At 71.5% G+C, this 56,824-nt stretch carries 51 protein-coding genes (1 of these 51 cut by a window edge); 15 read left to right on the forward strand and 36 right to left on the reverse strand.

Going from position 1 to position 56,824, the window contains the following annotated elements; all coding sequences use genetic code 11:
* Positions 1 to 231: 231 nt before the first annotated feature.
* Positions 232 to 1,251 carry an alcohol dehydrogenase AdhP gene (adhP, locus tag INT49_RS03600; protein WP_193116361.1) on the forward strand — a complete coding sequence of 340 codons (1,020 nt, stop codon included), beginning with the start codon at positions 232 to 234 and terminating at the stop codon, positions 1,249 to 1,251.
* 132 nt (positions 1,252 to 1,383) lie between these two features.
* Positions 1,384 to 2,346, forward strand: a complete 963-nt coding sequence (locus INT49_RS03605; protein WP_193116362.1) for a Rossmann-fold NAD(P)-binding domain-containing protein — start codon at positions 1,384 to 1,386, stop codon at positions 2,344 to 2,346.
* A 26-nt stretch (positions 2,347 to 2,372) separates the two neighbouring features.
* On the opposite strand, the gene INT49_RS03610 is transcribed toward INT49_RS03605, so the two are convergent.
* From INT49_RS03610 to INT49_RS03660, 11 genes are all read right to left on the reverse strand, one after another.
* On the reverse strand, positions 2,373 to 3,023 hold the full coding sequence (locus INT49_RS03610) for an AAA family ATPase (RefSeq protein WP_193116363.1): 651 nt from the start codon (positions 3,021 to 3,023) through the stop codon (positions 2,373 to 2,375).
* Between the two features lie 11 nt (positions 3,024 to 3,034).
* A complete protein-coding gene (locus tag INT49_RS03615) occupies positions 3,035 to 5,194 on the reverse strand; it encodes an iron ABC transporter permease (protein WP_193116364.1) in 2,160 nt (719 codons plus the stop codon).
* A complete protein-coding gene (locus tag INT49_RS03620) occupies positions 5,191 to 6,234 on the reverse strand; it encodes an iron-siderophore ABC transporter substrate-binding protein (protein WP_193116365.1) in 1,044 nt (347 codons plus the stop codon). Before INT49_RS03620 ends, INT49_RS03615 begins: the two co-directional genes overlap by 4 nt.
* Before the next feature lie 102 nt (positions 6,235 to 6,336).
* The gene (locus INT49_RS03625) at positions 6,337 to 7,197 is read right to left on the reverse strand and encodes an ABC transporter ATP-binding protein (protein WP_193116366.1); all 861 of its coding nucleotides are present in this window, start codon (positions 7,195 to 7,197) and stop codon (positions 6,337 to 6,339) included.
* Between the two features lie 92 nt (positions 7,198 to 7,289).
* On the reverse strand, positions 7,290 to 8,588 hold the full coding sequence (locus INT49_RS03630; RefSeq protein ID WP_193116367.1) for a uracil-xanthine permease family protein: 1,299 nt from the start codon (positions 8,586 to 8,588) through the stop codon (positions 7,290 to 7,292).
* 61 nt (positions 8,589 to 8,649) lie between these two features.
* Entirely contained in the window at positions 8,650 to 10,449 is a 1,800-nt protein-coding gene (locus INT49_RS03635; RefSeq protein WP_193116368.1) for a DUF7937 domain-containing protein, read from the reverse strand.
* 174 nt (positions 10,450 to 10,623) lie between these two features.
* Positions 10,624 to 11,289, reverse strand: a complete 666-nt coding sequence (locus INT49_RS03640; RefSeq protein ID WP_193116369.1) for a DUF6320 domain-containing protein — start codon at positions 11,287 to 11,289, stop codon at positions 10,624 to 10,626.
* A complete protein-coding gene (locus INT49_RS03645; RefSeq protein ID WP_193116370.1) occupies positions 11,286 to 12,845 on the reverse strand; it encodes an alcohol acetyltransferase in 1,560 nt (519 codons plus the stop codon). Before INT49_RS03645 ends, INT49_RS03640 begins: the two co-directional genes overlap by 4 nt.
* A complete protein-coding gene (locus tag INT49_RS03650) occupies positions 12,842 to 13,852 on the reverse strand; it encodes an alpha/beta hydrolase (protein ID WP_319021499.1) in 1,011 nt (336 codons plus the stop codon). Before INT49_RS03650 ends, INT49_RS03645 begins: the two co-directional genes overlap by 4 nt.
* An 82-nt stretch (positions 13,853 to 13,934) precedes the next feature.
* On the reverse strand, positions 13,935 to 14,456 hold the full coding sequence (locus INT49_RS03655; RefSeq protein ID WP_193116371.1) for a flavin reductase family protein: 522 nt from the start codon (positions 14,454 to 14,456) through the stop codon (positions 13,935 to 13,937).
* 2 nt (positions 14,457 to 14,458) lie between these two features.
* A complete protein-coding gene (locus INT49_RS03660; RefSeq protein ID WP_193116372.1) occupies positions 14,459 to 14,878 on the reverse strand; it encodes a YccF domain-containing protein in 420 nt (139 codons plus the stop codon).
* 151 nt (positions 14,879 to 15,029) lie between these two features.
* Here INT49_RS03660 and argS point away from each other — a divergent pair, with 151 nt between their 5' ends.
* Positions 15,030 to 16,781, forward strand: a complete 1,752-nt coding sequence (argS, locus tag INT49_RS03665) for an arginine--tRNA ligase (RefSeq protein WP_193116373.1) — start codon at positions 15,030 to 15,032, stop codon at positions 16,779 to 16,781.
* Between the two features lie 160 nt (positions 16,782 to 16,941).
* A complete protein-coding gene (locus tag INT49_RS03670; protein ID WP_193116374.1) occupies positions 16,942 to 17,652 on the forward strand; it encodes a lysoplasmalogenase family protein in 711 nt (236 codons plus the stop codon).
* Positions 17,653 to 17,695: 43 nt separating this feature from the next.
* Here INT49_RS03670 and INT49_RS03675 read toward each other — a convergent pair whose 3' ends face one another.
* Positions 17,696 to 18,598, reverse strand: a complete 903-nt coding sequence (locus INT49_RS03675) for an alpha/beta hydrolase fold domain-containing protein (RefSeq protein ID WP_193116375.1) — start codon at positions 18,596 to 18,598, stop codon at positions 17,696 to 17,698.
* 121 nt (positions 18,599 to 18,719) lie between these two features.
* On the opposite strand from INT49_RS03675, the gene mtnN reads away from it, so the two are divergent.
* Both mtnN and INT49_RS03685 read left to right on the forward strand, forming a co-directional pair.
* Positions 18,720 to 19,469, forward strand: a complete 750-nt coding sequence (gene mtnN, locus INT49_RS03680) for a 5'-methylthioadenosine/S-adenosylhomocysteine nucleosidase (RefSeq protein WP_193116376.1) — start codon at positions 18,720 to 18,722, stop codon at positions 19,467 to 19,469.
* A gap of 332 nt (positions 19,470 to 19,801) precedes the next feature.
* The gene (locus INT49_RS03685) at positions 19,802 to 21,751 is read left to right on the forward strand and encodes a BCCT family transporter (protein ID WP_193116377.1); all 1,950 of its coding nucleotides are present in this window, start codon (positions 19,802 to 19,804) and stop codon (positions 21,749 to 21,751) included.
* A 105-nt stretch (positions 21,752 to 21,856) separates the two neighbouring features.
* Here INT49_RS03685 and INT49_RS03690 read toward each other — a convergent pair whose 3' ends face one another.
* The gene (locus INT49_RS03690) at positions 21,857 to 22,798 is read right to left on the reverse strand and encodes an NAD(P)-dependent oxidoreductase (protein WP_193116378.1); all 942 of its coding nucleotides are present in this window, start codon (positions 22,796 to 22,798) and stop codon (positions 21,857 to 21,859) included.
* Positions 22,799 to 22,985: 187 nt separating this feature from the next.
* Here INT49_RS03690 and INT49_RS03695 point away from each other — a divergent pair, with 187 nt between their 5' ends.
* Complete coding sequence (locus tag INT49_RS03695; protein ID WP_193116379.1) at positions 22,986 to 24,809, forward strand: alpha/beta hydrolase; 1,824 nt, start codon at positions 22,986 to 22,988, stop codon at positions 24,807 to 24,809.
* 92 nt (positions 24,810 to 24,901) lie between these two features.
* Here the strand turns inward: INT49_RS03695 and INT49_RS03700 are convergent, their stop codons facing one another.
* Positions 24,902 to 25,747: a sulfurtransferase gene (locus INT49_RS03700; RefSeq protein WP_193116380.1), complete on the reverse strand. Its 846-nt coding sequence runs from the start codon at positions 25,745 to 25,747 to the stop codon at positions 24,902 to 24,904.
* A 59-nt stretch (positions 25,748 to 25,806) separates the two neighbouring features.
* Positions 25,807 to 27,024 (reverse strand): endonuclease/exonuclease/phosphatase family protein, encoded by a 1,218-nt coding sequence (locus INT49_RS03705; RefSeq protein ID WP_193116381.1) that lies wholly within the window; start codon positions 27,022 to 27,024, stop codon positions 25,807 to 25,809.
* A 44-nt stretch (positions 27,025 to 27,068) separates the two neighbouring features.
* On the opposite strand from INT49_RS03705, the gene INT49_RS03710 reads away from it, so the two are divergent.
* Positions 27,069 to 28,103, forward strand: a complete 1,035-nt coding sequence (locus INT49_RS03710) for an NAD(P)-dependent oxidoreductase (protein ID WP_319021500.1) — start codon at positions 27,069 to 27,071, stop codon at positions 28,101 to 28,103.
* Between the two features lie 53 nt (positions 28,104 to 28,156).
* Here the strand turns inward: INT49_RS03710 and INT49_RS03715 are convergent, their stop codons facing one another.
* Positions 28,157 to 28,717, reverse strand: coding sequence for a GNAT family N-acetyltransferase (locus INT49_RS03715; protein WP_193116383.1), 561 nt, complete (start codon positions 28,715 to 28,717; stop codon positions 28,157 to 28,159).
* Between the two features lie 164 nt (positions 28,718 to 28,881).
* On the opposite strand from INT49_RS03715, the gene INT49_RS03720 reads away from it, so the two are divergent.
* Positions 28,882 to 30,141 carry a prolyl oligopeptidase family serine peptidase gene (locus tag INT49_RS03720; RefSeq protein WP_193116384.1) on the forward strand — a complete coding sequence of 420 codons (1,260 nt, stop codon included), beginning with the start codon at positions 28,882 to 28,884 and terminating at the stop codon, positions 30,139 to 30,141.
* 28 nt (positions 30,142 to 30,169) lie between these two features.
* Here INT49_RS03720 and INT49_RS03725 read toward each other — a convergent pair whose 3' ends face one another.
* The 5 genes from INT49_RS03725 to INT49_RS03745 form a co-directional block, all read right to left on the reverse strand.
* A complete protein-coding gene (locus INT49_RS03725) occupies positions 30,170 to 30,694 on the reverse strand; it encodes an AAA family ATPase (RefSeq protein ID WP_193116385.1) in 525 nt (174 codons plus the stop codon).
* Entirely contained in the window at positions 30,691 to 32,409 is a 1,719-nt protein-coding gene (locus INT49_RS03730; RefSeq protein WP_193116386.1) for an FAD-binding dehydrogenase, read from the reverse strand. Before INT49_RS03730 ends, INT49_RS03725 begins: the two co-directional genes overlap by 4 nt.
* Positions 32,406 to 32,726, reverse strand: a complete 321-nt coding sequence (locus tag INT49_RS03735; RefSeq protein ID WP_193116387.1) for a hypothetical protein — start codon at positions 32,724 to 32,726, stop codon at positions 32,406 to 32,408. Before INT49_RS03735 ends, INT49_RS03730 begins: the two co-directional genes overlap by 4 nt.
* An 87-nt stretch (positions 32,727 to 32,813) precedes the next feature.
* Positions 32,814 to 34,394 carry a TFIIB-type zinc ribbon-containing protein gene (locus INT49_RS03740; protein WP_226849706.1) on the reverse strand — a complete coding sequence of 527 codons (1,581 nt, stop codon included), beginning with the start codon at positions 34,392 to 34,394 and terminating at the stop codon, positions 32,814 to 32,816.
* Between the two features lie 6 nt (positions 34,395 to 34,400).
* Positions 34,401 to 35,657: an SPFH domain-containing protein gene (locus INT49_RS03745; RefSeq protein ID WP_193116388.1), complete on the reverse strand. Its 1,257-nt coding sequence runs from the start codon at positions 35,655 to 35,657 to the stop codon at positions 34,401 to 34,403.
* Positions 35,658 to 35,752: 95 nt separating this feature from the next.
* Here INT49_RS03745 and INT49_RS03750 point away from each other — a divergent pair, with 95 nt between their 5' ends.
* On the forward strand, positions 35,753 to 36,757 hold the full coding sequence (locus INT49_RS03750) for an arsenic resistance protein (protein WP_193116389.1): 1,005 nt from the start codon (positions 35,753 to 35,755) through the stop codon (positions 36,755 to 36,757).
* On the opposite strand, the gene INT49_RS03755 is transcribed toward INT49_RS03750, so the two are convergent.
* Entirely contained in the window at positions 36,723 to 37,526 is an 804-nt protein-coding gene (locus INT49_RS03755; protein ID WP_193116390.1) for a class I SAM-dependent methyltransferase, read from the reverse strand. The genes INT49_RS03750 and INT49_RS03755 overlap by 35 nt on opposite strands.
* The gene (locus INT49_RS03760; RefSeq protein ID WP_193116391.1) at positions 37,523 to 38,071 is read right to left on the reverse strand and encodes a helix-turn-helix domain-containing protein; all 549 of its coding nucleotides are present in this window, start codon (positions 38,069 to 38,071) and stop codon (positions 37,523 to 37,525) included. The genes INT49_RS03755 and INT49_RS03760 overlap by 4 nt, the downstream gene beginning before the upstream one ends.
* Positions 38,072 to 38,145: 74 nt before the next feature.
* Between INT49_RS03760 and INT49_RS03765 the strand changes: the two genes are divergently transcribed.
* The 3 genes from INT49_RS03765 to INT49_RS03775 are packed head-to-tail and all read left to right on the forward strand — an operon-like array spanning position 38,146 to position 40,018.
* Positions 38,146 to 38,505: a hypothetical protein gene (locus tag INT49_RS03765; RefSeq protein ID WP_193116392.1), complete on the forward strand. Its 360-nt coding sequence runs from the start codon at positions 38,146 to 38,148 to the stop codon at positions 38,503 to 38,505.
* Positions 38,502 to 39,230 (forward strand): ABC transporter ATP-binding protein, encoded by a 729-nt coding sequence (locus INT49_RS03770; protein WP_226849707.1) that lies wholly within the window; start codon positions 38,502 to 38,504, stop codon positions 39,228 to 39,230. Before INT49_RS03765 ends, INT49_RS03770 begins: the two co-directional genes overlap by 4 nt.
* Entirely contained in the window at positions 39,227 to 40,018 is a 792-nt protein-coding gene (locus INT49_RS03775; protein WP_193116393.1) for an ABC transporter permease, read from the forward strand. The genes INT49_RS03770 and INT49_RS03775 overlap by 4 nt, the downstream gene beginning before the upstream one ends.
* 3 nt (positions 40,019 to 40,021) lie before the next feature.
* On the opposite strand, the gene INT49_RS03780 is transcribed toward INT49_RS03775, so the two are convergent.
* The 6 genes from INT49_RS03780 to INT49_RS03805 form a co-directional block, all read right to left on the reverse strand.
* Positions 40,022 to 41,965 carry an ABC transporter ATP-binding protein gene (locus tag INT49_RS03780; protein ID WP_193116394.1) on the reverse strand — a complete coding sequence of 648 codons (1,944 nt, stop codon included), beginning with the start codon at positions 41,963 to 41,965 and terminating at the stop codon, positions 40,022 to 40,024.
* 361 nt (positions 41,966 to 42,326) lie between these two features.
* Complete coding sequence (locus INT49_RS03785; RefSeq protein ID WP_193116395.1) at positions 42,327 to 43,253, reverse strand: bile acid:sodium symporter family protein; 927 nt, start codon at positions 43,251 to 43,253, stop codon at positions 42,327 to 42,329.
* A 65-nt stretch (positions 43,254 to 43,318) separates the two neighbouring features.
* Positions 43,319 to 43,963 (reverse strand): response regulator transcription factor, encoded by a 645-nt coding sequence (locus tag INT49_RS03790; protein WP_193116396.1) that lies wholly within the window; start codon positions 43,961 to 43,963, stop codon positions 43,319 to 43,321.
* Positions 43,960 to 45,171: a sensor histidine kinase gene (locus INT49_RS03795; protein ID WP_226849708.1), complete on the reverse strand. Its 1,212-nt coding sequence runs from the start codon at positions 45,169 to 45,171 to the stop codon at positions 43,960 to 43,962. The genes INT49_RS03790 and INT49_RS03795 overlap by 4 nt, the downstream gene beginning before the upstream one ends.
* 26 nt (positions 45,172 to 45,197) lie before the next feature.
* A complete protein-coding gene (locus INT49_RS03800) occupies positions 45,198 to 46,028 on the reverse strand; it encodes an ABC transporter permease (RefSeq protein ID WP_193116398.1) in 831 nt (276 codons plus the stop codon).
* A 56-nt stretch (positions 46,029 to 46,084) separates the two neighbouring features.
* Positions 46,085 to 47,089, reverse strand: coding sequence for an ABC transporter ATP-binding protein (locus INT49_RS03805; protein ID WP_193116399.1), 1,005 nt, complete (start codon positions 47,087 to 47,089; stop codon positions 46,085 to 46,087).
* Positions 47,090 to 47,202: 113 nt separating this feature from the next.
* Between INT49_RS03805 and INT49_RS03810 the strand changes: the two genes are divergently transcribed.
* The gene (locus INT49_RS03810) at positions 47,203 to 48,717 is read left to right on the forward strand and encodes an amidohydrolase (RefSeq protein WP_319021501.1); all 1,515 of its coding nucleotides are present in this window, start codon (positions 47,203 to 47,205) and stop codon (positions 48,715 to 48,717) included.
* A 13-nt stretch (positions 48,718 to 48,730) separates the two neighbouring features.
* Here the strand turns inward: INT49_RS03810 and INT49_RS03815 are convergent, their stop codons facing one another.
* The 7 genes from INT49_RS03815 to INT49_RS03845 form a co-directional block, all read right to left on the reverse strand.
* Positions 48,731 to 49,147, reverse strand: coding sequence for a type II toxin-antitoxin system VapC family toxin (locus tag INT49_RS03815; protein ID WP_193116400.1), 417 nt, complete (start codon positions 49,145 to 49,147; stop codon positions 48,731 to 48,733).
* Entirely contained in the window at positions 49,144 to 49,377 is a 234-nt protein-coding gene (locus INT49_RS03820; RefSeq protein WP_193116401.1) for a FitA-like ribbon-helix-helix domain-containing protein, read from the reverse strand. Before INT49_RS03820 ends, INT49_RS03815 begins: the two co-directional genes overlap by 4 nt.
* 48 nt (positions 49,378 to 49,425) lie before the next feature.
* On the reverse strand, positions 49,426 to 51,690 hold the full coding sequence (locus INT49_RS03825; RefSeq protein WP_193116402.1) for a heavy metal translocating P-type ATPase: 2,265 nt from the start codon (positions 51,688 to 51,690) through the stop codon (positions 49,426 to 49,428).
* Positions 51,691 to 51,813: 123 nt separating this feature from the next.
* On the reverse strand, positions 51,814 to 52,191 hold the full coding sequence (locus INT49_RS03830) for a DoxX family protein (protein WP_193116403.1): 378 nt from the start codon (positions 52,189 to 52,191) through the stop codon (positions 51,814 to 51,816).
* Entirely contained in the window at positions 52,188 to 52,919 is a 732-nt protein-coding gene (locus tag INT49_RS03835) for a VOC family protein (protein WP_193116404.1), read from the reverse strand. The genes INT49_RS03830 and INT49_RS03835 overlap by 4 nt, the downstream gene beginning before the upstream one ends.
* A gap of 39 nt (positions 52,920 to 52,958) precedes the next feature.
* Positions 52,959 to 53,771, reverse strand: coding sequence for a GNAT family N-acetyltransferase (locus INT49_RS03840; RefSeq protein WP_319021502.1), 813 nt, complete (start codon positions 53,769 to 53,771; stop codon positions 52,959 to 52,961).
* Positions 53,768 to 55,804 (reverse strand): GxGYxYP domain-containing protein, encoded by a 2,037-nt coding sequence (locus INT49_RS03845; protein ID WP_193116405.1) that lies wholly within the window; start codon positions 55,802 to 55,804, stop codon positions 53,768 to 53,770. The genes INT49_RS03840 and INT49_RS03845 overlap by 4 nt, the downstream gene beginning before the upstream one ends.
* 291 nt (positions 55,805 to 56,095) lie before the next feature.
* Between INT49_RS03845 and INT49_RS03850 the strand changes: the two genes are divergently transcribed.
* On the forward strand, positions 56,096 to 56,824 hold the 5' portion of the coding sequence (locus INT49_RS03850; protein ID WP_193116406.1) for a serine protein kinase RIO. It continues 171 nt past the right edge of the window; 729 of the gene's 900 nt are visible here — the first part of the coding sequence; its start codon is at positions 56,096 to 56,098; its stop codon lies beyond the right edge, outside the window.

Consider the following 56,824-nt stretch of genomic DNA (forward strand, 5'->3'; position numbering starts at 1 on the left):
AGACCAAGAACCTGCTGGTCAGCTATTCGGAGAAGAAGCTCGGCTTCTTCTGATCCGCACGACCGGCGGGGGCGGCGAGGCCGCATCCACGAGGCCCCGCCCCCGCCGGGCCCGTCACCGGGCACCCCTGGCCGGCACCGGACTGTCGGCCGAACCATCCCCATGCCCCCGTGCGTCGGCCTGTCGCCGACGCACGGGTGGTCCGTCGTACCCCGACACAGGAGAGAACCCATGACCACCATGAACGCCGCCATCGTCACCGAGTTCGGCCGCGACCTCGCGGTCGGCGACTACGAGGTGCCGGAGCCCGGACCCGGCCAGGCCCTCGTCAAGCTCATCGCCACCGGGGTGTGCCACACCGACCTGCACGCCGCGGAGGGCGACTGGCCCGTCAAGCCCTCCCCGCCGTTCGTCCCCGGCCACGAGGGCGTGGGCACCGTCGAGAAGGTCGGCGAGGGGGTCACCGATGTGAAGGTCGGCGACACGATCGGCAACGCCTGGCTGTGGAGCGCCTGCGGCGACTGCCAGTTCTGCCGCACCGGCTGGGAGACCCTCTGCGAGGACCAGGTCAACGGCGGCTACAGCGTCGACGGCTCGTTCGGCCAGTACATGATCGTGGACACCAAGTTCGCCGCCCGCATCCCCGAGGGCGCCGACCCCTACGAGATCGCCCCCGTGCTGTGCGCCGGCGTGACCGTCTACAAGGGCCTCAAGCAGACCGAGGTGCGCCCCGGCCAGTGGGTCGTGATCTCCGGCATCGGCGGGCTCGGCCACATCGCGGTGCAGTACGCGGTCGCGATGGGGATGCGTGTGATCGCCGTGGACATCGCGCAGGAGAAGCTCGACCTGGCCACCGAGCACGGCGCGGAGATCACGGTCGACGCGAGCATCGAGGATCCCGTGGAGGTGATCCAGGAGAAGGTGGGAGGCAGTCACGGCGTGCTCGTGACCGCTGTGCACCCCAAGGCCTTCGGCCAGGCGATCGGGATGACCCGCCGCGGCGGCACGATCGTGTTCAACGGCCTGCCGCCCGGGGACTTCCCCGCGCCGATCTTCGACATCGTGCTCAAGGGCCTCACGATCCGCGGCTCGATCGTGGGCACCCGCCAGGACCTCGCCGAGGCGATCGAGTTCTACGCCGCCGGGAAGATCCACCCCACCTATTCCAAGCGCTCCCTCGAGGACATCAACGCCATCCTGGGCGAGATGAAGGAGGGCAAGATCGACGGCCGCGTGGTCATCGAGTACTGAGCCTCCGCGGCCCCGGGCCCGGCCGTCCCTCGCGGGGCGGTCGGGCCCGGGGCTGTCGCCGGCGCCTCACGCTCCCTAGGCTGGGCGGCATCGGATCGGCACCGGCGCCGACCCCGTCCAGGAGGTGGCCCGATGACCCAGCTGCTCGATGTCGCGAACATGGCCCGATGGATCAGGCGGGACGGTGCGGAGAGGATCCTGGTGCGGATGGTCGGTCGCCTCGAGGCGGACCTCCGGCGCTGGGAGCGCTTCGAGAAGATCCCGCGGATCGCGAGCCACACCCCGCTCGGCGTGATCGAGCTGATGCCGACCTCCGACGGGGAGACGTACTCGGTCAAGTACGTCAACGGCCACCCCTCCAACCCCTCCCGCGGCCTGCAGACCGTCACGGCGTTTGGGGTCCTGGCAGACGTCGACACCGGCTATCCGACGTTCCTCGCCGAGATGACGCTGCTGACCGCGCTGCGCACCGCCGCGACGTCGGCCCTCGCGGCGAGGGCCCTCGCCCGGCCGGACTCGCGCACGCTCGCGCTGCTCGGCGCCGGTTCGCAGTCCGAGTTCCAGGCCCTCGCCCTCCGCGGCGTGCTGGGCATCGAGGATCTTCGGGTGTTCGACATCGATGCCGCGGCGACCGAGAAGGTGCGACGCAACCTCGAGCCCCTCGGGTTCCGGGTGCACGCGGCGGCCTCGGTCGACGAGGCGGTCGCCGGGGCCGACATCATCACCACCTGCACCGCGGACAAGACCCGCGCGACGATCCTGCGCGCGGATCAGGTGGCCCCGGGCATCCACGTCGTGGTCGTGGAGTTCACCCCGCAGACCCGCATCGAGGGCGAGATCCAGCAGATGGCCGCGGACTTCCCCGTCACCGAGCTGTGGGAGGTGCTGGCGGGCACGGCCGAGGGACGCACGAGGGCGGAGGAGGTCACGGTCTTCGACTCCGTCGGCTTCGCCGTCGCGGACTTCTCGGCGCTGTGCTGCGCCCGGGAGGCGACGGCCGGATCGGATCTGCTCTCGGAAGTGGACCTGGTGGCCGAGCCCGACGATCCCAAGGATCTGTTCTCCCTGGTCGGCGTGCGCGCACCGGTCGGCTGAGCGGGCCCGCGCGCGGTGAATCGGGGTCAGCGGGCCTCGCGCTGGTCGAGGTCCTTGGGCTGGTCGAGGTCCGTGGGCTGGTCGAGATCCGTGGGCTGGTCGAGGTCCGTGAGCACGTCGAGGTCCGTGAGCAGCTGCTGCACCATCTCGTCCTCCGAGAGCTCCTCGCCGAGCACCTGCTCTCCCTCGGCCCCGAGCACATCGTGCTTCCGGTACCAGGAGGCGACCTCGTTGTCCGGGACCTCACCGCCGATCGTCTTGCCGGCGTGACGGCGCAGCGTCTCCTCGAGGCTCACGTCGAGGTAGTAGACGAGGCTGCGGCCGGTGTGGTGGGCGAGCATCTCCGCGAACATGTCGCCATAGCGCTCGCTGCCGAAGATCCCCTCGACCACCGTGATCCGTCCGATCCCGAGGCAGTGGCGGGCGGTGGCCAGGATCAGCCCGGCGGTGTCCCCGTTCGCCGTGTCGTGCTCCCACAGCAGCTCGCGGCGCAGATGGTCCTGCCCGATCACGGCGACCCTCCCGCGCGGGAGGGCGCGCTGCACGCGGCGCGCGACCGTGGACTTCCCCGACGCGGAGTTCCCGCGCAGGATCACGAGGGGCGGCGCCGTGGCGTCGGAGGGCGGATCGGCGGGAACGGCCGAGACGGCAGGAACGGCGGGGGCGGCGTCGGTCATGGGCCTCATCCTCACACGCGCGAGCGCCAGAGCAGCCACACGAAGTAGGGCGCGCCGATCAGCGAGACCAGCAGTCCGGCCGGCACCTGCGCGGGCGCGATGAGGGAGCGGCCCAGGGCGTCGGCCAGTCCCACCAGAACCCCGCCCAGCAGCATCGCCACCGGGATCGAGCGCAGGTGGCGGCCGCCCACGAGGGACCGCGTGAGGTGCGGGGCGACCAGGCCCACGAAGCCCACCACGCCGACGGCGACCACGCTGATCGCGGCGAGCACGGCGGCCAGGCCCAGCACCAGCACGCGGGTGCGCTGGAGCCGCACGCCGAGCAGCCGCGGGGAGTCCTCGTCGATCGCGAGCAGGTCCAGCTCGCGGTGCAGCGAGAGCATCACGGGCACCGCGATCGCGAGCACCACCAGCACCGGGACCACGTCGCTCAGGGTGCGGCCGTAGGTGGTCCCCGACAGCCACGTGAGGATCTTCGGGGTGTCCCACGCGTTCGCCTGCAGCAGCAGGAAGGTGGTCAGCGAGCTCATCGCGTAGCCCACGCCGATGCCCACCAGCACGAAGCGCTCCGGGGCGAGACCGCCGCGCCAGGCCAGCAGCGCGATGACGGCGAAGGTGGCGAGGCCGGCGGCCACCGCGAAGCCGATCATCAGCGGGCGGCTGCCGCCGAGCGCGGTCACCACGATCACGGCGCCGAGGCCGGCCCCGGCGGTGATGCCCAGCAGGCCGGGCTCCGCGAGCGGGTTGCGCACGGTGGACTGGACCACGCAGCCGGCCAGGGCGAGGGCCGCGCCGGCCAGCACGGCGGCGGTCATCCGCGGCACCCGTTCGCCGAGCGCGCGGGCCACCAGGGACGGCGCGTCGCCCTGGACCCACAGCGCGAGATCCCCGGTGCGCAGCCACAGGCTGCCGGCGAGCAGTCCCAGCAGTGCGATGCCGAGCAGCGCCGCGCCACTCGCCGCGAGCACGATCACGACCTGTCGGCGGGAGCGCAGAGAGGTGCGCGCCTGCGGGGGCGGAACGCGCGAGCCGGAGTCCGGAAGCCGCCGGGCCAGCAGGATGATGATGATCGCGCCGAGCAGCGCGGTGGGGATCCCGGTCGGGACGGCGGTCGCACCCTGGGGGCCGAGGATCGCACGCACGACGGCGTCGGCCAGCAGCACCACGAGGGCGCCGATCAGGCCGCTGGCGGGGATCAGCAGGAGGTGCCGGTTCAGGGAGCGCACCACGCCGCCGAGCAGGCGGGCGAGCACGGGGGCGCCGAGGCCGACGAAGGCGATCGGGCCGGCGACCGTGACGGCGGTGCTGCTGAGCAGCACGGCGGCGAGCACGGCGACCACGCGGGTGGAGCGCACCGGCACGCCCAGGCCGGAGGCGGCGTCGTCCCCCAGCCCCAGCACGTCCAGGCGCCGGGAGAGGAGCAGTGCCAGGAGCAGCACCACCGCGATCACGGGCAGCGCCCGCAGCGAGGCGGTGAGGTTCAGCTGGGACAGCGAGCCGCTGCCCCAGGCATACAGGCCGGTGGTCTCGGCCTGGAAGAGTATCAGCAGCATCGAGGTGCCGGACTGCAGCGCCATCGCGACCGCGGAGCCGGCGAGGATCAGGCGCGTCGTGGAGGACGCCGCTCCCCCGGCGAGCGCCAGCACCACGGCGGCCGCGAGCAGCCCGCCGACGAAGGCGACCCCGCTCGAGGCCCACAGGGGAACGGCCAGTCCCAGCGCCGCCACCAGGGACAGGGCGAAGTAGGAGCCCGCGGTGACGGCGAGGGTGTCCGGCGAGGCCAGGGCGTTGCGGGAGACGGACTGCAGCAGGGCGCCGGCGCTGCCCAGGGCCACACCCACGGCCACCCCGGCGAGCAGGCGCGGCAGCCGTGAGGCGGTGAGCAGGTCGGCGATCGCGACCCCGCCCACGGTGTCCGCCCCGCCGGTGAGGTACGCCAGCAGGTTGCCGAGCCCGATCCCGGAGGTCCCCTGGGTCAGGTGCCAGGCACCGACCACGACCACGCCGAGGACCAGCAGCACCAGGGTGGCGATCCCGCCGAGGATCTCGCTGGCCCCGACCCGCAGCGCCTCGCGGGGGCTGCGGGACGGGATCGATGCCGACGTCGGCGCCTGATCCGGGGCCGGCGGGTGCTCCGGCGCCGACGACGGGCTCGTCGCCGTCCGGCTCACGAGGCGGTCAGGATCTCGACGTAGGCATCGATGGCCTGCTCGGAGGAGCGAGGGCCGCCGAAGGTCCAGATCCCGGCGGGGAAGGCGAAGGCGCGGCCGTCCTGCACGGCGGGCAGGTTCGTCCACAGGTCGTTCTTCTCGAGCTCGTCGACGTAGTTCCCGGCGGGATCGTCGGTCGAGGTGTAGATGAGGTTGGCGTCCCCCACGGCGGTCAGGCCCTCGATGTCGGTCTGGCCCAGGCCGTAGGCGGGGTCGGTCTCGCCGGTCCACACGTTGGTCAGGCCCAGCTCCTCGCCCAGCGCTGTGAACAGGGCGCCCTCGCCGAAGGGACGGATCGTGACGTTGCCGCCGTCGACCCAGCCGTCGAAGTACACGAAATCGGTGGTGCTCAGGCCGGCGTCGGCCACCTCCTGCGTCGCCGCGGCGACGTGCTCGTCGAACTCGCTGAGCACCGCGTCGGCGCGCTCGGTGCGGCCGGTGGCCTCCGCGATCAGGGTGAACAGGCCCTTCATGGTGCCGATCGGATCGGAGGCGTCGGCCCCGACGGTCGCGAGAACGGGCACGTCGAGGCTCTCGAGCTGGGCGACGACGGGGTCGTCCTTGCCGGTGGCCTCGACGATGATCAGGTCGGGATCGGCGGCGGCGAGGGCATCGAGGTTGGGCTCCCCGCGGGTGCCGACGTCGACCGTGCCCTCGGGCAGCGTCTCGGCGGTGTCCCAGGTGGTGAAGCCCTCGACGTCGGCGACGGCGACCGGGGCGATGCACAGGGTGAGCGTGTCCTCGACCTGCTGCCATTCCAGGACGGCGACCCGCTCGGCGGGCTTGTCGAGCGTCACGGTGCGCCCGAGGTCATCGGTCACGGAGACCGGCGCGGTCGAGGTCGAGGTGGAGTCCTCGGCGCAGGAGTCGCTGATCGCGGCGGCGTCCGACGGCGCCGCGGCGTCCGTCTCGGGCACCGCGGTGGTGCCGCAGGCGGCGAGGGTCACGGCGGCCGCGCCGGCGGTGAGGGCGGCGAGGGCGCGGCGGGAAGGTCGGTTCATGTCGGGGTCTCCAGGGAGAGAAGGGCGGCAGGGGCCACGGGACGGACGGGAGTGACAGGTGAGGCGACGTGCTGCAGCTCCGACCACAGCTCGGACGGCGGCTCAGACGGCGGCGGCGACCCGGATGCCGCGCCGGCCGAGGGCCTCGATGCGCAGGCGGCCGCTGCGGGGATCGGCGGTGACATCGATGGGGATGTCGTAGACGTCGCTGAGATGCTCGGAGGTGAGCACCTCGCCGGCGGCCCCGGCGGCATGGATGTGCCCGGCGCTGAGCAGGATGACCTGGTCGGCGATGCGGGCGGCGTGGTCGAGGTCGTGCAGCACGATGCCCACGGCCGTTCCGTGGATCTCGGCGAGGTCGCGCACCAGGTCGAGGGTCTCGATCTGGTAGCGCAGGTCGAGGTGGTTGGTGGGTTCGTCCAGCAGCACGATGCCGGTGTCCTGGGCGAGGCAGGAGGCGAGCCAGACGCGCTGCATCTCGCCCCCGGAGAGCTCGCCGACCCCGCGGGCGGCGAAGACGGAGACTCCGGTCAGCTCCATCGCGTGGTCGATCGCGGCGCGGTCCGCATCGGTGAGGCCGGCGAAGCGCCGACGGTGCGGATGCCTCCCGAAGGCGACCACATCGCGCACCGACAGCCCCTGCGGGCTGGTGCGGGACTGCGAGAACAGCGTGAGCGCCTTCGCGAGCTCCTTCGCGCTGAGCAAGGCGGCGCTGCGAGCGCCCTCGGGCCCATCGAGCAGGATCTCGCCCTCTCCCAGGGGGTGCAGGCGCGCCAGCGAGCGCAGCACGGTCGACTTCCCGCTCCCGTTGGGGCCCAGCAGCGCGGTGACGGTGCCGGGGGTCAGCGCGATCGAGACGCCGTGGACCACAGGGTGGCGGCCGTAGCGCAGATGCAGCTCCTGCCCGACGAGGGCGGGGCGGGGAGCGTGGGGCGCACGAGGGGCGGCGGAAGCAGGGGGCACGGAGGGAAGCGTAGCCTTACCTCAATACGCGCGTCGACCCTTGTTCAATTCCGTGAGCAGTCCGTGACCCGCAGGAGCCGACGGCGGACGCCTCAGCCGTGGACCGTCGGCTCCACGATCTCCGCGGGCTCGGACTCCACCTCGGTGCCGGTGACCCGACCGAGCTGGTTCATGACGTGGAAGATGGCCAGTGCGGCGATCGTGCCCAGCGCGATGCCGGTGAGCTGGATGCCCCCGAAGGTCCAGGTGACGTTGGCGATGCCGATCACGAGGGCGACGCCTGCCGTGAACTGGTTCTTGGGGCGGGAGAAGTCGACCTTGCCGTCGACCCACATGCGCACGCCCACGATGCCGATCAGGCCGTAGAGCACGAAGGTCACGCCGCCCAGCACGCCGGCGGGGATGGTGAAGATCGCGGCACCCACCTTCGGCGACAGGGAGAGCAGGATCGCGACGATGCCGGCCACCCAGTAGGCGGCGGTGGAGTAGACCCGGGTGGCGCTCATGACGCCGATGTTCTCGCCGTAGGTGGTGGTCGGCGAGCCGCCGAAGCCGGCCGAGAGCGCGGTGGCCAGACCGTCGGAGGCGAGAGTGCGCCCCACCATGTGGTCGAGGTTGCGGTTCGTCATCAGGCCCACGCTCGTCACGTGACCGACGTTCTCGGCCAGCAGCACCACGACCACGGGCAGGAACATCGGCAGCAGGCCGAGGTCGAACTCGGGATGGTGGAACTCGGGCAGGCCCAGCCAGGCGGCATCGGCCACCGGCGTGAAGTCGACCTCGCCGCGCAGCACGGCGACGACGTAGCCGACGAGCACGCCCAGCAGCACGGAGACCCGGCCCAGCATCCCCTTGAACAGCGCGGTGCACAGCACCACGGCGAGCAGGGTGATCGTCGCGGTGAGCGAGGACTGCTTGAAGTTGTCGTACGCCGTGGGGGCGAGGTTGAAGCCGATAAGCGCCACGATCGAGCCCATCACCACCGGCGGCATGAGCACCGTGATCCAGCGCGTGCCCACGCGGGCGACGATCAGCCCCAGCACCGCGAGCAGCAGCCCGGTGACCATCACGCCGCCGAGCGCGGCGCCCATCGAGTCCGCCTGGGTGGAGGCGGTGATGGGCGCGATGAACGCGAAGGAGGAGCCGAGGTAGCTGGGCACCTTGTTGCGGGTGATGGTGAGGAACAGCAGGGTGCCGATGCCGGAGAACAGCAGCGTGGTCGAGGGCGGGAAGCCCGTCAGCAGCGGCACCAGGAACGTCGCGCCGAACATGGCGATGACGTGCTGGGCCCCGATCCCGATGGTCAGCGGCCAGACCAGCCGCTCCTCGGGCAGGACGATCGCGGTGGGGGCGATGGTGCGGCCATCTCCGTGCAGGCTCCAGCGGAACATGGGTCTCCCAGGGGTGTGGAGGAATGGACGGCCTGATGGCCCGGGTGCAGGCGGCCGACGGTCAGCGGCCGGGGAAGACCTTCTTGCGCGCCGTCTCCTCGGTGACGTCCGGGACCTGGTTCAGCAGCGAGACGCTGCCGGAGTCGCGGGAGCGGAAGTCGGCGAACATCCGAGCGATGTCCGGGGCACCGAACTCGTCGCGCACCGGGGCGGGCACGGTGAGCATGAGGGCGACGGCGATACCGATCGCGAGGGCGGTGCCGCCGGTGACCAGACCGGCACCGGCGCCCGTGGCGAGCGAGTTCACGATGACGTCGAGGAAGCCGACGACCACGAGGATGAGGCCCGAGATCACGCCGTTGGCGCGGGCGGTGGTCGCAGGGCGGGACAGCAGCGAGGTGCGGGCGAACAGGGAGACCGCCACGAAGCACAGGCACACGGCGGCATCGATGAGGTGCAGGACGGTGCCGCCGGGGGCGAGCCCCGTGGACGCGACGAGCGCGGCCAGCAGGTGCCAGAGGACGGCCGCGGCATGCAGCACCACGCTGAACTCGAAGGCTCGCACGGTGAACACGAGCCAGTCGGTGCGGCGGAACGAGATCGGCATCGTGCGCACGAAGGACCGGGAGATCATCAGGCCGAGCGCGGCGAACAGGAACGGCAGGTACACGAAGTCGCTCGCGAAGCTGAGCGGCGCGGCGAACTGCAGCTGCAGGGTGTTGTCCGCGAGGGCAGCCAGCGCCAGACCGCTCACGGCGGCCGTGGAGAACACGTACCAGGAGCGCTCGCGCAGCAGCGCCGAGGCGAGCACGATCCCCAGCAGGAGCACGGAGATCACCGTGTCGCCGATGGTCAGCAGCGAATAGGCCCACCCGGTGGTGAACATCCGGCCCACGATCATCACGAGGGCGAGGAGCAGGGCGACGGCGGCGCCGATCCCCACCCCGACCAGCCCGATGCGGGCCACCCGTCGGGCCCGGGCCTGCGGCAGGTACCCCTCGTGGGCGCGGGGTTCGATCCCGATGATCGCGCCGAGCAGCAGCAGCGGGACGCCGATGCCCAGGCCCGCGGGCGGGCCGTCCGGCAGGGAGGCGAAGAGCACGGGCAGCGAGAGGACCAGGTCGGACACGACGGTGCCGACCGCCACCAGCAGCGCCGGCAGCAGGCCGATCACGCGGACCGCACGGATCGCGGTCAGCGGCGGGGCCTTGGGGATCCAGCGCAGCAGGTGCACGGCGACGAGGGCGACCAGTCCCAGGCCGATGGCGAGCTTGCCGATGCCGTCCACCAGCGAGCTGTGCGCGACGGTGAAGGTCGTGGTGAGCGCGGTGACCATGCAGACCAGGGCGAGCACGTCCCGCAGGGCGTCGAAGACGCCGAGCTCCTTGAAGCGGTCCGGGAGCACGAGACCGTCGACCCCGCGACCGGAGTCCTCGGAGTCCTCCGCGTTCGGGGTGGTCCCGGAGCGGGCGTAGGTCTGGTCCCGCGGGGCCCGCAGCGGCGAAGTCGTGCCCGGCATCTCGGAACCGCTCGTCGTCCCCGGGGAGCCCGGCGAACGCGTCGAGCTGTCCGCGCCGTCTGCAGCGTCCTCGTCGAGCTCGATCATGGGGATCGCGCCGGTGCGCGCCTCGGGCTCGGAACCCGCGCGCAGCGTATCGCCGTCGAGGTCGCTGAGGTCGGTGGTCATCTGCTCGCTGGGAGGCAGGACCGCCTCGGCGCGGCGGCGGGCGAGCAGCGGGGCCGCATAGCGGTCGAACTCGGCGCGGTCCGGGAGCCGTTCGGTGGGAAGCGTCTGCGGATCATCGGTGGCGAAGATCCAGTCCGCATCCTGGTTCTCGTCGCGCCGGCGATCGCTGTCCATCGACCTTCTCTTCCGTGGTTCCACGTGCTCGGGCCGACGGAGTCCTCCCCGTCCGGCTGCGCACTTGCGCTCCCGATCATAATTTGGCGAGCGCCCCCTCCCCCTGCGGCGCGCCGCACGGGTCAGAGGCAGGGGGCAGGCGCGGGGACCAGCGGAAGGGATCCGGTGCAGGGCTCACAGGTGCAGGCGCTTGGCGAGCTCGTGGCGCACCTCGGCGCCGCGCGCCAGCTGCAGCAGTCCCAGCGCCACCACGCAGAGCGCGCCGCACAGGGCCGACGGCAGCCCGACGCTCACCCACCCCAGGGCGAGGAACACCAGCGGGGTCAGCCCGAGCACCACGATCAGGCCGCTGTAGATGATGTGCTCCCCCAGGTCGATCCGCATCAGGCGCACCACGAGGATCAGGGCGAGCAGGGACGAGGCGCACAGGATCGGCACCACGAACGTCAGCGACCAGGCGCTCCACCCCAACAGGTAGTCCCAGTACACGCTGATCAGGCTCACGATCACCACGAGGTACACGGTGCTCTTGGCGATGTTGCGGCGCTTGTGCACGGCCATCAGCGCCACCACCCAGAGGGCGGCGATCGCGAGCCAGATCGACCGCAGCACGCCCAGCCCGGGCACGCCCGGCGTGATCAGCAGCTGCACGGCGAAGGAGGCGAGCACGACGCCGAGGGAGGCGAGCACGAGCGCTCGCAGGAGTCGCCGGCGGGAGAAGCGCAGCGGGACATCCGGCAGCGGGCTCGGCGTGCGCTCCCCGACCACGGCGGCTCCGCACAGCGGGCAGCGCGTCCATTCGCCCTCGATGTCGACCAGGCAGCTCGGGCACAGGCTCATCGCGCGCCCTCCCCGGCGTCCGCCAGCTCCTGCTCGGTGACCCGCGCGGCGACCACGGTGACGTCGACCCCGGCGGCGGTGAGGATCCGTGCGAACTCGCGCACGTGGTCGGTCTCCAGGAACGGGGAGGTGAAGCTGACCGTGAGCACCCCGGCATGCGAGATCGCGCAGAACTGCGGGCGCACTGCGGAGACCTGGAAGATCAGCCGGTCCACGTGCTCGGCGACCTCCTCGGGCAGCACCACCCGGCCCAGGTTGGAGACGGCGAGGGTGAGTCCGCGGTTGCTGGCCCGGTTGACCTGGTCGAGGATCACGTCCTTCACGGGGCGCGGCATGACGCGCAGCGCGGGCATCCGCTCGAAGCGCACGAAGCGGCGCAGCTTCCCTTCGAGCTCCTCGGCGGTGGCGCGGGCCCGGAAGGCGCGTTCGAGGCCCCGGCTGATGGCGCCCAGGGCGTCGTCGCCCCTGCCGAAGGTGTGCTCGACCCGGGTGGTCGCGAAGAAGTTCCGCGCCGACGTGGAGGGGAAGAACTGGCGCAGGTTCACCGGCACCGAGGCGGCCAGGGTGGGCGCCCGCCCCAGATCCCCGGTCGAGCGCCGCACCGCCTCGAAGAACACGGCGGTGAGATACATCGTCAGGGCGACCCGCTCGGCGCGGGCGAGGTCTAGCACCTGCTTCGCGGGCATGGTCAGCTCGACGACCCGGGTCCGGTTGTCCGGGGTGCGGGTCCCGCGCACCCGGTGCACGGAGCGCGCGGGAGAGTTCGGCGCGGTGCGATGCCCGGGGGCGTCGGTCGCGCTGAGCGCGCCGTCGGGGACTCCCGTCGGCTCCGCCTCGGCCTCCTGGCTGAACGCCGCCCGCGCCTCCCAGACGTCGGCCCGCCGACGGCGCCTGCGACGGAAGTAGTGCACGAAGGAGTCGGTGGTCAGATCGTGGCCGGGCTTCGCGCTCGCGGTCTCCCCGCCCGCCGTCTCCCCGTCCGGCATCGCCACGGGGTCGCGCGGCGAGACCTCCAGCGTCGGGTCGATGAGCGAGGCCGTCTGCTCGTCCGACGCTGCACCATCCGACGCCGGATCGCCCGATGGGATCTGGTCCGAGACGTTCTCCTCCGCGGCCGGCGGGTCCGCGCGCTCCGGAGGGAACCTCAGCTGCGTGTAGGCGGTCACCAGATCGGTGAGGAACCACAGGGCGCCGGTGCCATCGGAGAGGGCGTGGAACACCTCCAAGGAGATGCGACGCCGGTGGTGCATGACCCGGAACAGCAGCGACCGCCGATCGGCCTGGTAGATCGGGGCGCAGGGAGCGGTGATCTCCTCGGTGACCGTGGGCCGCAGCTCGCTGTCCTGGAGGTAGTACCAGAACACGCCCCGTCGCAGCACCGCGTGGTACAGCGGGAACTTCTCGTAGGTCTCCTCCAGCGCCTCCTGCAGCAGCTGCGGATCGACCTCGTGATCCATCTCGGCGCCCAGCCGGAACACCTTGGGGTCGACCTCGCTGCGCGCCGCGAGGAACATGTTCGAGGCATTGTCCAGCCGCACCCACCGACGGCGGCTCACGGCACGGTCCCCGGGCGGGCGCTGTCGGGACCGGCATCGGCATCTGTGCCGGCGTCAGCATCTGTGCCGGCGTCGGCGGGAAGCTCCTCGTCGAGGAAGGTGTTGATCACCTCGTAGGCGTCTCGCAGCGAGCGGGAGAAGCGGGGCAGCGTGATGAACCCGTGCAGGGCGCCCTCGACCCGGTGGATCCGCACGCCGTTCCCAGCCTCGGCGAGCGCCTGAGCGTAGGCCTCGCCCTCGTCGCAGAGCAGATCCAGCTCCGCCGTGATCATGAGGGTCTCCGGCTGCCCGGAGAAGTCCGCTGCCATCAGGGGCGAGACCCTCGGATCGCGGCGCGCCTCGGGGTCAGGGACATACATCTGCATGTAGTCCTGCACCTCGGTGCTGGTGAGCCGATAGTCCTCGCCATGATGGCGCACCGACTCGAACGGGGAGGTCTGCGGATCGTGGTCCCAGTGGGTCACCGGGTACAGCAGGATCTGGCGGCGCACGCCGCGGTGCCCGAGCTCATGCAGCCGCAGGGAGACGGCCGCCGCGAGGTTGCCCCCGGCGGAGTCCCCCACCAGCACGATCCGGTCCGAGCCGTCGAGGTCGGCGAGGCCCGGGTCCTCGAGCAGCCGCTGCACCATCTCGTAGCAGTCCTCGAAGCCTGCCGGGAAGGGATGCTCCGGCGCGAGGCGGTAGTCGACGGAGACCACCGTCGCGCCGGTCAGCTCGGCCATCGTCGCGCAGGCCGGGGTGTAGCTCTCGATGTCCCCGGTGACCCAGCCGCCGCCGTGGAAGAACAGCAGCAGCTCCTCGCGCCGCTTCTCGTGCGGGTCGAACACGCGCACCGGGATGCTGCTGTCGCTGCCGCCGGCGATCGTGCGCCAGGAGGCCTGGCGGTAGCGGGGCCGCGGCAGCGAGGCCAGCTGTCGCTGGAGGTGGCGGACCTTCGCGTAGTCCTCGCGCATGTTCACGCGCGGCGCGGCGAACAGCCGCAGCACGGCTTTCAGCAGCGGGTTCACGCGCGACGGGCCTGGTCGGGAGCACGGCGTTCCATCGATCCAGCATAGACGCCGGACCTGGGCACCCAGCTCGCTCAGAGGGTCAGCGCAGCTCGTGCTTCTCCCCCGCGAAGCGCACGGCCGGCCCGCCCACGAGCCGACCGTATCCCAGCCCCACCACGGGGCCGATCAGCAGCCGATGGGTGGCGGCGTCGACGGCCTGCTCGACCCGGATCGCGAAATGGGCGAGCACGCCGCCCAGCACCGCGTCGCCGTCGGCCGTGCGACCCACCTCGAGCCCGCTGAGCAGACCGATCAGCGGGGAGGCCGGGGTCCCGAAGCGGTCGGCGAGGTGCTGCTGGTCCGCAGCCAGGACGTTCAAGCAGAAGTGGCCGCTCTCCTCGGCCGCCTCGGCGATACGGGACATCCCGTACAGCGCCACGAGCATCGTGGGCGGATCGTAGGAGATGTCCAGATAGGAGTCGACGGTGACGGCGACGTCGTGCCCGTCCTGGCGCGTGGTGATGATCGCCAGTCCGGCCGCGACCAGGTCGCTGAGCTGCCGGTAGTCGTCCTCGTCGACAGCAGGAACGGGCGAAGGAGTGGGCGAGGGAGAGGGAGTCACGCTCAACGGGCCGTGGGGAACATGCGGGCGCGGGCGGAGTCCGAATCCATGATGACCTTGCCGAAGGGGAAGCACGTGACGGGGATCAGCTTGATGTTCGCCCAGGCCAAGGGGATGCCGATGATCGTGATGGCCTGCGCCAGCGCCGTGGCGACGTGGCCCAGCGCCAGCCACCAGCCGGCGATGACGAACCAGATGACGTTGCCGACCGTGCTCGCGGCGCCCCCGCGATGGGTGTCGACGACCTCGCGGCCGAAGGGCCAGATCACGAAGCCCGCGATGCGGAAGGACGCCAGCCCGAAGGGGATCGTGACGATGAAGATGCAGGCGAGGATCCCGGCGACCAGGTACCCCAGGAACAGGGCCCAGCCGGCCGTGAGCAGCCAGATGATGTTCAGGATCAGGGTCAGTACGGAGCGCATGACCCCACCCTAGGCACTGCCCCGCGGCGCGACCAGGGGGCGATCCCCCGCCCCGACCGGCAGGAACCCGCACCGTCCGACGGCGCGGATCCGGGCGAGCATCACGTCCACGGCGCGGGATCCGGCGTCTCGCCCCGACTACGCTGGAGGCATGCCTGCACCTGAGATCGCGCTGACCGAGCGTTTCCAGTCCGCCTTCGCCTCCGCCTTCGGGCCCGAGTACGCCGACGCGGACCCGATCATCCGACCGTCCCAGTTCGCGGACTTCCAGTGCAACGCCGCGATGGGTCTCGCGAAGCGCCTGGGGAAGAAGCCCCGCGACATCGCCGCCGAGATCCTCGCCGCCGTGGAGCTGGACGACATCGCCGAGACCCCCGAGATCGCGGGGCCCGGCTTCCTGAACATCCGCCTGCGCACCGAGTGGATCGCCGCCCAGGCCGCCGAGCTGACCACGGACCCGCGCCTCGGCGTCCCGGTGCCGGAGACGGTCGACACCGTCGTCGTCGACTACTCGGCACCGAACGTCGCCAAGGAGATGCACGTCGGCCACCTGCGCACGACGGTCGTGGGCGACAGCATCGTGCGCACGCAGGAGAAGCTCGGCCATACCGTCGTGCGCCAGAACCACATCGGCGACTGGGGCACCCCCTTCGGCATGCTCATCGAGCACCTGCTGGACGTCGGCGAGGACAGCGACGAGGCGAAGCTCCTGGAGACCGACCCCAACGCCTTCTACCAGGCGGCGAACGCGAAGTTCTCGGGTGCCGACGGCTCCAAGCACAACGAGTTCGCCGACCGGGCCCGCCGTCGCGTGCCGACCCTGCAGTCGGGCGACCCCGAGACCCTCGAGATCTGGCGGCACCTGGTGGAGCTGTCCAAGCAGTACTTCCATCGCGTGTACGACATGCTCGACGTGACGCTCACCGACGACGACCTCGCCGGCGAGTCCAGCTACAACGACCTGCTCGAGAGCGTCTGCCAGGACCTGGAGGCCGCCGGGATGGCGACGCTCTCCGACGGCGCCCTGTGCGTGTTCCCCGAGGGCTTCCTCGGCCGCGACGAGAAGCCGCTGCCGCTGATCATCCGCAAGTCCGACGGCGGCTACGGCTACGCCACCACGGACCTCGCCGCGATCCGCCACCGCGTGAGCACCCTCGGCGCGGACCGCATCGCCTATGTGATCGGCACCGCGCAGGAGCTGCACCTCAAGATGGTGTTCACCTCCTCCCGGGACGCCGGCTGGCTGCCTGCGGAGGTCGACGCCCAGCACGTGAAGATCGGCTCGGTGCTCGGCGAGGACGGCAAGATCCTGCGCACCCGCTCCGGCTCCTCGGTGCGCCTGATGGCGCTGCTCGAGGAGGCCGTGAGCACGGCCCGCACGGTCATCGACGAGATGCGCCCCGACCTGCCGGAGGCGGAGCGGGAGCAGATCGCCCACGACATCGGCATCGGCGGCGTGAAGTACGCGGACCTCTCCACCTCGCACGACGCGGACTACACCTTCGACCTGGATCAGATGCTCGCCCTGACCGGCAACACCGCCCCGTACCTGCAGTACGCGGTGGCCCGCATCCGGTCGATCAGCCGCAAGGCCGGGGCGCAGGGTCTGGTCGCGGCCGACGCCCCGCGGGTGGAGAACGACGCCGAGCGCGCCCTCGCGCTCCAGCTGCTGGACTTCGGGCCGACGCTCACCGCCGTGGGCGCCGCCTACGAGCCGCACCGCCTGTGCGCCTACCTGTTCTCCCTCGCGCAGGCCTTCACCTCGTTCTACGAGGCCTCGCCGATCCTCAAGGAGTCCGACGAGCAGGTGCGGGCCGGACGCCTCGCCCTCGCCCAGCTCGCGGAGAAGGTGCTCGTCGAGGGGCTCGACGCCCTCGGCGTGAACGCCCCCCAGCAGATGTGATCGTCCCCGAGGGCAACCGGCGGCAACGCGCGCCGGTTCAGACCTCGGGGCCGCCCGGGCACGTCACCGTGACCAAAACGTGGCTGGTTGTTACGCAACCGTGCCCCAGGCCGTGAGAAAACCCCTGGTCCACCGCCCGATCGCTTTCTAACCTGGACCGGTGCCGCTGATCAGATCACTCCACCTCGCCCTGTGGGGGGTGTACGCCCTCGTGCTGGCGGTGCACATCTGGGCTCTGCTCACGGGCGCGGAGATGATCCAGCGCTCCACCCAGCCGCTGTTCGCCCCGCTGCTCATCGCCGCGCTGGTGACTGCCCTCCCCCGGCGCACGCGCACCAGCACCCTGACTCTGCTCGGCCTGCTCTTCGCCTGGGCCGGGGACAGCCTCTCCCAGCTCGCCCCGGAGAACGTCCAGCTGATCTCGGTGCTCTGCTTCCTGCTGGCACTGGTCTGCTACGCGACGGCGCTGGCACCGCTGTGGAACCGCACCCGCGATCCAATGCGCATCGCACTGGCGATCCCCTACGGCGGCGTCGTGATCGGCCTGTTCGTGGCCTGCGCGGACGGCTCCGGCCCCCTGCTCCCGGCCGTCGCCGCCTATGCAGTTGCCCTGGCCACGATGGCGTTCCTGTCCGCCGGCGGGAACGGGCTGACCTGGACGGGCGGGACGCTGTTCCTGCTGTCCAGCTCGATGCTCGCCATGAACTGGTTCCTGCCCGGTGCTGCGATCGCCTACAGCTCCGTGTGGGTGATGGCCTCCTACGCCGTGGGCCATGCCCTGCTGATCGCCGGGCTGGTGCGCACGATCCCCGCGCGCCGCTGGGCCCCGGCCTGCCGGGCGGGCGCCGCCCTGGTCATCGTCGAGAACTGACCGCTCTCGGGCTCAGCGCGCGGCTCTCCTCCGTGCGCCGCGCTCATCCGTGCGCTGCGAACACCCGTGCGATGAGATCGGCCTGCTCACGGTGCACGCGCTCGATGTCCTCGCCCTTGCGCGCGACCAGCTGCAGCCCGAGCCGCCCGCTGATCTCCCGGAAGGACACGTCCTGTCCGTTCTCCTCGAGCTGCAGCTTCGCCACCCGGACCTCGGAGAGGAACAGGTCCCGCGTGCCCACGCTCAGGTGCACCGGCGGGAGCCCGTCGAGGGTCGCGTTGATCGGCGACAGGTCGGGGTCGTCCAGCGACGTGCGACCTGCGTACCTCCGGGCGGCGTCGCGCAGCAGCCGACGCTCGTGGACCGGATCGACCTGGTCGGTCTCGGTGATCCCGGCGTTGGAGAGCTCGAGATCCAGCCAGGGGGACATCGCGATCAGGGCGTCCGGGGCGGGGATGTCGGGGCGTCCCCGCAGACGGCGGGCGACGGCGAAGGCGAGCCCGCCGCCGGCATGCTGCCCGGCGAGGATCCAGGGCTGGCCTGCGAGACGTCCGTCGGCCGCGAGAGCGGTGAGCGCCGCCTCGGTGTCATCGAGTGCGACGGGGTGCTGATGGTCCGGGGCGTTGCGGTAGTCGATCATCAGACCGGCACAGCCCCGGGCCTCGACCTGGCGGGACAGCCAGGCCCAGTCGCTCGCGAACGGTCCGGAGACGTAGGCGCCGCCGTGCAGGAAGACGATGATCCCGCGGTCGGCGCGATGCTCGTCGAGCCAGACCGAGCGGGTGCGGCCGATCATCTCGTTCTCCACCGCATGGGCTTTCTGCACATGGCTGGGTGGCTGCGGGCTGCGTGCCTCCCGCAGGGCCTGATGGGTCAGGGCCGACGGGATCGGGATCCGGCGGACCGCCCGTGCCCCGGTGACCACTGCATCTCGGACGCGACCCATGACTGCCTCCTACCTGCGACCCGGGGGTCGCCTCGCTGCGGATACCACCACCCTAACGAACGAGGCTGGGACCCGATCATCTCCGCCACGTCCCGTGCTCCACCGCCGGTACCCTTCAGGCATGACGTCCTCCCCTGCTTCGCCTGCACCCTCCGCCGCGACCGGTCCGCTCCTGGTGCTCGCCGCCATGCCCGAGGAGGCGGCGCCGCTGACCTCCCGGATGGAGGACCCGACCGCTCTGCCGACCCCCTTCGTGGATGGCGTCACGGCGGTGCGCGGCGCGCTCGGCGGCCTGGACACCGTGGTCGTCACCACCGGGATCGGGATCGCCGCGGCCACGGCGGCGGCGACCTGGGGAATCCTCGCCCACGCACCGCGCGCGGTGGTCGCCGCCGGATCCTGCGGCGGTCTCGCGGCCGACGTCGAGGTGGGCACCCTGGTCGTCGGCGACTCCTTCACCTATTCGATCGCCGACGCCACGGCCTTCGGCTACGTCCCCGGACAGGTCCCCGGCGGCCCCGAGCGCTATGACGCCGACGCCACCTGGGCGGACCGTGCGGAGCAGGCGGCCGCCGCGCAGGCCGGACCGGCCGGCTACCGGCGAGGTCTGATGCTCTCCGGGGACGCCTTCGTGACCGCGCCCCTCGCGGACCCCATGCGGGCACGGTTCCCGCGAGCTGTGAGCGCCGACATGGAGACCACGGCGAGCGCTCGGACGGCGGCGCAGCTCGGCGTGCCCTTCATGGCTCTGCGCGCCGTCTCGGATCTGTGCGGCCCGGCAGCCGGTCAGCAGTTCCACCTCGAGATCGATCTGGTCGCCGACATCTCCGCCCGCGCCGTCCAGGAGCTCGCCAGCAGCCTCGTGGGATGACAGGGGGCCCGCCCGTCGGCCGATCCTCACTGTGCCCCACGGCACCACACAGCACGGCGTCTCACTGCCCCTCACGGCACCTCACGGCACCGTGCCGCGAGACTGCTGCACAGTCGTGACCTGGTGCACCTCTGGGTCTACTACGGTGTGTGGACGACCACGGTGCGGCGACCGCTGGGCCCCATCCGGGCATCGTCGCTTAGACCGAAACCAGTGCCGCCGTTACAGTGCAATAGGCCCGTCCTCCCCTGAAGTGCCCACGTCGGCACGTCTGATTCCTCGCGGTGGGATGCGGGCTCCCTGTCCCAATCCCCCAATCGGAACGAGAAAACATGTCGACCCCCCCCCCGACAGAAACCTCTCCACCCCATACCGAGGCCGCGAGCCCGCAGGCAGGCTATTCCCTGTCCAAGCCGGTCTTCTTCGTCTCGGCCGGGATCATCCTCATCGCCGTGGTCTTCGCGCTGACTCTGCCGAACGTCTTCAACAACTTCATCTCCGCGCTGAACTCCACCGTCGTGGAGTCGATCGGCTGGTACTACGTCCTGATCGTCACCGGCTTCGTCGGTTTCGCGATCGTCCTGGCGGTCAGCCGCATGGGAGCCATCAAGCTCGGGAAGGACGATGACAAGCCCGAGTTCGGCCTGTTCTCCTGGTTCGCGATGCTGTTCGCCGCCGGCATGGGCATCGGCCTGGTGTTCTGGGGTGCGGCCGAGCCGCTGACCTTCTTCGCGGATACCGCGGGTCCCGGCATCCCGCCGAACGCCGCCGGATTCGATGACCCGGTCCGCGCCGAGCGCGCCCTGGGCCAGACCTTCCTGCACTGGGGCCTCCACGCCTGGGCCATCTACGTCGTCGTCGGCCTCGCCGTCGCCTACTCCGTGCATCGCAAGGGCCGCCCGGTGTCGATCCGGTGGGCTCTCGAGCCCGTCCTCGGCAAGCGCACCGACACCTGGATCGGTGACGTCATCGACATCATCGCTCTGGTGGGCACCCTCTTCGGCATCGCCACCTCGCTCGGCTTCGGCGTGAACCAGATCGCCGCCGGGCTCGACCATCTCGGCGTGCTCCCGAACTCCACCGGGGTCCAGGTCGTGATCATCCTGGTGGTGACCGCGCTGGCCACCCTGTCCGCCGCGAGCGGCGTCGACAAGGGCATCAAGATCCTGTCGAACCTCAACATGGGCCTGGCCGCGCTCCTCCTGGTCGCCGTGCTGGTCCTCGGGCCGACGCTGTTCCTGCTGCGGGACGTCGTCTCGAACATCGGCTACTACCTGCAGAACTTCCTGCAGCTCTCGTTCCAGACCATGCCCTTCCTCGGAGACGAGGGGGCCGGCTGGATCAACGGCTGGACCACGTTCTACTGGGGTTGGTGGATCTCCTGGTCGCCCTTCGTGGGCGTGTTCATCGCCCGCATCTCCAAGGGCCGCACCGTGCGCGAGTTCATCACCGGCGTGCTGCTGGTGCCCACCGCTCTGACCTTCCTGTGGTTCACGATCATGGGTGGCACTGCGCTGTACGAGGCGGTCTTCAACAAGGTCGACTTCACCGGGGGCACCGGGGCGATCGACCCGAACACCGCGCTGTTCGACACCTTCAACCATCTGCCCGCCAGCGCCCTGCTCTCCGGCGTCGCGGTGATCCTGGTGTCGATCTTCTTCATCACCAGTGCCGATTCCGGCGCGTTCGTGATGGACATGATCGCCCACAAGGGCGACCCGAACCCGCCCCGCATCACGCGCATCTTCTGGGCTGCGACCTCCGGCGTCATCGCGGCGTCGCTGATCTGGGTGAGCTCGCTGTCCGGTGGCGAGGGGTCCGGCATGTCTGCGCTGCAGGCGCTCGCACTGCTGTCCGCCCTGCCGTTCTCCGTGGTGATGATCGGCATGGCCATCTCCCTGTGGCGATCGCTCAGCCACGAGGTCAAGGTCATCGAGCGCCTCGAGCTCCGCATCCGCCAGCGCGAGTTCATGGAGCGCTACTCCGAGGAGCTCACGGACCAGGTCAGCGACCGGGTCGAGGAGAAGTTCTCCGACGGCATCGGGGACCGGGTCGAGTCGCATCTGGAGGGTGAGTACGGCCAGCAGTTCCAGGCCCAGCTCAACCAGCAGGTCGAGACCCAGGTCTCCGAGCAGGTCGAGGCGCAGGTGGCCGAGCACCTGTCGACCTTCACCGCCGAGCACCCGGCCATCTCTGCGGAGGACACCGCTCCCCCAGCGACGAATCCGGCGTCCGATGCGGACCGACGCGGTCCGCGGAACCCGTTCCGGCGCGACCGGTGAGCTCCGCGGCATCCCTGATGCCGCGCCGCATCACCTGACATGACGAGGCCCGGTGGCTGGTGCCACCGGGCCTCGTCATGTCCCGGACGATCGTCCGTCGTCGGCTCAGCGAGAGGCGGCGTGCAGGATCTCCCCGCCGTCGGCGAGCGCCTGCACGTTGGTGCTGATCCGCTCGTCGGCCCCGACGGGTCGGCCGCCCGCACCGTGCGGCGTGATGAGCAGGCGCGGCGAGTCCCACAGCGGGTCCTCGGCGGGCAGCGGCTCGGGGTCGGTGACATCGATCCCCGCGCTGCCCAGCGTGCCGGCCTCGAGGGCCTCCCGCAGGGCCGTCTGGTCGACGGTCGCGCCGCGGCCCACGTTCACGAAGATCGCGTGGTCGGGCAGGGCGGCGAACGCCTCGCGGCCCACAGCCCCGGCGGTCTCCTCGGAGGCGGGGAGGATGTCGATGAGCACGTCCACCTCGGGCAGCGCACCGAGCACGTCCGCCTCGGCGATCACCTCGTAGCCGCTGCGGGTTCCGGCGCTGCGGGCGGCTCCCCGCACCTCGGCGCCCAGGGCGGTGAGCATCGGGGCGAGGGTCTGCCCGATCTCGCCGAAGCCCCAGATCAGCACTCTCGCGCCGATCAGCGTGGTGACGCGGTCCTCGGGATGCAACGGCTGCAGGCCGCCGATCTCGGTGGACCACTCATGGCGCTGCTGCGCCTCGCGAGCTTCGGGCAGGCGCCGCAGCAGGCTCAGCAGCAGCGCCAGGGCATGCTCGCTGACGGTCCGGGAGTGCAGGCCCGCGCCGGCGGCGATGACGACGTCCTCGCGGAAGCCGGCGGCCAGGATCCCGTCGATGCCCGCGGAGAGCGACTGGACCAGGCGGAGGTCCCCGAGGTTCTCCACCGCGGATCCCAGGTGGCGGCCGGAGGGCCCCCACAGCACCAGGACCTGGGCATCGTGGTGCTCGGCGGGGATCTCGGCGCGGGCGTCGACGGTGACGGCCTCGCAGCCCTCGGGAAGGACGGGGGCGAGCGGCATGGTGTCGGGGAGGAGGATCTTCATGTGCCCAGGCTACGGCGAGCGCGCGGCCGGTGCCGGGGATGCCCACCACCCGTCTCCGACCGCCCCGGATCATCGCGGATCTCCCCGGATCACCCGCCGGTTCGTCTCCGGATCGTCTCCGGATCGTCGGCGGATGTCTCCGGATCGAGCCTCGGGACGGGCAGCGCCGTTCCGATAGCCTTCCCCCATGCTCTTCGGCTCCGGTTCGTCCCTGTCCAGCCTCGTGACAGCCCTCGGCAGCACCGCGAGATTCGTCCGCAGCGCGACGAAGAGGACGGAGCACCGGGTGCGCCGCACCGCGATCGCGCGACCGCTGTCCACCGGTGGGTTCCTCGGCGCCTCGATGACCACGTGGGTCTCCACCTCCCCGAGCTTGCTGCCGCGCACCTGGTGGATGTGGACCCTCAACTTCGGGGCCTCGCAGATCTACGGCTACGCCGGCGGGGTCCTCGCCGAGAGGATCGTTCGCCGCGTCAGCGGGGCCCTCGGGCTGCGGGTACAGATCGCGGAGGACCATCGCGAGCGGGCCCGCTGGCTCGGGGCCGCCGCCCTGCTCAGCATCTCCGCCTATTCGTGGGTGCGCGGGGTGCTGCGCCAGCGGGAGATCAGCCATCTCGTCCAGGAGGAGCCCAAGAACCTCGCCACCCATGTGGTCGGCACCGCGGGCGGCCTGCTGGCCTCCCTCGGGGTGCTGGGGACCGTGCGCGGGGTCATCGCGACCGCGCACATGTACCGCGCTCTGCTGCGGCCCTACCTCCCGGCGCGAGTGGTCGCCGTGCTCTCCCTCCTGCTCACCACGGCCACCGTGGCCGTGCTCGCCGAGCGGATCCTGCGCGAGCGGGTGCTGGAGCAGATGATCGAGCGCGCGGAGGCCACCAACCGGCTCATCTCCCCCGACGTGCCCCGGCCCTCGTCGCCGCTGCGCTCGGGGAGTCCTGAGTCCTGGGAGACCTGGCAATCCCTCGGGGCACCGGGGCGCAAGATCGTCTCCGCAGGCCCCACGCGCGAGGCGATCGCCGCGACCATCGGCGCGGGAGCCGCAGGATCGGGAACCGCCGACGACGAGGCGATCGAACCGATCCGGGTGTACGCCGGGAAGTCCTCGTCACGATCGCTGGAGGAGACGGTGCAGGCCGTGCTCGCCGAGCTGGATCGCACCGGGGCATGGGACCGGGACGTGCTGGTGCTGTTCACGGGGACCGGCACCGGATGGCTGCAGGAGTGGTCGCTCTCCGCGATCGAGTTCCTCACCGGTGGGAACTGCGCCACGGCGTCCCTGCAGTACTCCGTGTACCCCAGCGGTCTCAGCTACCTCCTGGATCGCCGCAGCCCGCCGCGCGCCGGGAACCAGCTGTTCGATGCGGTGCGCCGACGCCTGGACGCGATGCCCGAGCAGTCCCGACCGCGCCTGTTCGTGGCCGGGGAGTCCCTGGGATCCTTCGGCGGCAATGCGGCTTTCCGGGACATCAAGGATCTGCTCTCCTCGGTGGACGGCGCCGTCTGGACGGGCACCCCGAGCTTCACGCCGCTGTGGAGGGAGATCGTCTCCCGCAGCCGACCCGGAGCCCCTGCCATCGCCCCGATCATCGATCACGGGCGCAATATCCGCGTCGTCACCCGTCCCCGCGACCTGCATCGGAACTACTTCGGCGGGTTGTACGAGACGTGGCAGCACCCGCGGGTGGTCTATGCCCAGCATCCCTCGGACCCGGTGGTCTGGTGGCGTCCCTCGCTGCTGTGGGAGGAGCCTGCCTGGCTGCGTCAGCGGGTCGGGCACGACGTCACGACGGCGATGCGCTGGTTCCCCTGGATCACGTTCTGGCAGATCGCGGCGGACATGCCGCTGTCGATCAAGGTCACCGGTGGGCACGGCCACTCGTACCACGAGGAGATGGTGCCGATCTGGGCCGCCGTGCTCGGGCAGGATGGCCCGGGGTCCGACGCCGCCACCCAGCGAAGCCGGCACATCGCGATCGTGAAGGCGATCCGACAGATCAACCCGCGGGTCTGAGCGGCCGGCCAGCAGTCGGCGCAGTCCCGAGGCCATCAGCCCTGGGCCGTCCTGGGAACCGCTGCCGGGGATCCCGCCCCTGGAGCCGGAGCTCAGGGGTTCGGGCCGGTCGCGATGGGCAGGGTCGGATCGGCGCTCCACTGCGACCAGGATCCTGGGAACAGCCGCACCTTCGTGAACCCGGCGCGCTGCAGGGCGAGGACGTCGTGGGTGGCGGTCACCCCGGATCCGCAGTAGACGATGGCTTCCTGGTCGAGGCGCACCCCGGCGGCCTCGAAGCGCTCGCGCAGCTCGTCGGCGCCGAGGAAGCGTGCGCCCTCGGAGAGGTTGCCGGTGAAGGGCAGGTTCACGGCACCGGGGATGTGGCCGGCCCGGGGGTCGATCGGCTCGGTCTCTCCCCGGTAGCGCTCCGGTGCACGGGCGTCGATGATCAGGGCCTCGCCGGCGGCGACCTCGTCGGCCGTGGCGATCTGCTCGGCGGGCCAGGCACGGGCGGGCACGTCGCCCGGCGCCGCCTGGATCTCCCCGGTCTCGAGCGGGCCGTCCCAGGCGCTCAGGCCGCCGTCGAGGACGGCGGCGTCGTGGCCCAGCGCTCGCAGCATCCACACCAGGCGCCCGGCGGGTGACCCGTTGGTGTCGTCGTAGGCGACAACGGCCGAGCCGTCCTGCACCCCGGCGCGGCGCAGGGAGGCGGCGAAGTCCTCGGGGTCGGGAAGGGGGTGGCGGCCTGCCTCCGGGCGGGCGGGTGCGGCGAGCTCGGTGTCGAGGTCGATGTAGACCGCACCGGGCAGATGGCCCTCGAGGTACGCGTGACGGCCGGTGGAGCCGTCGAGCGCCCACCGCACGTCCAGCAGGTGCACGGGGCGCACCCCGGCAGTCTCGAGGACCTCGTGGAGATCGGCGAGGTCGATGATCGGGGCGAGCGCTGCGGCATTCATGGCGCGAGCCTACGCGTCGGCCCGGCCCGTGGTCACGCCGTCAGCTGGTCAGGTGCTGGTCAGGCGCGGACCTGGAGGTCCACTCGCACCAGGCGATGATCCGAGGTGGGGAACGGATGCGTGCCGGTCAGCTCGCTGCCGGACTGTCCCGCCGCCGGCCAGAACACGGCCGAGGAGACGACCTGGAGCGTCTTCGCCGGCAGCACGTAGTCCACGCGCAGGTTCCCGGGGCCCGGGGTATCCGCGAAGTCCGCCGTGTCGTACTGGGGATCGGTGCCGTGATCGGCGTTCGCGCCGCCCTGCTCTGTCGCCTCGAGGGCCCCCTCGCTGCGGGGCATCGTGTCGCGCACGCGCGGGTGCTTGAGCAGCTGGTCCATCGCGCCCGGCCAGGAGTCGCCGTCGAGCGGATCGGAGTTGTAGTCCCCGAGGATCACGAACTTCTCCTGCGCGGCGAGGCCACCGATCGTCCCGGCGTCGTCGACGATCCACTGCGAGCGCCGGCCCGGGCTGAGGTAGTCGGCCCACAGTCGGATCTCGTCGTTGTTGCGTCGCTGGTTGCGCTTCTCCGGCCCGTCGAAGCTCGGCGGGGTGGGGTGCGCGGTGAGCACATGCACGGTGGAGGACCCGATCCGCACGGGCACGTCCCAGTGGGACTTGGAGCTCAGCCGCAGCTCGGCGGCGTGCTCACCATAGAACTCGGTGGGCAGCAGGTTGCTCGGCATATCGGCCCAGCGCAGCTTCTGGAAGGTGCGCACCTGCTCGGTGAGGATCGGATGACGGGAGAGGATGACCATCCCGTACTGGCCCGGGAACTCGCCGAACCCCCAGGCGTCGTCCGGGCCGTCGGCGACGCCGTCACCGTTGAGGTCGTGTCCGCTGGGCACGCCGGTGTTCACCGGAGCCGTGAAGGAATAGGGATAGAAGACCGGGGTGCGGCCGTTCTGCCCGACCTCGAGGTACTTGCTGCGGAAGAGGTCGATCCCTGACCCGTCCTCGTCGAAATCGAACTCGTTGAGCAGCAGGACGTCGGGGTTGTTGATCTGGATGACCTCGGCGACCGCGCGGATCTGCGCGTCCTTGCCGGACTCGAGGTCGCTCAGGAGCTCTCCGGCCTTCGCGCGGTTCAACGACGCGTTGTAGGTCGCCACCCGCAGCCGCTCGAACTGGCCACCGCGGCGGCCGGGCTGAGGGGCTGCGTGGGACGCTGCTGCCGGCAGGCCGAGGCCCGCTGCGGCAGCGGCGGCGAGGGCACGGCGACGGCTGATGCTCGGTGACATGCCTTCCATTGTGCAGTAATTGCGTCGCAGACCACAACGTGGGTGTGGACGACGGATCCTCCCCACGATATTCCCGACAATCGTCCACACCGGCCCCGCCCCGCTCGAGCCGGTGCAGGCCCTGCCTGGAGCCGACGCAGACCCTGCCTCGCCCCCACGGAAACGCGATCAATGGGAGACTGACGAGCATGAGAATCGCGTTCCTGGGCACCGGCCGCATGGGCACGGAACTGGCCCTCCACCTGCTCCCCGAGCATCAGCTGACCGTCTGGAACCGCACGGCGGCCCGGACCTCGACCCTCGCCGAGGCGGGCGCCGCCGTCGCGGACTCCCCCGCCGATGCCGTCACCGACGCCGACCTCGTGATCACCTCGCTGTTCGGCCCGGATGCCGTGCGCGAGACGGTCACCGCCGCCGGTCTGATCCCGGCCGGAATCCCCTGGATCGACACCACGACGGTTTCACCCGAGGACGCGGATGAGTTCGCCGAAGCCGTCCCCAGCTACGTGGGAGTCCCGGTGATCGGCACCCTCGGCCCGGCCCGCAAGGGATCGCTCGGCGTGTACGTCGGCACGCCCGACGCCTCCCTGCGAGATCAGGTCCTCGAGCTCGTGTCGCCCTGGGCGGACCCGGCGCGGCTGAAGGGCGTCGACTCCGGCCGTAAGGCCGCCACCGGCAAGCTGCTGGCGAACCTGGCGCTGGCGATCAGTGCCCAGGGGCTGCGCGAGGCACTGGCCCTGGGCGAGGCCGCGGGCGCCTCCGACGAGGAGACGCTGGGCATGCTCGATTCGACCGGACTCGCTTTCATCGCCGGCATGAAGGGGGCCTTCGTGCGGGGCGAGCGCACCACGGAGGGCGGCGACTTCACGGCCGACGCGATCGCCAAGGACGCCCGGCTGATGATCGACACGGTCGGGGCGGCGGCGTCCGATTCAACGTCGCCGACTTCCCGCCCCGGCGGCGACCTGCCCGCCCTGCGCGGCGCCCTCGCCTCCCTCGATGCGGAGATCGCCGCCGGTCACGGCGACGACGACTTCTCCACCATCCTGTTGCCGGGGGCCCAGCGCACCGGGGAGTGAGGTCGAGCGGCCTCAGCGGCAGATCGCCCGGAAACGATCCGGGTCGACGGCGATCAGCTGCCGAGGATCGCCATGTAGTGGACGTCTATCCAGGCGCCGTCCAGCAGCAGGGCGTCCCTCCCCGTGCCCTCGTGGACGAAGCCGACCTTCTCGTACACGTGCCGGGCGCGCGGGTTGAGGTCGTAGACCTCCAGGGTGATGCGGTGCAACCCCATAGTGCGCAGGCCGTGCTCGACGATCAGCCGGGTGGCCTCGGTGCCGAGACCGCGGCCGCGGCCGGCGGCCCCCAGCAGGGTCCGGAAGCCGCAGGAGCGATTGCCTGCGTCCCAGTCGTTCAGGACGACCTCACCGACGAGGTCTCCCGTGGCTCGGTCGATCACACCCAGGACCAGCCGGTCCTCTGCGTGCGCCCATGCTCCGTAGATCCCACGGAGTTCATCGAGGGACGGGCCCGTGAACTCCTCGTCCCGAGAGTGCACGGAGCCGGTGAGGATCGCGATCTCCTCATCGTCACAGATCAGGGCGCCGATGACGTCAGCATCCTCGGCTCGGATCGGCCGCAGAATGACGAGCTCGCCGCGCAGGGTCGGCTTCAGGCTGAAGGGAGTGGCCATGGGGAGACCCTATAGAAACGAGCATCGGCCACTGCCGATTCGTCGGGCCGGCACCAGCACCACAAATAGCGGTGTCGCACTATTGACGCTTTCCGACAGGCACCATAGATTCTTCTCTCGTGATGCGGACCACACCTGGGTCCGCTCGAACGAAGGAGTTCCTCATGAGCAGTCCCTTCCCCCGCCGCGCCGTCCTCACGGCCGGCGCCGCTGCCGCCACCGCTGCCGCCGCGACCGTCGGCCTCGCGCCCGCAGCCCTCGCGAAGGGCCCGGAACGCTCCGCACCCTTCACGCTCGATGCCGAGGTCCTCGACGGCGGCGAACAGATCGTCTCAGTGACGATCGACGCCACCCGCCGGGGCGGCCTTCCCACCGGGGAGCTCCCGACCTCGACCTTCACCGTCCACGCCCGCGGGACGAATCCGCTCACCGGCGAGGTCGCCTACGACGTCGAGCGCCCGATCACGGCGGTGAGCGCCGACCATCGCGGGCGGATCACCGTCGAGCTCGAGCACGGCAACGGCGTCGAGGGCGCAGGCACCCTCGGCTGGATGGGCGACGCCGGCCGCAACGTGCAGCTCGACCTCGAGTACACGATCACGCAGAACGAGCCGCTCCCCCTGCACGGCAAGGGCGTCCCGCAGATCTCCTCGTTCGTCCAGGGCGACCTCGTGTCCCCCGAGGTCGATGCCTTCAGCTCCCATGTCTCCGCCTCGGGCACCAACTACCGTCTCTTCAGCCCGGCGCGATCCAGCCGGCCGGCGGAACGTCCCCTCATCATCTGGCTGCACGGCGGCGGCGAGGGCGGATTCACCGAGGGGGGCGTCGAGTACTACGACAACGAGTCCCAGATGAGGGCGAACCGTGGCGCCCTGGGCGTGGCGACGCCCGAGGCCCAGGAGATCTTCGGCGGTGCCTACGTCGTGGCCCCGCAGTGCCCCTCGGCGTGGATGCTCGATGGCCCGGCCTTCGAGCCCCTGGTCGACGAGATCATCGAGGAGGTCGCCGCCGCGCACCCGGTCGACCGCAGCCGCGTCCACGTGATCGGTGCCAGCAACGGCGGCTACATGACCTTGAAGATGGTGGTGGAGAACCCGGGCGTCTTCGCCTCCGCGACCCCGATCTGCGGCGTGGTCAAGGAGTACTACGACTCCCCCGGGCCCTTGGTGCCCGATGCAGAGCTGGCCGCGATCTCCACTCCGACCTGGCTGATCGCTGCGGCGAACGACGGCACCGTGGACCCCGTGGCGAACACCGTCCATGCCCACGAGCTGATCGACGGGTCGATCCTCAGCCTGTACGACACGGTGACCTGGGAGGGCGTGGACTACTCCGGGCACTTCTCCTGGATCTATGCGAGCCGCAACGATCCCTCCCACGACGGGATGAGCCTGTGGGAGTGGATGGCGGCGCAGGAGCTCTGAGACAGCGCCCGACGGATGGCCGAACGGCTCAGATCCCGACTGCGCGCAGCACTGCCTGAGCGGTGCTGCGCGGGTCGGGGCCCACGGGCACCGCGGCGTCCTCGACCCCTGCGGCGTCGAGGATGTCGGTGAGCTCGTCGAAACGGTCCAGGTGCCAGGCCAGGCCGTCCGGATCGCCCTCGTGCCGGCGATGCAGGCGCGCGCGCACGAGCTCTCGCGGCGCGGTCAGCCGCACCACGGTGAGCGGGCAGCCGAACGCCGTCTCGTAGCTGGCGCGGTCGGCGCGCTCCTCGATCACCCCGGCGGCGACCAGCACCTGGGCCCCGGCCTCCCGGTGCACCGCGCTCACGGCGCGGAGCGCGGCCTGCTCGAGCCGGCTGTTGAAGCGGTCCCCGGGTGGGGCCGGCCAGGACCGACGCAGCCAGTCCAGGTCGAACGCGGAACCGGGGATCGAACGCACCTCGAGCTCGTCGGCGATCGCGTCGGTCGTCGTCGTCTTCCCGACCCCCACGGCGCCGATCAGCAGCAGCGCCCGAGGCGCTCCCGAGCTCATCCCAGGTCCTCGAGCACGCCGGCGGCGGCCTGCCGCCCGCTGAAGAGGCAGCCGCCCAGGAAGGTGCCCTCCAGGGCGTTGTGCCCGTGCACTCCCCCGCCGCCGAAGCCGCTCGCCTCTCCCGCGGCATAGAGGCCCGGCAGTCGACGGTCTGCGGCGTAGTCCCCCGGCTCCGCAGTGCCTGGAGCCGCGAGAACGGGCGCCCGCTGCACCCTTCCGCCGAGGTCCGTCTCGAGGCCGCCGAGCGTCTTGCGCAGCAGCACATGCAGCCGCACGGCGATCAGCCCCCCGGCCGACGGGTCCAGCAGACGGTGCGGGGCCGCCGTGCGGATCAGCCGGTCCCCGAGATAACGCCGAGCCCCGCGCAGCGCGGTGATCTGGGCATCCTTCGAGAATCGGTTCGTGATCTCCGCGTCCCGGGCGCGGATCACCCGCTCGAGGTCCTGAGCGTCCACGAGGTCCTCGCCGGTGAGGGCGTTCATGCGGGCCACCAGTTCGGGCACCGTCCCGGCCTGCAGGAAGTCCTCGCCGTGGTCGAGGAAGGCCTGCACCGGGGCGGGCGCGCCGGGCTTCACCCGGGAGAGCACCTGCTTCACGTCCCTGCCGGTGAGGTCCGGGTTCTGCTCGCTGCCGGAGAGCGCGAACTCCTTCGCGATGATCTTCGGCGTGAGCACGAACCAGGAGTGGTCGTGGCCCGTGGTGCGCAGGTGCCGCAGCGTCGAGGTGGTGTCGAAGCCGGGGAAGGCCGGGGCGGGCAGCCGGTTCCCGCGGGCGTCCACCCAGAGGGACGACGGGCCGGGCAGGATGCGGATGCCGTGACCGCGCCACACCGGGTCCCAGTTCCGGATGCCCTCGGTGTAGTGCCACATCCGGTCGCGGTTGATCCAGCTCCCGCCGGCGCGCTCGGCGGCGAGCATCCCGGTGCCGTCGACGCTCGCCGGCACCCCATGCACGACCTCCTCGGGCATGGTGCCGAGATCCGCAGGCCACAGCTCGCGCACCAGCTCCTCGTTGCCGCCGATCCCGCCGGTGGCGACCACGATCGCGGCGGCCCGGTGCTCGAATTCGCGGCTCGCCTCGCGAGTGGAGCCGACGCCGCGCGCGGTGGCATCCGGGGCGAGCACCTGCCCGCGCACCCCGACGGCTCGCCCGCCCTCGACGAGGACCTCCTCGACCGCATGGCGGGTGGCCAGCGTGATCCGGCCCGCGGTGCGGTGGGCGGCGAGCGCCCGGACGAAGGGCTCGACGACGCCGGGCCCGGTGCCCCAGGTGATGTGGAAGCGGGGCACGGAGTTGCCGTGTCCCTCGGCGCGGCCGTCGCCCCGCTCCGCCCAGCCGACGACGGGGAAGAGTCGCAGTCCCAGGCCGTGCAGCCAGGATCGTTTCTCCCCCGCGGCGAACTGCAGGTAGGCCTCGGCCCAGCGGCGCGGCCAGTGATCCTCCGGCCGGTCGAAGGCGGCGGAACCGTGCCAGTCCTGGCGGGCCAGCTCCAGGCTGTCGCGGATGCCGAGGTGCCGCTGCTCCGGGGAGTCGATGAGGAAGAGCCCGCCGAAGCTCCACCAGGCCTGCCCGCCGAGGTCCTGTTCGCCCTCGCGCTCCAGGAGCAGCACCCGTCGGCCGCCGTCGGCGATCCGCGTGGCGGCGACCAGGCCCGACAGGCCCGCGCCGACCACGATCACGTCAGCGCCGTCCGCGGCGTGGCGCGCAGCGGTCACTGCACCGAGATGCGGTGGACCCGCTCGAGATGATTCGTGGAGTTGTCGCCGCTCATGGTGCGGGACTTCTGGCGGTTGTTCGTGCCGACCTTGCGGTCCCCGCGCTGGAGGTTGCCGACGGCGACCTCCGTCTCCCGTTCGAAGTGGTGACGCTTGTCGGTGTTGCGGTAATAGCGGTAGATGCCGCCGTAGATCGCCGCGAACACCGCCGGCCCTGCGACGAAGGGGAAGGCGATGCCGATCGCGCCGTCCCCGGAATCGGCCAGCAGCATCGGCGTCATCGGATCCGCCGCCAGCTCAGCGAGCAGTGGGAACATCGCGTCCGTCCTCTCCGCCCTCGGCCGACGAGGTGTCGGGCGCTGTCGTCATCGTGATCATCGTCGTCAAACTGCTCATCTGTGCCCTCATCCCGCCAGGAACCAGCCGAAGCCGACCACGGCCCCGATCACCGCCGCGACCGTGCCTCCCGCGCAGGCCACGGCGAAGATCTTCGGGTGCGAGACCGGGACCGAGCCCATGGTGTTGCCGTTGCGGGCGTTGACCGCGATGTAGTGGACCAGCGAGCCCTCGCCCTTGGCGGAGTCGGCGTAGCTGTACAGCCAGACCGGCACGTAGACGGAGACCCAGCGGGTTCCGCGCACGGCCACGCCCTCCTGCTCCCAGCGCACCCCGCGGTCGTACCGGCCGACGGTCGGCGTGGCCTTCGCCCGCGCGATCGACAGGAACTTCTCCTCGACCTCGTCGTCGACATCGCGGACGTTGAGGTCGCGGCGCTCGGACGTGAAGTTCTTGAGGTAGTTCGAGTTGTAGGCGACGGCGTTCTCGGTGTCGTACGGCTGGACGGCGTTGAGGATGTTGTTCGTCGCCTGCGCGTTGTCCTGCGCGTCGAAGCGCTGCGCGGACTCGATCGTGAGGTCGTCCACCAGCAGGTCGAAGGCCCGCTTCACCTGGAAGACGTCCGCGTCGTAGTAGGTCTCGGTGCGCTTGTGGTCGCCGCTGCCGGTGGTCACCGTGTACCGACGGGTGGTCACCTCGCCGAGGCCGCCGAGCTCGGCATGCATGTTGCCGTCCACCACCATGTACGGGATGTACACGCCCATGACGTTGTCCGGGACGAACTCCGACTTGAAGCGTCCCAGCGCGAAGGCCTTGCGCTTCCCGGCGAAGGCGTCGATGCGTTCGACGGCCTCCTCGCGGGTGAGCTGGAAGGGAAGCACCGCGTCCGGCACCGCACCGTTGGGGATCTGGGTGTTCACCGACAGGGTCTGCCGGCACCAATGGCACCGTGCCTGCAGCTCCTGGTCGACGTTGACGACCACCTCGGCGCCGCAGCCCTGGCACTTCAGGGTCATCACCGTGAAGTCCTCGCGGATATCCGCGGTGCCGGAGGCCAGCGTGTGGCCGCGCAGGTCCGCGATCGACGAGTCCAGCCCGAACGCCTTCTCCGCGTTCTCCTCGTTCCACTGGTGGCGGCAGTACGCGCACACCAGGGCCTTCGCCGAGAGCGAGTAGGAGATGTCCGTGCCGCCGCACGACGGGCATTTGTTCAGGCCGTCGCCGTGGCTCGAGCTGGTGTCGATGATGCGGTTGCTGGCGTGCTGGCGCGCCGCCTCGGCGGCGCCGGCCACGGACTCGTCACCGAGCATCTCGGCGGGGCGCTGGTTCTGCTGGTTCTGCGGAGGCCGGCTGTGCTGCGGGGACGACCCCGTCGGCGCGCCGCCCTGCCCTGCCTGCCCACCCTGCCCGCCCCGCCCCGCAGGCCACTGGGGCGTGGAGCGGGGGTCGGAGCTCTGGGCTCCCGGCGCGGAGAAACGACCGTCATCGGAGGCCGAGGGCACGCCGCGATCGAGATCGGGCCGTGCCCCCGGGCTGCGAGGGTCGTGCTGCGGTCCGGTGTGCGCACCCGCGCCCATGCCGTCGTCGGCCGGGGGCCGGGAGGGCTGGTCGGGATGCGCCCAGCGCGGATCCTGAGGAGGAACGGTCATGACAGGTCAGAGGCCGAGAGCGGCCTTCTTCGCCGCCTCGTAGTCCTCTTCCGAGATCAGACCCTGCTCCAGCATCTGCTTGTACTGGGCGAGCTTGGCGACCGGATCCTCCTGCGCGGGCGCGGCCTGCTGGGGCGCGGCCTGCTGCTGACCCTCCCCCTGCTGTGGAGCCTGCTGCTGCCCACCCTGCTGGGGCGCACCCTGCTGCTGACCACCCTGCTGGCCGGGAGGCGACCACGGCTGGGCCGGGTTGACCATGCCGCCCGCCGCGCCCATGCCGGCACCGAACATCGCCAGTCCCGCGCCGCCGCCGGTCTCCCCGGCGGACTGCACGCCGCGCGCGGCGGCCTGGTTCATGAACGACTGCGAGCGGGCGCCGGAGAGGGCGTCGGCCTTCTGGACGTCGTTGAGCAGCTCGCGGGTGTTCTGGTCGTACTCGATCGAGACGATCGCGGTCTTCACGATCGCGAGGCCGCGATCGCTGGACCAGCGGTAGCCCTCCTCGACGGCCGCCGAGAGCGACTGCGCGAAGCCCACGGAGTCACCCTGGATCTTGGAGATCCGGTTGCCCTTGTCGGGATCGTTCGTGTAGCGGGAGAACGCCTGGGCGAGCGAGCCGACGACCTCGCGGAACAGCTGGTTTCCCGCGTCGTTGTCCTGGTCGGAGAAGTCGAAGACGGGCGCACCCGCGGAGATGAAGGTGGCCGGCACGAAGTTGTGCACGAACAGCAGCGGGTCGATGATCCGCAGCGTGTACGAGCCGCGGCACACCGCGCCCACCTGGGCGTTGAGGTAGGCGTCGTCCCAGTAGATCTCGGACTGCGTGCCGAAGCGGTTGTTCGGGATCTCCTTGAGGCTCACGTAGAAGGCGAGCTGCTGCGAGGAGGGGCGGCCGCCGAACTTGAAGCGCTCCCAGGAGGTGCCGACCGTCGAGGCCAGCATCTCGTCCCCGGCGAAGACGGAGCGGGCATCCGGCGAGGAGTCGGTGAACTCGTAGCCGCCGGCCTCGGTGATCAGGCCTGTCGCGCGGCCGTCGACCACCGTGATCAGCCCGTAGCCCTGGGGCACGAGGATCTTGGAGCCGTTGGAGATGACGTTCTCGGACCCGCGGGTGTTCGAGCCGCGACCGGCGTTGGTGCCCTGCGGCACCGCCGGGAACAGGGCCGCCGTCTGCGACAGCCCGTTCGGAACGGTGAGGAAGTCCTTCCACTGATCGGCGAGCATGCCGCCGACAGCGCCCTTGAATGCCTGGATGAATCCCATGTGAGCTCCTTCGTCGCCCCCGAGCGTGTGATCGGTGCCATGGTATCGCGCAGCGCCCGAACGCTCGCTGGATCCACGCACTACCGTCGCTGGGTATGGAGCCGACGCGTGGTGGGGACCCCCGTGAGCACACGGGCCCTCGAGCGCGCGAGAGCCTCCCCGAGCGCCTGGAGCGCCAGCAGGTCGCGATCTATCTGACCGCGCTCGTCGGCGGTCTCGCACTGGGCGCGCTCCTGCCCGGCGCCTCGCCCGCGCTCGAGGTCGCCGTGGAGCCCGCGATCGCCGCCCTGCTGCTGGTCACCTTCCTCGGTGTGCCGCTGCGAGACCTCGGCGCCGGGTTCCGGGACGGATGGTTCCTGCTGACCCTGCTCGCGATGAACGTCCTGGCGGTGCCTCTGATCGTCGCGCTGATCACGCTCCCGCTCGCAGGATCTCCGGAGCTGCTCGTCGGCGCCCTGCTGGTGCTGCTGGCCCCGTGCATCGACTACGTCCTGGTGTTCACGGCGCTCGCGGGCGGGGCGAAGGACCGCCTGCTCGCGGCGACCCCGCTGCTGATGCTCGCGCAGCTGGTGGCCCTGCCCGTGCTGGTGCCGCTGCTCAGCGGTGGCGCCGCCACGGGCCTGATCGAGCCCGGCCCGTTCGTGCGCGCCCTGGTGCTGCTGGTGCTGCTCCCCCTGCTCGTGGCCGCCGCGATCCAGCGCCTCGCCCCGCGCTGGGATCTCTCGCCGACGATGGTGCCGCTGATGGTGCTGGTGCTCGTCGCCGTGGTCGCCTCGCAGACCCCTCGCGTGCTCGGCGCAGGGACCGCGCTGCTGGCCCTCGTGCCGATCTACGCCGGCTTCCTGGTGCTCGCCACAGGTGCCGGGATCCTCGTGAGCCGCCTGGCGCACCTCGACGTCCCCGCCGCCCGCGCCGTGACCTTCTCCGGCGCGACCCGCAACTCCCTCGTGGTGCTGCCGCTGGCCCTCGCGATCCCCTCGCCGCTCGTTCCTGCCGCAGTCGTCACCCAGACCCTCGTCGAGCTGCTCGGGATGGTGCTGCTGGTGCGGATCCTGCCGCGGCTGGTCAGGGACGGGACGCGACCACCAGCGCTGCGCTGACCGCGAACGCGAGCGCCCCGTCGGTCTCCACGTACGGAGCCCACAGCCTCCGCACCCGCTCCTCGATCTCCGCACGCACCGCGCCCGTCTGCGCCCGGTGGAGCCGGCCCGCACCCCCGACGCCGCCCGCGATCCCGGCCATCAGCTCGTCGGCCGCGACGCGCCAGGTCCAGAGCAGCTCCTCGGCGCGCCCGACCTGCAGACCGGCCTCCCGCGCGATGCTCGCCAGCCCGTCGGTCGAGCGCGGGAAGTCGAGCTCAGGCACCAGGCGAGCGCTGGGCACGGGGACGGCGCCGGCGGCTCGGCTCGCCTCTCCGAAGGCCGCCAGATGCGGTCCGGGAGCGGCGGGCCAGATCGTCATCGCGATCGGGGCCGACGGCGCCGCGACCCGCGCGAGGTCGCGCACCGTGGCGCGCGGATCGGGGACGTGGTTGACGACGAAGTTCGCGGTGACCGCACCGGCGGAGCGGTCGGGCAGCGGGAGCAGCGGCGCGCCGGCCTCTTCGACGCTGAGCGCGCTCCCGGCCGACGCCGCGACCTCAAGGGTCGCGGCCTCGCGCGTCGCGGCCACCATGTCCGCGTCCGGATCCACGGCGAGGACCCGTCGGCCCTCCCTCGCGGCGGCGAGTGCGAGGTCGCCGGTCCCGCAGCCCACATCGAGATGGAGCTCTCCGGGCGCGGTCACCTCCAGCAGGGTCGGCACGGTGCCCGCGCAGAGGGTCGCAAAGGATCGGCGATAGGCGCCGGCCACTCCGTCGAAGCTGCTCACGCGCCGACCTCCGGCAGCAGCACCGTCGCGAGCGTGAGCCGTGGCTTCCCGGTGCCGCTCTCCTCCTGGTACGGGGCGAGGAGCTCGGCGAGCCCCTGCTGGATATGGGCCAGATCCTCGGCGTCGGCATAGAGCGGTCCGCGCCCGAAGCCGAGCAGGTCCCGCAGGTCCGGCGCGCCCCGCTCGAGCAGGCGGTCGAAGTCCGCGGCGAGCTCCCCGAGGAAGACCACGAACGACTCCCGCAGCTGGGCGTCGCTCATCGCGCGCAGGCCGTCGTGGTCGACGTGCGCCATCCGCTCCCCGAGCGCGAGGGTGCGCTCGACCGCCCCGCGCACCTTGCGCTCCTCGACCACGGCCAGCAGCCCGGCATCCAGCAGGGCGCTGATGTGCCGATAGAGCGTGGCCTGCTTGACCTCGGGCAGCGCCGCCTTCAGCTGCGTGGTGGTGAGGCTGCGCCCGCCGAGCTGCTGGATGATCCGCAGCCGGACGGGGTGGGTGATCGTCTCGGAGATCGTCGAGCGTCCGAGGTCGCCGGGATCAGGCATCTGCACTTCCCCTACCGTTCTCATGCTGATAATGTTCGCACTACGAGATCATTCTACGAGCGACGGAGCCCGACATGACGCACATCAGCATCGAACCTCACCAGATCCGCCTCGAGTTCCCAGGATGGGAGTCGCTGATGACCCGGCGCGGCACCGTCACGGTCCCCCTCACGGCCCTGCGAGGCGTCCAGGTCGAACCGGGGTGGAGCTCGGAGGTCCTGGGCCTCCGCTCCGGACTCGTCATCTCGGGATATCGCACGGTGGGCACCTTCCGGCACCCCTCGGGCACCCGCCGCCTGGTGTCCATGAAGCGAGGGCTCCCCCTCCTGCGGCTCGTGGTGGACCGCACGGCGACCGGCTTCGACGAGATGTTGCTCAGCACTCGCGATGCCGCGGCGATCGCCGACAGCCTCCACGCCGGAGCACGGTCATGACGGCCATGACGGCTCTGCCGATCGAGGTGACAGGGCTGAACAAGAGCTTCGGTCCCGTGCACGCCGTGGACGACGTGACCTTCGGCGTACGGCGCGGGCGGGTCACCGGCTTCCTCGGGCCCAACGGGGCGGGGAAGTCGACGACCCTGCGGATCCTGCTTGGGCTGATGCGCTCAGACAGCGGGAGCGCTCTCGTGAACGGTCGGGCCTATCGCGATCTCGTGCAGCCGAGCCGCACCATCGGTGCCGTCCTGGACCTGTCGTCCGCGCATCCGGGCATGACCGCCCGCGGCCATCTGCGCACCTACGCCGCACTGGGAGGGATCCCTGCCACCCGTATCGACGAGGTCCTGCACGAGGCCGGGGCGCAGGAGTACGCCGATCGCCGGATCGGGACGTTCTCCACCGGGATGAGGCAGCGCCTCGCCCTCGCGACCGCGCTGCTCGGCGAGCCGGAGATGCTGATCCTGGACGAGCCCACCAACGGCCTCGATCCGGCAGGGATCGCCTGGCTGCGCACCTTCGTGCGGACCTACGCCGAGCGCGGCGGCACGGTGCTGCTCTCCAGCCACGCCCTGGGCGAGGTGCAGCGGGCGATCGACGATGTGGTGCTCATCGACCGAGGCAGGGTCGCCCGTTCGGGCCCGCTGGGCGACCTTCTCGCCACGGCTGATTCCCTCGAATCCGCCTTCCTGCAGGCGACGCGCGCGGGGGTGGCGGCATGACGGCCTTCTCCGGTGAGCTGACCCGTCTGCGCTCCACCCGCCTCCCCCTGTGGACGCTGTTCGCCGCGATGCTGTGCGGAGGCGGACTGACCGGTCTCCTGGCCCTGATCGGCCCCGAGAACGCGACACCCCCGATGCCCGGTCTGGACACGCCCGAGGGCGGCGGCATCGTGCTCGGGATCGGCGGGCTGCTGCTGTTCGTCCCCGCTCTGATCGGCACGACGGCGGTCACGAGCGAGTACCGTCACCGGACCATCGGTGCCACGTTCCTGGCCGTGCCCCGGCGCGGTGCCGTGCTGCGCGCCAAGCTCGGGGTCTTCGCGATCCTGGGACTCGGCTACGGCCTGGTCAGCTCCCTCTCCTCCGGTCTCGCCCTGCTCCTCGGCACGGCGATCCACGGCGAGGAGCTCGGCCTCCCCGCCGGCCAGCTGGTCACGATGCTCGTGCAGCTCACGCTGGCCTCCGCGGTCTACATGGTGCTGGGCGTCGGGATCGGAGCTCTCGCCCGCCACCAGCTGCTCGCCGTCGGCATCGTGCTGGGGTACTTCTACTTCCTGGAGTACGTGCTGATGCTGATCCCCGGCATCAACCGCCTGTACCCGATCCTGCCCGGTGGAGCCACGGCCTCGCTCACCCGCTTCACGTTCCTCACCGAGGCGATCGAGCAGCAGACCGGCACCGCCGCGGCACTGGGCAGCCCCGTGATGGGGGCCCTGATCCTGCTGGGCTACGCGGCGCTCGCCGCCGCGGTCGCCGTCCTGGTCCCCCTGCGCCGCGACCTCGGCTGACCCTCAACCGGTGATGTCGAACTTCGCGAGCTTGCGGCTGTCGCCGGAGCTCTGCAGCGCGAGCAGCTGCGCGTAGATGCCACCGGAGGTCGCCAGCTGCGCCGGGGAGCCGATCTCGTCGATGTGGCCGTCGCGGAGGGTGATGATGCGGTCCACCTCGGCGATGGTGGAGAGACGGTGGGCGATGATCAGCGAGGTGCGGCCGGCCATCAGCTGGTCCAGACCCTTCTGCACCTGGATCTCCGCCTTCGTATCCAGTGCTGAGGTGGCCTCGTCGAGCACGAGCACCGGGGCGTCCTTGAGGATCGCGCGGGCCACCGCGATGCGCTGGCGCTGGCCGCCGGAGAGCTTCAGCCCGCGCTCGCCGATCACCTGCTCATAGCCCTCGGGGAAGCGGAGGATGAAGGCGTCGGCGTTGGCGCGCCGGGCGGCCTCGAGCACCTCCTCGTCGCTCGCCTCGGGGCGGCCGTAGGCGATGTTCTCGCGGATCGTGCCGGAGAACAGGGACGCGTCCTGGAAGACGACGCCGATGCGGGAGCGCAGCTGGTCCAGCGGCAGGTCCGAGCTGGGATGGCCCACCACCTCGACGGCTCCGTTGCGCGGCTCGTACAGGCCCAGCAGCAGGTTCACGATGGTGGACTTGCCACCGCCGGACTCCCCCACCAGGGCGATCTTCTCGCCGCGGTCCACCTGGAAGTCGATGCCGTGCAGCACGTCGTCGCCATCCTCGTAGGCGAAGTCCACGCCGCGGAAGGCGACCACGGGAGCACCGGGCACGGGCTCGATCCGGGGGCGCTCGGCGAGCGCGACGGCGGTCCCGGACGCTGCCGGAGCAGCTGCCGCGCCCGCCTCGCCGATCGAGCTCGTCGTCCCCGCCGGGCGCGGCTCCTCGGCCGATGCCGTGCCCCCCGCGTGACCAGCGTCGGCCGCATCGACGGGACGGGCGGCCATCACCGCGGCGGTGCGCGGATCGACCGGGGTCTCCATCACCCGGAAGTAGTCCTTGGAGCCGGCGATCGCGCGCTGCGCGGCGTCGATCACCCAGCTCATCGACTCCACCGGAGCCTTGGCCATGGTCATGAGCTGGACCAGCAGCACCATCTCGCCGAGCGTGAACTGGCCCTGCACCGTGCGCACGAAGATGATCGCGTAGATGCCGAAGAAGATGAGGTTCAGGAACGCCCGACGGATCACGTCCATCCGATGCCAGTGCGAGGACTGCGCCCGCGTGGTGGCGTCGGTGGAGCGGAAGCGGCGCGAGAAGTCCTCCAGCTCGCCGCGCTCGCGCACGAAGGACTTCACCACGCGGATCTGGCCCACGACCTCGGCGAAACGGCCCGAGGCGATGTCGACCTGCTCGTTCTTCTCGCCCTCCAGGCGCTGCCACTTCACGGAGGTCAGCGAGGTCAGCCACACGTAGACGGGGAACACGATGAGCAGCAGCACGGTGAGCGGCCACGCGTACCAGGCGCTGATCGCGAGCACCGCGACGGTGGTGATGAGCATCGACGCGAAGGAGTTCGACATCATCTTCGTGAAGTTGGTGATCTCGGTGATCGACCTGTTCAGCCTCGCCACGATCGTGCCGGTGATCTCGCCGTCGAACCAGCGCTGGGGCAGGTGCAGCAGCTTGTCGTAGTAGCGCACCGAGAGGATCGTGCGCATCCGGTTGCTCATGACGTCGCCGAACCAGCCGCCGACGTTCGAGATCACCGTGTTGAGCAGCTCCGCCAGCAGCACGGCCGCGGCGATCAGCAGCACGGTGCGCACGGCGGTGCCGGTCGGGGTCGTCCCGTTCACGGCTCCGCTGACGGTGTCGGTGGCGTGGCCGATCAGGAAGGGGACAGTCAGCCCGGCGACGGCGGTGAGCACCGACGCGATGATGACCGCGGTGTAGAGCGGGGCGAGGGACCGGGTGAAGCGGACGATGCGCAGGAGGGACGACACCGGGACAGCGTAGGCGCGATTCCAGGCACGAGGAACGGCTGGGTGGGCCGATCCACGCACAGCAGAATTCCCGTCGAGGATCCCCGCCGAGGAGTACCGGCACGCGTCGAGCCGCGCCGGGTCCCGGGATCTGTCGCACGGGAAGTCCGCGCCCTCCGCGCCACTCGTCCACCCTGCACCACGTGTCGGTGAGGGCGCTCTCACCGACACATGGTGCTGGATACCAAGCAGTAATCGGCGGGAGGGGGCGGCAGGAGAGCCACCGGGAGGGGTCAGTCCGCGCGGGCAGCAGGAGCGGGTAGCGAGCAGTGGCGACGCGAGATGTCAGCGCGCGGGTCGGCAGGCGCGGCTGGCGCGCGGGTCAGTCGGTCTTGGGGCCGACGACGCCCAGCAGCACCCAGAGCGAGCCCTTCTCCCCGGCGCGGCGACGGCGCAGAACGCCGGTCGCGAGGGCGTAGGGCACGAGCATCACGAAGCCGACGGCGCTGAGCAGCAGGATCGCCACCACGATCGAGCCGTCGCCGCTGCCGGTGCGGGCCACCAGCAGGGCCGCCGCGATGTTGCGCTGGCTGGTGAGGATCGCGGGGCCGTCGACCACGGTGAGGGTGTCGCCGGCGAGGTCCCCGGAGAGGCGACCGGCCACGAAGGCGAGGGCCACGAGCCCCACCGCCACGAGCATCACCGGCGAGAGGAGCAGCTGCAGCACGATCCCGGAGTTCGAGCCGAAGCCGGAGAGGAACATCAGCACCGCGGAGATCGCCGCGACGGCGCCGGCGATGCGCGCGAACCGGTCGGCGCGACGGGGGAACACCCAGGCGATGGCGATCCCCGCGATCATCGGGGAGAGCATCGTGCCCAGCAGCAGGCGGGCCACGGCCCAGCCGTCGACCTGGACATCCTGCAGCAGGAAGGGCACCACGAGCGGCATGAACACGATCGAGCCCAGCAGCAGCACGGCCATCGGGCCGGCCGTCTCGCCGTAGGGGATGCGGGCCATCGCGCCGAGCTGCAGCACGAACGGGGCCCCGGCCGCGCACAGGGCGATGATGAATCCGGCGCCGATCTGGTGCGGGAGCATCCCGTTGAGGATCCAGATGATCAGGGTGCCCACGGCCGGGACCACCACGAAGTTCGCCCCGAGCACGGCGAGCACGGTGCGGCGGTCCCGCAGCTGGTCGCGGAAGGCGCGCAACGGAGTGCGCAGGCCCATGGAGAGCATGGACGCGATCGCGAAGGCCGGGACGCTGACATGGATCAGCAGGCCCAGCAAGGATTCGATCGTCTGCACCCCCGCAGGCTACGTGCTGTGCCGAGGCCGGGTCACGGGGGTTTGCCCCCGATGTCCGTCTGGTCTCAGATCCAGCCGTTGTCCGCGGCCGCCCTCACCGCATCGACGCGATTGGTGACGCCGATCTTGCCGATCGCGGAGGAGATGTGGTTGCGCACGGTGCCCTCGGTCAGGAACAGGGTGGCGGCGATCTGCGCGGTGGTGCCGCCGGAGGCCGCGCTCTGCAGCACCTCGGTCTCCTTCGCGGTGAGCGGGCTGGCGCCGACGGACAGCGACTGCGCGGCGAGCTCGGGGTCCACCACCCGAAGCCCCTGGTCCACCCGACGGATCGCGTCGACCAGCCGCTCGACCGGGGTGTCCTTGACCATGAAGCCGTGGGCCCCGGCCTCCATCGTGCGGCGCAGGTAGCCGGCGCGCCCGAAGGTGGTCAGCACGATGATCCGCGGCCGGGCCCCGGGCTCACCTGCCGCCTGCAGAGCCTCGGCGACCTCGATGCCGTCGGCCGGCCCGGGCGCCCCGTCGGCCCGGGTCCCGGCCGGCATCTGCACGTCCAGCAGCAGCAGGTCCGGGGTGTGCTCGGCGACCGCGGCGAGGGTGCTCGCCCCGTCGGCCGCCTCCCCCACCACCTCGAGATCGGATTCCAGGCGCAGCAGGGCCACCAGTCCCGAGCGCAGGATCGACTGGTCATCGGCCACCACCAGGCGGATCATCGCCGCTCCCCCGTCGCCACGTTCTGCGCGGCATCTGATCGCTCTCCGGGTCGCCCCTCGTGCGGGTCGTCCATCCGCACGTGCAGCGTCGTCCCGCCGCCCTCGGAGCTCACCTCGAGGTGCCCGCCGGCCACGGCCACCCGCGCCTGCAGCCCGCGCAGACCCGAGCAGGGGGCGTCCTCGGGGATGCCCACGCCGTCGTCGGTGACCCGCACGGAGCTCTCGTCCACGGCGATCGTGGCGTGCTCGGCCCGGGAGTGGCGCACGATGTTGGTGACGCCCTCGCGGATCACGTAGCCGAACAGCTCGGCGCGGTCGTCCGGCAGCTGCGGCAGGGCGGTGGGCACCTGGGCCCGGATGCCGACGGTCGCGAGCACGGTGCGAGCCGACGCGATCTCGGTGGCCGCGCGCACGTGCTGCATGCCGCTGGCGGTGGCGCGCACGTCCGACAGCGCCTGGCGCACGGTGCTCTCGATGTGCACGAGCTGCTCACGGGCCGCGTCGGGATCGGAGTCCAGGAGCCGGCGCGCCAGCTGCGCGGAGATGGTCAGGGACGTCAGGGAATGCCCGAGCAGGTCGTGGAGGTCGCGCCCGATGCGTTCGCGCTCCGCGGCCACGGCGAGCACGGCGTTGCGCTCCTGGGCCGCCTCGAGCTGCTCCTGGAGGATCTGCTGACGGATGCCGTAGCCGATGCCCCAGGACATCAGCGCGCCCATCACGGCGAGCCCGGCGGCGAGGTAGGTCTGTGTGGCGACGGCGAGCACGATCACCGCGAGGCTCATCACCACCATGCTCGGCACGGCCCATCGCCAGGGCAGCAGAAGCACATGGGTCATCGCCTGGAACATCACCATGAACAGCACGTTCACGCCGATCAGCGGGATGAGGGCGAGCAGGATCAGAGAGCACATCGCGAACCAGCCCAGGCGCACGCGGAGCGGGTACATCCCGATGCCGCAGCAGTAGACGAACGCGACCCCGTACACCAGCAGCATGGCCGTCACCAGCATCGCCGAGGGCCCCGGTGATCCGATCCAGGCGAGGACGATCGGGATGGCGACGAACAGGACCGGCGCGAGCGAGTAGGGCAGTCCCCCGGATTCGACGGCGGCACGGTGGATCGCTCGCGGCGTCAGCGGGCGCCCGGCGGCCTCCTGCTCGCCGCCTCGTGCCCGGATCCCGAAGGTCGCGGCGGTGTCGGTTCCCATGGAGCTCATTGTGTCAGCGTCTCGTGTCACCGGCGGCTGAGACCGACGGCGCGGGACATGCTCACAGCGCACAGCAGTCCGAGCGCCACGGTCCAGACCCCGATCACCAGCAGGCCCGTCACAGGGAACTGACTGCCGTACAGGGCCCACTCGCCCAGGCCCGAGATCCAGTAGGTGGGGAGCGCGTGGCCGACGGACTGCATCCAGTCCGGGAACATCTCCAGCGGCATCCACAGCCCGCCGAAGATCGCCATCGCCATCATGGTGACCACGCCGCCGGCCATCGCGGCGCCGCCCTTGAGCACCATGCCGAGCACGAGGCCGACGAGGATGGTGGGCAGCAGCCCGAGCCACAGCACCGCGAGGGTCAGGAGGAACGCCCCCATGCTCGCCTCGACGCCGGTGAGCAGGCCGACGATCCCCACGGCGAGCAGCGCCGGGATGATCACGGCGCTCGCGGCCATCACGGACCCGGCCAGGAACGAGCGCGGCGACAGGCCCGCCACGATCAGCTGGCGCAGGAACCCGTTGCGCTGATCCTCCTGGATCTGGGTGCCGGCGGTGACCGCGGCGCCGAGCCCGCCGTAGGCGGCCATGTTCACCATGATCAGTCCGCCGGCCTCCCCGCCCGCCTCCTTGCCGAACATCATCGAGAACAGCAAGTACATGCCCACCGGCATGAGGATCGTGAACACCATGAACATGACGTTGGTGACCGTCATGCGGGTGGTGTGCAGGGCGTAGTGCAGGGTGCGTCGGGCGGCCGACGGGGCGGCGTCCGCCCGAGCGGCAGGTGCCGCGGCCACGGCGGCTCCCGTGCCGGAGCTGAGGACGGTGGAATCGGCGGGTGCGGTCATGGTGTGCCTCCGGAGCGAGGTGGTGGGTACGGGAGTAGCGGGATCTGCGGCGTGGCTCATCGGTCTGCTCCGTCCGGGACGGTGGTGTCTGTCTGATCGGAGTGGTCGGTGATGCGCAGGAAGGCCTCCTCGAGTCCGGGCGCGGAGACCAGCACCTCGTGGACCTCGCCCGCGAGGCCCCCGGTGAACAGGGCGGCGAGCGCGGCATCGGAGTCCGAGCAGAGGGCGCGCACGCGCTCGGGGTCGGTCTCGTCGGCCCCGGCGCTCTCCACCCCGGGCAGCGCCGCGACAGCGGCGGCGTCGGCCCCGCGCAGGGTGATGACGCGCCCGCCCACGACGGCGCTGATCTCGGGCCCGGTGCCGTCGGCGACCACGCGCCCTCGGTCCATGACGATCACGCGGCGCGCTTCGCGCTCGGCCTCGTCGAGGTGGTGGGTGGCGAAGACGATGGTGCGGCCGGTGGCGGCGACCTCGCGCATCTGGTCCCAGAAGGCGCGGCGGGCGCCGATGTCCATGCCCACCGTCGGCTCGTCCAGCAGCAGCACCTGCGGGTCGCCGAGCAGGGCGATCGCGAAGCGCACCCGCTGGGCCTGCCCGCCGGAGAGGGCGCCGATGCGCCGGGTGAGGAGATCGGTGATGTCGGCCTGCTCCGCGACCGTCTCGAGCGGCATGGGGTGGGCCTGGAGGGCGTGCAGCATGCGCAGCATCGAGCGCACGCTCTGGTCCGGGAGCAGCGCCCCGCTCTGGAGCATGGTGCCGATCAGCCCGGTGCGGGTGGCGGTGACCGGGTCGGTGCCCAGGATGCGCACCTGTCCGGCATCCGCGGTGGCCAGGCCCACCATCATCTCCATGGCGGTGGATTTGCCGGCGCCGTTGGGGCCCAGCAGGGCCACGATCTCGCCGGCGCCGATCTCGAGGTCGAGACCGTCCAGGGCGCAGATCCGCCCATAGGTCTTCCTCACCCCGCGCAGGCTGATCGCCGCGTGCGAGGCGGAGGTCGGGGTGTCGGGTGCGGAGACGTCGGTGGTGCCGGCGGTGCCGGCCGCGGTCGTGGTGTTCATGGCCATCAGCCTTCCGCGCCGCGGGCCCGCTTCCCATCCCCTGCGGTCACCCTGGACCCATGACAGCCGTCATGGGACGGCGAGGCGGCGCACGTCCGGGATACGCTGGATCGGTGCTGATCAGACAGGTGCGGCCCCTCGATGCCGCGAGCGGCGGGACCTCTCCCCACCCGGTGGACCTGCGGGTCCACGACGGAGTGATCACCGAGATCGCCCCGCGCCTCTCCCCCGCCGCCGGCGAGGAGTCCCTCGAGGGCGGCGGCGCGATCGCGATCCCCGGGCTCTGGGATCAGCACGTGCACACCGGACAGCTCGCCCAGGCCCATGCCCGCCTCGACACCGGCGGCGCGGGCAGCGTGGGCGTGATCCTCGAGCTGGTGCGCGCCGAGCTCGCCCACCGTCGCGAGGGGCGCACCGATCCGCGCCAGGCGCTGATCGGCTTCGGGCATCGCCTGGTGGATTTCGCGGTGCAGCCCACGGTTCCCGCCCTCGATGAGGCGACCGGCACGGTGCCGACCGTGCTGATCGGCGGCGACGCCCATCACGCCTGGCTGAACTCTGCCGCCCTGGCGCTGCTGGGCCTGCCCCCGCGCGACGGGATCCTCGCCGAGGAGGACTGGTTCGCGATCGCGCCGCGTCTGCCCGAGCTGCCCGGGGTGGCCCACTCCGTCGCGACCGGCGCGGCGATGATGCAGCGCCAGGCCCTGGAGCGCGGCGTGGTGGGCCTGGTCGACATGGAATGGGGTCGACCCTGGGAGGTCTGGCAGGAGCGTCCGGCACGGATGCGGGTGCGCACCGCCGTCTACCCCGCGGAGCTCGCGAACGCCCCGGGGCCGACGGGCACCGTGCTCGACGGGACGGGTCTGGTGACGATGGGCCCTCTGAAGGTCATCGTGGACGGCGCGCTCGGCTCCCACTCCGCCTATACCCGCGACATGTACTCCGACGGGCACGGCTATGCGGGCCGCGGCGTGCTGAGCGTGGGCCCGCAGCTGCTGCGTGACGCGCTGTCCAGGGCACGGGCCCAGGGCCTCACCGCGGCCGTCCATGCGATCGGGGACGCCGCCGCGCAGGTCGCCCTCGAGGCGATCGCCGAGGTGGGGATCGCCGCGCGCATCGAGCACGCGCAGATGCTCACGGATGACGACGTCGACGACATGGCCGCGCTCGGCGTGACCGCCTCCGTGCAGCCCGCCCACCTGCTGGATGACCGGGATGCCACCGAGAGCGTGTGGCCCGGCCACGGCGCGCAGGCGTTCCGGCTGCGGGATCTGCTCACCGCCGGGGTGCCGCTCGCGCTCGGCTCCGATGCCCCCGTCGCCCCGCTGGACCCGTGGCTGGCCATGGCGGCTGCGGTGCACCGCAGCGCCGACGACCGCCCCGGCTGGCACCCCGAGCAGCAGCTCCAGCCCCGCGAGGCCCTCGCCGCCTCGACCGACGGGATCACGTCCCTGCAGGTCGGCGGACCCGCAGACCTCGTGCTGCTCGAGGAGAGTCCCTTCGCCGACGTGCCGCTCGGAGCCGACGGCCTCATGGTCGACGCGGCCGCCCGCGAGGCCGCGCACCGTCTGCGGGAGACGGTCGTGCTCGAGACCCTCGTCGCCGGGCATCCCCCGAGCGGGCGCTGACGAGCTCGCGTCGTCAGCGGGTGCCTCCACCGTCCTGAGGGATCGTGGTGAGCGACGGGAACGCCCTGGCGAGGCGGCGATCGAGGGTCAGCACTCTCACCTCGTGCGCCGGGACGGACAGGGTCTCGGCGAGCGCGAGGTAGATGGCGTCGTACGCCGAGGCGTTGTCCCGTTTCCCCCAGGCCACCCGGAGCAGCAGCCGATCGGAGTACCACGCGATCCCCAGGTCCTCCATGTCGACCAGGGCTTCCTGGGCTCTGGTCACGTCCAAGCCCCTGCCCCGGGTCCACCCGCGCAGGATGCTGAGCATCTCCACCCCCAGCAGTTCCGGCGCCGCAAGGTCCTGCCCCTCGAGAGCCGCCGCGATCGCAGGGGCCGACGGCTGGTCCAGCAGGAGTTCCGCAGCGACCGAGGCATCGAGGACGATCACTCCACAGGCCGCTCGGCCCGAGCGCGCGCGAGCTCGTCGATCGCAGGGTTCAGCTCCGGCGTCGACCGGGCCGCGATCCGCGCCAGCACCTCCGAGCGGGAGGGCACCGACGCCAGCCGGTCGAGCTCGGCGCGGAGGTACTCGCTCAGCGAGACCCCGCGGGAAGCGGCCCGCTGCTTGAGGACCTCGGCCGTCTCGGGTCGGACGTCACGGACCTGGAGTGTGCTCATGGAGCGACCCTAGGCGTGCATGCATGACGCATGCAAGGGTGTCGCGCCTCAGGACCTCCCGGCGATGCTCCGGAAGCCGCGCAGCCGCAGGCTGTTGCCCACGACGAACACGCTGGAGAAGGCCATCGCCGCGCCGGCGAGCATGGGGTTGAGCATGCCCAGGGCGGCGATCGGGATCGCGGCGACGTTGTAGGCGAAGGCCCAGAACAGGTTCACCTTGATCGTCGAGAGCGTCCGGCGGGAGAGACGGATCGCGTCGACCGCACTGCGGAGGTCGCCGCGCACGAGCGTGATGTCCGAGGCCTCGATCGCGACGTCGGTGCCGGTGCCCATCGCGAGGCCGAGATCGGCCTGGGCGAGGGCCGGGGCATCGTTGACGCCGTCGCCGACCATCGCGACGATGCGCCCTTCCCCCTGGAGCCGCGTCACGACGTCGACCTTCTGCGCGGGCAGCACCTCGGCGATGACCTCGTCGATGCCGACCTCCGCAGCGATCTGCCGCGCCACCGTCTCGTTGTCCCCGGTCAGGAGCACCGGGGTGAGCCCCAGCTCCACCATCTGCGCAACGGCTTCCGCGCTGGTGGGCCTGACCGCATCGGCCACGACCAGGATCCCGCGGGCGGCGCCGTCCCAGCCGACCGTCACGACCGTGCGCCCCTGCCCCTCGGCCTCCGCCTTCGCGGCGGCGACCTCCGGGGAGAGCACCATCTGGGCGTCGGCCAGCAGGGTCTCGCGGCCCACGAGGACGGAGCGGCCCTCGACGGTCCCGTGCACACCCTGACCGGGGACGTTCTCGAAGGTCGACGGCGCAGGGAGCACCCCGGTCTCCTGGGTGGCGGCCGTGGCGATGGCCTGGGCGATCGGATGCTCCGAGGAGTCCTCCACCGCCCCGGCCATCCGCAGCACCTCGGCGCGGTCCGCGCCGTGATCCGTGACGACGTCCACCAGGGTCATCTTCCCGGTGGTCACGGTGCCGGTCTTGTCGAGCACGACGGTGTCGACCGTGCGCGTGGACTCCAGCACCTCCGGGCCCTTGATGAGCACGCCCATCTGCGCGCCGCGGCCGGTGCCCACGAGCAGGGCGGTCGGGGTCGCAAGACCCAGGGCGCAGGGGCAGGCGATGACGAGCACGGCGACGGCGGCCGTGAACCCGGCGGTGACGGGGAAGCCCAGCAGGAGCCAGACGGTGAGGGTGACCACGGCGATGACCAGCACGATCGGCACGAAGATGCCGGAGATCCGATCGGCCAGGCGCTGCACCTCGGCCTTGCCGGTCTGCGCCTCCTCGACCATCCTCGCCATCTGGGCGAGCTGGGTGTCGCCGCCGACGCGGGTGGCGCGGACCAGCAGGCGGCCCCCGGCGTTGACGGTCGCGCCGGTGACCGCGTCGCCCTCGGCGACCTCGGCGGGCACGGACTCGCCGGTGAGCATGGAGACGTCCACCGCGGAGGTTCCGGAGGTGATGACGCCGTCGGTCGCGATCTTCTCGCCGGGCCGGACGATGAACTCGTCGCCCACTACGAGGTCACCGGCGGGGATCGTCCGCTCCTGGCCGCCGCGGAGCACGGAGACCTCCTTGGCGCCCATCTCGAGCAGGGCGCGCAGGGCGGCCCCGGCCTGCCGCTTTGACCGCTTCTCGACGTAGCGGCCGGCGAGGAGGAACATCGTGACGCCGGCGCCGACCTCGAGGTAGATGGTGGCCGCGCCGTCCGACGGCGAGATCGTCAGCTCGAACGGATGGGTCATGCCGGGCATCCCGGCCGTGCCGAGGAACAGGGCGTACAGCGACCACAGGAACGCGGCGGAGGTGCCCATCGAGATGAGCGTGTCCATCGTGGCCGCGCCCTGCTTGAGGTTCGCCCAAGCCGCCTTGTGGAACGGCCAGGCTCCCCAGATGATCACCGGGGCGGCGAGTGCGAGGGACAGCCACTGCCAGTACGTGAACTGCAGCGCCGGGATCATCGCCATCGCGATGACGGGCACGCTCAGCACGATCGAGCCGATCAGGCGCTGGCGCAGGGCGATCAGCTCGAGGTCTGGTGTCGACTCGTCGGCTCCACCGCTCTGCGCGCCGTGGGCCGACGGGGGCGTCGGGAGCGCGGCGGAGTAGCCGGCCTTCTCGACCTCGGCGACGAGCAGCTGCGGGTCATACCCCTCGGGGGCAGTGACCTTGGCCTTCTCGGTGGCGTAGTTGACGCTCGCCGCGACGCCGTCGAGCTTGTTGAGCTTGCGCTCGATGCGGTTCGCGCAGGAGGCGCAGGTCATCCCGCCGATCTCCAGCTCGATGCCGGACTCCGCGACGTGCATGCTCATCGCCACCCCTTTCGATCCATACCCCCTAGGGGTATCTTGCAGATGCTCGGAGCATACCCCCTCCCCGTACGAATCGCCACCCCGACGTCGCGAGCACGGGAGCCGGCACGTCATGCAGCCCGGTCAGCCCCGATCCCCCGCCGTGGCCACGTGCCGGGCCTGGGCGATGAGCACGCCCTGCAGCGGCAGCCGCCCCAGAGCGATGGCCCGCGTCCGCGGCCGGGTCCCGCGCCAGTCGTAGGCCATCTGGAGGTTCGCGGGGAACACCGCGACGAACAGGGCCACCGCCGCGATCCCGCCCAGGCGCCGGGTGCGCGGCACGGCCAGCAGCCCGGCCACCCCGAGCTCCGCCACTCCGGAGGCATAGGTGTAGGCCCGGGCCGGCCCGGGCAGCGCCGTCGGCACGATGCCGTCGAAGGTCTGCGGCCGCGCGAGGTGCGCGACACCCGCGCCGCCGAGCAGCACCGTCAGGAACGCCGCGGTCCTCCGCCCGCCGCTCATGCGGTCACCCCGGGAGAGGGCAGCACGCAGAACTCGTTGCCGGAGGGGTCCTTGAACACCCTCCAGGGCAGGTCGCCCCAGTCGTGGCGGAGCTCGCGGCCACCCCGCTCGACGATCTGCTCGGCGATCTCGTCGGCGTCATCCCCGGGCTCGAGGCGCACGTCCAGGTGGATCGGGTTCTTGGCCTCGGGGGCCTTGGGCGCGGGCTCCGAGTACAGCGACAGCAGCGGACCGCGCAGGGACGGATGCCGCAGGGACCGCGGCGCCTGCCCGGCCACCTCGACCCAGCCGGTCAGCCACGCCCAGAAGTCAGCGTCGCGCTCCGGATCGGAGGAGTCCAGCGGCAGCGCGGCGATCGGCCCGGTGCCGACGAACTCCTCCCGATCCTCCATCACGCAGAACGCCCCGCCTTCAGGATCGGCGAGCACGATCCACGGCACCTCGCCCTGCCCGATGTCGAGGTCGCCCGCCCCGAGCTCCCGCAGCCGCGCCGCGACCTCCTGCTGCTGCTCACCACCCCGCAGATCCAGGTGCAGGCGCTGCGGCGACGTGGGCGGCTCCGGCACCCGCACGAAGCACAGGTCGAGATATGCCGTGCCGTCGAGGTCGAGGCGGGTCTCGACGATGTCGGGCTCCGCGGTCAGCGTGGTGGTGCCCAGCGCCGCCTCCCAGAAGCGGCCGAGGCGAACGGGGTCGGTGGCATCGATGCCGAGGTTCTCCAGGAACATCGAACCAGTCTCCCGGCCGGCGGCATCCGGCGTCCAGCCCTACTGTCCCGACGAGCCCTCCCGCCGCACCCACGGCGTGGTCGTGGAGACGGCCACCAGCCCCGAGCGCTCGAGGATGGGGCGGGAGAACCGCGTCGAGTCGCTGTGCAGGTACCGGTAGCCCGCCTCGAGCGCGGACCTGGCGCGGGCGGCGGTGAGCGCACGGTAGATCCCGCGGTGCCGGAACTCGGGCAGCGTCGCCCCGCCCCAGATCCCCACGAACTCCGTGCCCGGTACGGGGATCAGGCGACCAGCGCTCACCGGCCGGCCGTCGACCTCGGCGACCCACTGCTGCGACCCGTCGTCCCGGGCGAGCAGCGCGACCAGGGAGTCGGCGCGGGAGCCGTCGACCTCGTTCCCGAAGGCGCGGTCGGTCATCGCGCTCACGGCGCGCACGTCGGCCTCCTCGACGGCTCGCCGCACGCGCACCCCCTCGGGAATCCGCCCGTCGCCGACGAGCCCCTCGAGCGGGCCGATCATGATCGACTCCGTCTCCTCGGCCACGAAGCTGTGCTCGGCCAGCGCATCCTCGAGTCCCGGTGCATCGTCGTGTCCGCGACTCTTCCACTCGATCTCCCGCACGGACCCGTCCTCGACGAAGTGCGCAACCGCCGCCTCCACCAGCCGACGCACCTCCTCGCCCCCGGCACCCCCGAGGTCGCGATAGGTCACGAACCCCCGACCTCCCGTGAGCCGTACGAGCCACAGCGGCCCGTGCCGCGCCACATCGAGCGCGCCGTCGAAGTCCGCCTCCTCGCGCAGCTGCTCGTCATAGGCGGCGAGCAGCTGCGCGAGGGTGGGATGTGCGCTCACGCGGTCTGCGCGAACAGGTCGAAGAACTCGTCGGCGAGGAGCACCTCGACGTCGTCGGGGAGGCCCTGCACGAGGGCGACCACGTCGCTCGGCGTCCAGTTCCAGGCGTTGATGAGGCCGGCCAGGAACAGCGGGCCGTCCCCGTCGTGCTCCTGGATCCGCGCGAGCAGCTCGGAGCGGAACTCCTCGACCCCGCCGGGCGGATAGAAGGTGCCGATCAACGGCACCGCCGCGCCGGGATCGGAGATCTCCCCGGACTCGTCGGTCTGGATGATGCCGCGCAGCTCGACGTCCTCGGCGTAGGACTCCAGCACCCAGTCCGGCAGGACCGGCGGGGCGCCGCCGGGCACGGGCGTGGAGTAGGCGTAGACCACGTCGAGCCCGGTGCGCTTCTGGTACTGCCCGGAGAGCTGCGTGAACACCGCGAGCTCGTCCTCCGGCCAGGAGTCCCCGTACGTGTAGCCGGCGCCCGAGGGCCCGCACACCAGCAGGTCGTTCTCCGTGGCAGAGGTCTGGAAGTGGTGCAGCAGCGCCGGACCGATGTCCTCCAGCAGCGGGGAGACGGTCCAGTTCATCGGCACGGCGCCGCGACCGGGGTCGTCCCACAGCTCGCGCATGTGCCGCTGGCAGTACTGGATGTTGTCGCCCTCGCCGATGGTGAGGGTCAGGTAGGTGCGGTTCTCCGGTGCGGCCGTCGACCGCGCCGAGGGGGTGGCGCGGGTGCTCGCCCGGATCGCCGAGAGCACGCTCGCGTTGGCGTAGTAGTCCGCCGCCACGACGATCACCCCGGCCCGGCTGCACAGCTCGACGCCGGACCACTCCCCCGAGACGTCGTTCGAGAACCAGCCCGCGTAGACGGTGCCGGGATCGACCTGCTCCAGGAGATCCTCGAACTGGCTCCCGCTCGCACCCGAGGGCGGCAGCCAGCTGACCAGCGCCCCGGTCGCGACCGAGAAGTCCCGGAAGGAGGCGAAGGGCTCGACGCGGGTGGGCGCCTGGTCGGTCGCGGAGATGACGAACTGGTTCTCCACCTCGATCGCGGCGCTCACGGCCGACGTCCCCGCAGGGACCTCGACGCGGTAGATGAACGACCCGCCGCCGTCGGCGAAGCGCAGGCCCTCCTTCGTCGAGGAGCCGCTGCCGTCGAAAAGGAACGGGGTCTCCTCGTCGGTGCCGGGCACGAAGGAGGCGAGCACCGCGCCGTCCGCGGTCACCTCGACGGCGTGCACGGCGGGGCCCCAGCCGTCCTGGGGGAAGGCGTCGCTCAGGCGCAGGAAGATCGCGTCGGCGCCGAGCGAGCCCGAGAGGTCGACGGTGTACGTGTCAAGGTTCGAGGAGTCGGTGACCCGTTCCTCCTCGCGCAGCAGTTCGGTCCACGTGATCCCCTCGACGGTGACCGTGTGCGTGGGCGGCAGGCCCACGAGCACCTCATGGGTGCACTCCGGCCAGAGGGTCGACATCGCCCAGTCGTGCACCGCGGCGGGATCGTCCTCGAAGCGGCCGGTGAGGTCCTCGAGCACGCTCAGTCCGTGCGCTCGCACCTGCTCGGCGCTCGCGACGACCCCGCCGCGCAGGCCGGCGATCGTGGTGGCGAGGTTGATCGTGTGCGGGGAGTCGATGTCGTAGACGACGGCCCCGGCGACGCGGTCGCGGTAGGTCTCGAGCAGGGAGAACGGGTCCTCGACCCGGGTCGCCCGCACGGGCAGGTCGGGGATCCAGGTCTCGTCGACGGGGTCGAGGATCAGGTAGATCTCGGGACGGTCGCGGTTCACGAGCCCCTGCAGGGAGATCAGCAGCAGGCGGTCGAAGCCGTCGAGCTCCCGGACGTCCGCGACCACGATCTTCCCGGTCGCGCTGACCATCGGGAACACATGCCCGCGCTTCCAGTGCACGGCTCGGGCATCCGGGGGCCCGCCGGCGAGGGCCGGAGCACCCATGCCGGCTCCGAGCGCCGCGGCGCCCACGGATCCCGCGAGCACCGCGCGGCGGGTGACGGGGTGGGAGGGCTGGGCATGATGCAGGTCGGACGTCATCGTCGACTCCTGATCGGGTGAGAGGGATCTTGAGGCTAACCGCCCTCAGTGCACCGTGGGAAGCATTTCGCTGAACCGGTTAATGACGGGGACGGCGGACCGCTCGTGATCGATCCCCGGTAATTCAGTGGACCCCGGCATCGCGCGCCTCTACGGTGGATCCATCGCCGCCCCGGACGGGACGGCCCCGAGGGAAGGAGGACCAGATGGTTGTCACCGCGCTGACCCCTGCAGTCCTCCGTTCCACCCCGACCTGCTGAGCATCTCGCAGGTCCTCCCTCAGGAGACCCCATGACCCCGTCCTTCGATCTGGACGCCTTCTTCGCCCGTTCCCTGCTCACCGCCACCGTCGCCGAGCTCGACGACGACCAGCGCTGGTCCACCTGGCCCGAGACCGCGCACACCATGGACCGCGGCCCGCAGCCCTTCCCCGCCTGGATCGTCCAGCACGACGGGGCGATCGACTCCGAGCTCGGCATCCTCAAGACCGGCAAGGAGGCCGATGCCTTCCTGCTCGAGCGCGCCCTGCCCGAGGAGCTGCTCACCGGCTCTCCGGGCGAGGCCACCCTAATGGTCGCCAAGCGCTATCGCGCCCCGGAGCACTCCTCGTTCCACCGCTCCCATGAGTACTCCGAGGGCCGCCGCGGGAAGGACACCCGCGAAGCCCGCGCCATGGCCAAGGGCACCGCCTTCGGGAAGCAGGTCGCGGCCGCCCAGTGGGCCCGCACCGAGTTCGACGTGCTCAACCGTCTGTGGGAGGCGGGCCTGCCGGTCCCCTACCCGATCCAGATCGTCGGCACCGAGGTGTGCATGGAGTTCATCGGCACGGACGACGAGCGCGGGGCGGTCGCCGCGCCGCGCCTGCAGGAGACCAGCCCCGACGCGGCCACAACCACGCGCTGGGCGGCGCGGCTGCGCGACGTGGTCATCGACCTCGCCGGGCTCGGGCTGGTCCACGGCGACCTCTCGCCGTACAACATCCTCATCGACTCCCGCGCCGAGGTGCCGGATCCGGTGATC

It is taken from the genome of Brachybacterium tyrofermentans (assembly GCF_014897585.1).
GTDB lineage: Bacteria > Actinomycetota > Actinomycetes > Actinomycetales > Dermabacteraceae > Brachybacterium > Brachybacterium tyrofermentans.

Excerpts from the sequence above, each read along its gene's own strand:
- adhP (WP_193116361.1), top strand. The coding sequence starts at position 232 with ATGACCACCATGAACGCCGCCATCGTCACCGAGTTCGGCCGCGACCTC.
- INT49_RS03605 (WP_193116362.1), top strand. The coding sequence starts at position 1,384 with ATGACCCAGCTGCTCGATGTCGCGAACATGGCCCGATGGATCAGGCGG.
- INT49_RS03610 (WP_193116363.1), bottom strand. The coding sequence starts at position 3,023 with ATGACCGACGCCGCCCCCGCCGTTCCTGCCGTCTCGGCCGTTCCCGCC.
- INT49_RS03620 (WP_193116365.1), bottom strand. The coding sequence starts at position 6,234 with ATGAACCGACCTTCCCGCCGCGCCCTCGCCGCCCTCACCGCCGGCGCG.
- INT49_RS03630 (WP_193116367.1), bottom strand. The coding sequence starts at position 8,588 with ATGTTCCGCTGGAGCCTGCACGGAGATGGCCGCACCATCGCCCCCACC.
- INT49_RS03635 (WP_193116368.1), bottom strand. The coding sequence starts at position 10,449 with ATGGACAGCGATCGCCGGCGCGACGAGAACCAGGATGCGGACTGGATC.
- INT49_RS03640 (WP_193116369.1), bottom strand. The coding sequence starts at position 11,289 with ATGAGCCTGTGCCCGAGCTGCCTGGTCGACATCGAGGGCGAATGGACG.
- INT49_RS03660 (WP_193116372.1), bottom strand. The coding sequence starts at position 14,878 with ATGCGCTCCGTACTGACCCTGATCCTGAACATCATCTGGCTGCTCACG.
- argS (WP_193116373.1), top strand. The coding sequence starts at position 15,030 with ATGCCTGCACCTGAGATCGCGCTGACCGAGCGTTTCCAGTCCGCCTTC.
- INT49_RS03675 (WP_193116375.1), bottom strand. The coding sequence starts at position 18,598 with ATGGGTCGCGTCCGAGATGCAGTGGTCACCGGGGCACGGGCGGTCCGC.
- mtnN (WP_193116376.1), top strand. The coding sequence starts at position 18,720 with ATGACGTCCTCCCCTGCTTCGCCTGCACCCTCCGCCGCGACCGGTCCG.
- INT49_RS03685 (WP_193116377.1), top strand. The coding sequence starts at position 19,802 with ATGTCGACCCCCCCCCCGACAGAAACCTCTCCACCCCATACCGAGGCC.
- INT49_RS03690 (WP_193116378.1), bottom strand. The coding sequence starts at position 22,798 with ATGAAGATCCTCCTCCCCGACACCATGCCGCTCGCCCCCGTCCTTCCC.
- INT49_RS03695 (WP_193116379.1), top strand. The coding sequence starts at position 22,986 with ATGCTCTTCGGCTCCGGTTCGTCCCTGTCCAGCCTCGTGACAGCCCTC.
- INT49_RS03700 (WP_193116380.1), bottom strand. The coding sequence starts at position 25,747 with ATGAATGCCGCAGCGCTCGCCCCGATCATCGACCTCGCCGATCTCCAC.
- INT49_RS03705 (WP_193116381.1), bottom strand. The coding sequence starts at position 27,024 with ATGTCACCGAGCATCAGCCGTCGCCGTGCCCTCGCCGCCGCTGCCGCA.
- INT49_RS03715 (WP_193116383.1), bottom strand. The coding sequence starts at position 28,717 with ATGGCCACTCCCTTCAGCCTGAAGCCGACCCTGCGCGGCGAGCTCGTC.
- INT49_RS03720 (WP_193116384.1), top strand. The coding sequence starts at position 28,882 with ATGAGCAGTCCCTTCCCCCGCCGCGCCGTCCTCACGGCCGGCGCCGCT.
- INT49_RS03725 (WP_193116385.1), bottom strand. The coding sequence starts at position 30,694 with ATGAGCTCGGGAGCGCCTCGGGCGCTGCTGCTGATCGGCGCCGTGGGG.
- INT49_RS03735 (WP_193116387.1), bottom strand. The coding sequence starts at position 32,726 with ATGTTCCCACTGCTCGCTGAGCTGGCGGCGGATCCGATGACGCCGATG.
- INT49_RS03740 (WP_226849706.1), bottom strand. The coding sequence starts at position 34,394 with ATGACCGTTCCTCCTCAGGATCCGCGCTGGGCGCATCCCGACCAGCCC.
- INT49_RS03745 (WP_193116388.1), bottom strand. The coding sequence starts at position 35,657 with ATGGGATTCATCCAGGCATTCAAGGGCGCTGTCGGCGGCATGCTCGCC.
- INT49_RS03750 (WP_193116389.1), top strand. The coding sequence starts at position 35,753 with ATGGAGCCGACGCGTGGTGGGGACCCCCGTGAGCACACGGGCCCTCGA.
- INT49_RS03760 (WP_193116391.1), bottom strand. The coding sequence starts at position 38,071 with ATGCCTGATCCCGGCGACCTCGGACGCTCGACGATCTCCGAGACGATC.
- INT49_RS03765 (WP_193116392.1), top strand. The coding sequence starts at position 38,146 with ATGACGCACATCAGCATCGAACCTCACCAGATCCGCCTCGAGTTCCCA.
- INT49_RS03770 (WP_226849707.1), top strand. The coding sequence starts at position 38,502 with ATGACGGCCATGACGGCTCTGCCGATCGAGGTGACAGGGCTGAACAAG.
- INT49_RS03775 (WP_193116393.1), top strand. The coding sequence starts at position 39,227 with ATGACGGCCTTCTCCGGTGAGCTGACCCGTCTGCGCTCCACCCGCCTC.
- INT49_RS03790 (WP_193116396.1), bottom strand. The coding sequence starts at position 43,963 with ATGATCCGCCTGGTGGTGGCCGATGACCAGTCGATCCTGCGCTCGGGA.
- INT49_RS03795 (WP_226849708.1), bottom strand. The coding sequence starts at position 45,171 with ATGGGAACCGACACCGCCGCGACCTTCGGGATCCGGGCACGAGGCGGC.
- INT49_RS03800 (WP_193116398.1), bottom strand. The coding sequence starts at position 46,028 with ATGACCGCACCCGCCGATTCCACCGTCCTCAGCTCCGGCACGGGAGCC.
- INT49_RS03805 (WP_193116399.1), bottom strand. The coding sequence starts at position 47,089 with ATGAACACCACGACCGCGGCCGGCACCGCCGGCACCACCGACGTCTCC.
- INT49_RS03820 (WP_193116401.1), bottom strand. The coding sequence starts at position 49,377 with ATGAGCACACTCCAGGTCCGTGACGTCCGACCCGAGACGGCCGAGGTC.
- INT49_RS03825 (WP_193116402.1), bottom strand. The coding sequence starts at position 51,690 with ATGAGCATGCACGTCGCGGAGTCCGGCATCGAGCTGGAGATCGGCGGG.
- INT49_RS03830 (WP_193116403.1), bottom strand. The coding sequence starts at position 52,191 with ATGAGCGGCGGGCGGAGGACCGCGGCGTTCCTGACGGTGCTGCTCGGC.
- INT49_RS03835 (WP_193116404.1), bottom strand. The coding sequence starts at position 52,919 with ATGTTCCTGGAGAACCTCGGCATCGATGCCACCGACCCCGTTCGCCTC.
- INT49_RS03845 (WP_193116405.1), bottom strand. The coding sequence starts at position 55,804 with ATGACGTCCGACCTGCATCATGCCCAGCCCTCCCACCCCGTCACCCGC.